Here is a 57,483-nt window from a genome sequence, read left to right on the forward strand (position 1 = left end):
CGGTGCCGGCGGTGCTGGCGGCCATCGCGATCATGACGACGCAGCGTGCGGCCGCACCCGAACCGCAGGAACTCGAAAACCCGGCGCACTGACGCACGTCGCACACCGCCGTCCGGCGCGGTCGTCGGCAGGGTGCCGGACACCTCATCAAATGCAGGAGCATCAATGATCATCGACATCCACGGCCACTACACCACCGCGCCGAAGGCGCTGGAAGCGTGGCGCAATCGCCAGATCGCGGCGCTCGGCAGTCCGTCGGAGCAACCGAAGGTGGCCGAGCTGAACATCAGCGACGACGAACTGCGCGAATCGATCGAGCACAACCAGCTGCGGCTGATGCGCGAGCGCGGCCTCGACCTGACGATCTTCAGCCCGCGCGCGAGCTTCATGGCGCATCACATCGGCGACTTCGCGGTGTCGAGCACGTGGGCGGCCGTGTGCAACGAGCTGTGCCATCGCGTCCATCGCCTGTTTCCCGATCACTTCGTGCCGGCCGCGATGCTGCCGCAAAGCCCGGGCGTCGATATCGCGACCTGCATTCCGGAGCTCGTGCGCTGCGTCGAGGAATACGGCAACGTCGCGATCAACCTGAATCCGGATCCGTCCGGCGGCCACTGGACGAGCCCGCCGCTGTCGGATCGCTACTGGTACCCGATCTACGAGAAGATGGTCGAGTACGACATTCCCGCGATGATCCACGTGAGCACGAGCTGCAACGCGTGCTTCCACACGACCGGCGCGCACTATCTGAACGCCGACACCACCGCGTTCATGCAGTGCCTGACCTCCGACCTGTTCCGCGATTTCCCGACGCTGCGCTTCGTGATCCCGCATGGCGGCGGCGCGGTGCCGTATCACTGGGGACGGTTTCGCGGGCTCGCGCAGGAACTGAAGAAGCCGCTGCTGAAAGACCATCTGCTGAACAACGTGTTCTTCGATACGTGCGTGTATCACCAGCCCGGCATCGATCTGCTGACCGGCGTGATTCCGGTCGACAACATCCTGTTCGCGAGCGAGATGATCGGCGCGGTGCGCGGCATCGATCCGGAAACCGGTCACTACTACGACGACACGAAGCGCTACATCGACGCGTCGTCGCTCGATGCGCAAGCGCGTCACAAGATCTACGAAGGCAATGCGCGGCGCGTGTATCCGCGTCTCGATGCGCAACTGAAGGCGAAGGGACTTTGATCATGACTGAACTCGGCGTGGTGTACCGCACGATCCAGCGTGCGGACCAGGATGTGGCGGCGCGGCTCGGCGCGCTCGGCTCGGCGACGGTGCACGAGGCGATGGGCCGCACGGGGCTGATGAAGCCCTACATGCGGCCGATCTATCCGCGTGCGCACGCGTCCGGTACGGCCGTCACGGTGCTGCTGCATCCGGGCGACAACTGGATGATGCACGTGGCAGCCGAACAGATCCGGCCCGGCGACGTGGTCGTCGCGGCAATCACCGCGGATTGCACGGACGGCTATTTCGGCGACCTGCTCGCGACGAGCTTCAAGGCGCGCGGCGCGCACGCGTTGATCATCGATGCCGGCGTGCGCGACGTCGCGGTGCTCGAGGCGATGCAGTTCCCGGTCTGGAGCAAGGCGATTTCGGCGAAAGGCACGATCAAGGCGACGCTCGGCTCGGTGAACGTGCCCGTCGTATGTGCGGGCGCGCTCGTCCACCCCGGTGACGTGATCGTCGCGGACGACGACGGCGTGGCCGTGGTGCCGGCCGCGCGTGCGGCGCAGGTGCTCGAGAAGGCGGCGGCCCGCGAAGCGAACGAAGCGGCGAAGCGCGCGAAGCTCGCGTCCGGCGTGCTCGGCCTCGACATGTACGACATGCGCGAGCCGTTGCGGCAGGCCGGCCTGCGCTACATCGACTGATGCGGGCGGACGCGATGATGCAGACACCGGAAGCGGCTGTGGCCGTCACGGGCATTTCGTCGATGGCGACGCGGCCGGTGCTCGCGCGGCTCGCCGCCGCTTACGAGCGCGACACGGGCACACGCGTCGCGATCACGTCGGTGGGCGGCGTCGACGCCGCCCGGCGCGTGCGCGACGGCGAGCCGTTCGATGTCGTCGTGCTCGCGACCGATGCGATCGAGCGGCTCGCGGCGGATGGCCACGTCGAGCCGGGCAGCTGCGTGGACGTCGCGCGATCGGGCATCGCGGTCGCGGTCGCGAGCGGCGCGCCGCGGCCGGACATCGGTACCGAAGCTGCGTTGCGCGATGCGATCCTGAGCGCCGGCCGGATCGGCTATTCGACCGGGCCGAGCGGCACGCACCTGATGCGCCTGTTCGCCCGCTGGGGCATCGCCGACGCGATCGCGCCGCGCATCGTACAGGTCTCGCCCGGCGTGCCGGTCGGCGCGTTGATCGCATCCGGCGACGTCGAGATCGGCTTTCAGCAGATGAGCGAGCTGATGCACGTGCCGGGTGTCGAAGTTGTCGGCGCGCTGCCCGCCGCGGCGCAGGCGGTGACGGTGTTCGCCGCCGCAGTCTTGGCCGTCGCGCACGACCGCGCGGCCGCGGCGCGGTTCGTCGCGTATCTGGCGTCGCCGCAAGCCGCACACATCAAGCGGGAATACGGGATGGAGCCTGCATGACGCCGATACGACCGGATCGATAAACGAATCGGATGGGATTCGCCGTTCTTCGCAACGGGTTCCCGCGATGAGTTAGTTATGCTGATGAAGTGGTGAGTGACGATCCGGATCGCGCGATCCATCGAAGAATCAATACAGCTCGCCGTGCCGCCCGGCCCGGGCGAGCGGCATATCCAGCAAAAGACAGGAGACAAGCATGCAGACGAAATGCAGGGCAGGGCGGATGGGGCGCGCATGGCGTCGCGCGGCGTGCGTAAGGTGCGATGCGCTGACCAGGACGCTGGCGATCGGCATCGTATGGCTGTGTGCTGCGTTGACGGGCTGGCCGAGTGCAGCGAATGCAGCAAGCGCCGCCGGACTTGCGAATCTTCCCGCGGTGATGCCCGCGATGTCGTGCCCGTCGGTCGCGGCGCTCGACCTGAGCGGCGCGACCGACGGCACCGTCACGATCACGTCGGCGGTGCTGCTGCCGGCTGGCACGGTCGTCGGTAACACTACATTGCCGGCGCCGGTGTGCGACGTGAAGGGTACGATCGGCCCGGGCGCGTCGCTGTTCGAACTGCAGCTGCCGACGCAGGGCTGGACGCAGCGTTACCTGCAGACCGGTTGCGGTGGTCTGTGCGGCAGCCTGTCCGTCAACGCGCCGATGGCATCGACGTGCGTGCCGGTGACGAACGGGACGATCGCAATGGCCGCGACCGACATGGGCCACGAAGGCGGCAACGACGGCTCCTGGGCGCTCGACCCGAAGGCGAAGCTCGACTTCGCATACCGCGCCGAACACGCAACGGCTCAGGTCGCGAAGGCGATCATCGGCAAGTTCTATGCACGGCCCGCGCGCTATGCGTACTTCGACGGCTGCTCGGACGGTGGCCGCGAGGCGCTGATGGAGGCGCAGCGCTTCCCCGACGACTTCGATGGCATCGCCGCCGGTGCGCCGGCGAACGACCTGATCGTGCAGAACACGTTCCACCATGCATGGCCGAACGCGGTCAACACCGACCCGAAGACGGGCAACGCGATCCTGCTCGCCGGCAAGCTGCCGATGCTGCACGCGGCCGTGCTGAAGGCGTGCGACGGGCTGGATGGCGTGGTCGACGGCGTGATCGACAACCCGCGCGCGTGTCGGTTCGATCCCGCGACGATCGTCTGCGCGCAAGGCCAGTCCACCGCGACCTGCCTGACGCCGCAGGAAGCCGACGTCGTCCGCCGGATTCACGACGGCGCGACGACCGCAGATGGCACGCGGCTCGAGCCGCTCGTCTCGCGCGAATGGGGCTCCGAGCTGAACTGGACGCTGTTCGTGCCGGCGACTGCCACCGCACAGAGTGGCACGATCGGCTTCGTGCTGCCGTTCCTGCGCTATCTCGACTACTACAACGCATCGTATCCGTCCGCCGCGATCGGCGATTTGAAGTTCACGCTCGACGGATTCGCGAAGACGGTACCGGTGTCGAACTACCTGGCCGCGACCGATCCTGACCTGAGCCGGTTCGCCGGGCGCGGCGGCAAGCTGCTGATGTGGCACGGTCTGGAAGACCAGCATATCTCGCCGCGATCGAGCATCGAGTACTACGAAGCAATGAAGCGCTACATGGGCGACGCAAGAGTCGACCGCTTCGCGCGCTTCTACCTGTTCCCGGGCGTTGCGCACTGCGGCGGCGGGCAGGGGCCGAACGTGTTCGACATCCTGTCGCCGCTGATGGCGTGGACCGAGACGGGCGCGACGCCGGGCCGGATCGTCGCATCGATCGTCGACGGAAACGGTAATACGACGCGCACGCGTCCGGTGTTCCCGTATCCGGCTACCGCGCGCTACACGGGCACGGGCAGCACCGACGACGCGGCGAACTTCGTCGCCGATACGCCGAAGGCCGACCCGTTCGTCGATCTGCACTGGGCCGGCGAATGGTTGTACTCGCCGGGTTACGAAGCGCAATGTCAGGCCCAGGGTTCGCAACTCGTTTGCAAGGGCGGAAACGGCTGGCACGCGTATCGTCCGTGACCCGACGGCGGTACACGCCGATCACGACAACTCATACATTCAACAAGGCAAGGAAGGAGACGGATCGATGAAGAAGCAGGCATCACGGGTCGCGCTGACCGCCATCGCGATGGCGGCGGCTGCACCAGCGTTCGCGCAGAGCAGCGTCACGCTGTACGGGATCGTCGACAACGGGATCGGCTACCAGAGCAACGCGACGGCGCTCGGCTCGACGAGCGGCGGGAAGTCGGTGGTCAGGACGAACCAGGGCGTGTGGGCCGGCAGCCGTTTCGGCTTGAAGGGTGCGGAGGATCTCGGCGGCGGCACGAAGGCGATCTTCACGCTCGAATCGGGTTTCAACTCGAGCACCGGCGCGACGCAGTACACCGATGCGATGTTCGGGCGGCAGGCGTGGGTCGGCCTGACCCATGCGACCTACGGTACGCTGAGCGCGGGACGGCAGTACGCGTCGTACTACCAGACGATGTCGGCGTTCAGCCCGACGACGTGGATCACCGGCTACTACGGCGCGCACCCGGGCGACGTCGACGGGCTCGACACGATTTACCGCGCGAACAACACGCTCGAATACACGTCGCCGAAATGGTACGGGCTGACGCTGAGCGGCTCGTATTCGTTCGGCGGCGTGGCCGGCAGCACCAATGCTGGTTCGACATGGGCAACCGGCATCCAGTACGCGGCCGGCCCGCTCGGTGTCGGCGTCGCGTTCGAGCGCGTGAACAATTCGAATACGGCCGGCGGCACGTGGGGGGCGAATTCGACGACGTCGAACGGCGGCGCGCAGGTGGGCGTGTCGGCGCTCACGAACGGCTACCAGACCGCGAAGGCGCAGCAGCGGTTCGCGGTGGGCCTGAGCTACCGGTTCAGCGACGCGTGGGATGCGACGGCCACGTACACCAACACCCAATACATCCCGGGCACGGCGTCGAAGTTCGTCAACACTGCGATTTTCAACACGGCCGGTGCGGTGCTGCACTGGAAGCCGTCGGCTGTATGGGATGTCGGCGCAGGTTATGCGTACACGCGTGCGACCGAAGCGAACGGCATCACGGACAGCGCGCAGTATCACCAGTTCAACCTGTCGCAGTACTACTCGCTGTCGAAGCGCACGGGGCTGTACCTGCTTGAAGCGTATCAGCACGCGAAGGGCAAGACGCTCGGCACGAGCGGCGCGGGCAGCATCGTCGACGCGACCGCGACGCTGGGTGACGGGTTCAACTCCGCGCCGTCGTCGACCGGGAGCCAGTTCGCGTTCGGCGCGGGCATCATTCACCGGTTTTAGCCCCGCCGCGCGCGTTCCGGCGCTGGACAACGGCGGCGATACGTACGCGCGGCGTGGACACACGCCTGGCCCCGCGAATTGTCGAATCGCGCCGAAACCGGATAAACAGCGCGCAACTGTAGTTCGTCGGACTATTTCCCTGACGACACGAACATCGGTCCCCCGCTTGCCCGCATGAAATTGTCATGCTAGTTTTTCATGAAATTTCAAGGCGAAATTTTCACGGGAGCCCGCATGTTCGTGCAGTCCGACCGTCACGTCGCAAGCTACTACGCCGGTACCTATCCGGCGCCGATCCCGCATCGGCCGGCGCTGGACGAACGCATCGACGCCGACGTGCTGGTCGTGGGCGCGGGCTTCAGCGGCCTGCATACGGCACTGCGGCTCGCGCTTGCCGGCAAGCGCGTCGTCATGCTCGAAGCCAGCCGCGTCGCGTGGGCCGCATCGGGCCGCAACGGCGGGCAGGCGCTGCTCGGCTGGTCGTGCGACATGCAGCCGCTCGAGGAGGCGCTCGGCCGCGACGGCGCGCGCCTGCTGTGGGACAGCATGCGCTGGGCGGCGGCCGAGGTGCGCGAACTGCCGGCGCGGCACGGTTTCGACATCGACTACCGGCCCGGTAGCCTGTGGGCCGCGGTGCGGCCGCGGCGCGTCGCGATGTTGGCGCAAGCGCGCGACGAGGCGGCCGAGCGGTGGGGCTACGACCGGCTGCGCCTGATCGGGCGTGACGAGATGCCCGAGTGGATCGGCGGCACGCGCTATCTCGCCGCGCTCCACGATCCGGAGGCCGGCCACCTGAACCCGCTGAAGCTCGCGCTCGGCCTCGCGCGGACGATCGAGCGCGCGGGCGGCCGCATCTTCGAACGGAGCCGCGTGCTCGACTGTCGCGAGACGGCGGGCGGCCATGTCGCCCGCACGGCGTGCGGCGAAGTACGTGCGGACGTGCTGGTGCTCGCCTGCAATGCGTACGTCGACCGGCTCGACCGCGACCTCGCGCGCCGGCTGCTGCCGGTCGGCACGTACCAGGTCGCGACGGCGCCGCTCGCGCCCGACGTCGCGCGTGCGCTGCTGCCGCGCAACAGCTGCGTGATCGACAACCAGTTCGTGCCCGACTATTTCCGCCTGAGCCCCGACAACCGGCTGCTGTTCGGCGGCGGCTGCACGTATCTCGGCGGCATCCCGGCCGATATCGCGGCGGCGACGCGCCCGCACCTCGAACGCGTATTCCCGCAACTGGCCGGCGTGCCGCTCGACTACGCGTGGGGCGGTCACATCGACATCAGCATGCGCCGCACGCCGGACATCGGCCGCCACGGGCAGCGCTTCTGGCTGCAGGGTTTTTCGGGGCACGGCGTGCTGCCGACGCTCGCCGGTGCGCGCGCGGTGGCCGACGCCGTGCTCGGTGACGCCCGCCTGCTCGCGCAGTACCAGCGCATCCGCAACCCGCGCTTTCCGGGAGGCGACCGGCTGGCCGCACCGCTCGAAGCGATCGGCAAGGCCTGGTACCGTCTGCGCGATACCGTTTGATTGCACCGGAATCCATCATGAACGAACAGGAAGAGATAGAAAGTCTGGCGATCCTGATCCGCGACCTGCGCAAGCATCGCAAGGTCACGCTGAGCGATCTCGCCGAACGGATCGGCCGCTCGGTCGGCTTTCTGTCGCAGGTCGAGCGTGGGCTGTCGCGTCCGACGGTCGCGGATCTCACCGCGATCGGCGAGGCGCTCGGTGCGCCGACCACGTATTTCTACAGCCTGAGCAAGCCGCGCAGCGTGCCGTGGGTCACGCGGCCCGGCGAACGCCGCACCGTGTATTACGCGGCCGGCATTACCGACATCCTCGTGTCGCCGAACATGCGTTCGCGCTTCTCGATCCTCGAAAGTCATCTCGGGCCGGGCGCGAGCAGCGGCGAGCGGCCGGTCGACGACAGCGACGAGCAGGGCGGCTTCGTACTCGAAGGAGAACTGACGATCTGGATAGACGGCGACGACACGCCGGTCACGCTCGGCCCGAACGATGCGTTTCAGCTTCCCGCGCACAAGCGCTTCCGGTATGCGAACCTGACCGACGCGCCGACCCGCGTGATCTGGGTGTTCACCTGAGTGGCCGGTGGTGTCGGAGGTCGCCGCGCCACGCATCCTGTTTGCAGTACTGATCGACATGCGGCGTGCGTTGCACCATGCGCCGCATCAATCCGGTTCGCCGCGCTGCGGCGCCGCCATACGAGACATGGAAAGGATGAGACATGGCTGACGTCGTTCCCGCGCTGGTCGGTGAAGTCCGCGCATTCCGGCAGGCGCACCCCGAGATCCGTTATGTCGACCTGATTTGCCTCGATCTCCCCGGGCATTTCTACGGCAAGCGCTATCCGATCGACGCGCTCGAGAAAATCGCGGCGGGCGCGCTGCTGAAGCTGCCGCAGAACTGCGTGCTGCTCGGCACGCAGGGCGGCCTCTACAAGATCGGCGACTACTGCTTCAACGACGGCGATCCCGATGCGCCGCGCCGCCTGATACCCGGCACGCTGAAGCCGGTGCGCTGGGAGCGGCAGCCGCTCGCGCAGATGCTGATCAGTTCCGACGGCACCGATTCCCCGATCGAATTCGAGCCGCGCGAGGTGCTCGCGCGCGTGCTGCGGCGGTTCGCGGCGCGCGGCATCCGGCCGGTCGTCGCATTCGAGCTCGAGTTCTACCTGTTTGCCGCGCAGCTCGAGCAAGGCATGCCGCAGTATCCGCGCGACCGCCTGAGCGACGACCGCGACGATCAGCCGAACATGCATATCGAACGCCTGTCGCGCTTTTCCGACGTGCTGCACGAGATGGTCGACGCCGCGCGCGAGCAGGGCGTCGATGCGACGGTGATCACCGCGGAGCTCGGCCCCGGTCAGTTCGAGATCAATTTCGGGCATACCGACGACGCGCTGCGCGCGGCCGACTGGTCGGCGCTGTTCTGCCGCAGCACGCGCGGCGTCGCGTTGCGTCATGGCTATCGCGCGAGCTTCATGGGCAAGCCGTACTTGCACGCGCCGGGCAGCGGGATGCACGTGCACGTGAGCCTGTACGACGAGGCGGGGCGCAACCTGCTTGCCGCGGACGGACAGCGGCCGCTGCGGCATGCGGTGGCCGGCTGCCTCGCGCTGCTGCCGCATTGCATGCCCGTGTTCGCGCCGAATCACAATGCGTTCCGGCGCTACGGGTCGATGGTGAACGCGGCGAGCCGCGCGAGCTGGGGGTTCGAGGATCGCGACGCGTGCATCCGGGTTCCAGAGTCGGATGCACGCAATCTGCGGATCGAGCACCGGCTCGCGAGCGCGGATGCGAACCCGTACCTGGTGCTTGCGGCGATCCTCAGCGGGATGGAGTACGGGCTCGATGCGCGGCTCGAGCCGATCGCACCGCTCAACGAGGATCGCGGCAGCGGCATCGATTTTCCGAAGGAGATGCTGTCGTCGGTCGCCGCGATGCAGGATCATCCGGCCGTGAAGGACGGGCTCGGCAGCGAGTTCGTGATGGTGTACTGCGAGAACAAGCGGCAGGAGGAGCTGGATTTCCGCAACGATATCGGGGCGCGGGAGTATCGGTGGTTTCTGTGAATGCCGCGCATGGCGACGAAGCCGGTCAAGGCAGTGCGCGCCAGTAGCGCACTTCCTCGATCGGCGTACCGTCGATCTCGAAGGTCTTGATGTCGTCTTCGGAGACGAAGCCTTCGCGTTCATAGAATGCTCTTGCACGACGGTTTTCGACGAGTACCCAGAGCGATACCCATGCGTGGCCCGCGGCGTGCAGCGATCGGCATGCGTGCTCGACGAGCGCCGCGCCGATGCCTCGCCCGCAATGCGACGGGTGCAGATAGATCGCTTCGATTTCGCCCCACGCACGATCCTTGTCGGCGTCGCGCGTCGGGCCATAGGCGATCCAGCCTGCCGCGTCGTCGCCTGTGAACGCGAGCGCGACACGCGGGCGACCGGCGTCGAGCGCGCCGCGCCACAAGGTCGTGCGTTTTTCGACCGAGAGACCGGCGAGGAACGGGGCCGGCATGATGCCCGTGTAGGTGGCCTGCCACGACGCGACGTGGATGTCGGCGATGGTCGGCGCGTCGGCGGATGTGGCCGCGCGGATGTCGATCGTCGTCGTGTTCGGTGTCATGCGTGCCCCGTGCGATCGGTTGCGGTATGCCGTGTGACTGCCTGGCCTTACTCGCCGAGCTTCGACGTCACGCATCCGGTGCTCGAGCATTCGCGCTCACGCTCGCGCAGGAACGACAGCCGCGACTGCGTCATGTCGTTCGCGCACTGGATATCGACGAGGTAGCTGCTGCCGCGCGTCTCGCTGCACTGCGCGTCGCGTTGTTTCAGCCACGCGAGCTGGCCGGCCTTCAGCGTCGCCTGTTGATCGCCGCTCAGTTGCTTGCGCAGCCGGCCGTATTCGTCGTTGAGATCGCGGTCGGACTGCGCGAACTGCGTGCTCGTGCAATACACCTGGTCGAACGCGCTGCGCGGCTTCCCGCAGCCGGCCGCGTGCGCGGCGAACGGAACGGCGAGTGCGAGCAATGCGGAGGAGGCGAGCAGATTCTTCTTCTTCATGGTGATGCTCCTGGCTGGGTGAAAACCGTCGAATCCGACGGGCGATGATGTCGTTTATTCGGGTGTCGTACATGCGTCGATGCCGCCGGCGATCGCGGCGGACAGGCGCTGGATCGTCTCGCGCCGCGCGAGCCGCGCTTCTTCGTCCGGATTGACGATCACGCCGGCTTCGACGAGCACGGCCGGAATCGGCGCGGTACGCAGCACGACGAGATCGTCGAAGCGATGGATGCCGAGCGACGGATCGATCAGCGGCCGGTTCTCGCCGCGGATCGGCTGTGCGTGATAGAGCGAAGGCCGTTCGCCGGCCGCGACCAGCCGCTCGGCGATCGCCTTCGCGCAGCGCAGGCTCTGCGCATAGTGCGGATTGCGCGCCGACACGAACACCGAGAAGCCGCGGAATTCGCGTTGCCGGCCCGCGTCGATGAACTGCTGCTGCATCGAGTCGTGATGGATCGACACGAACAGGTTCGCATCGGGCGCCTGCGTCGAGCGCTGATCGAGCGCGATCTCGCGGCCGTCCGCCGACGTGCGCAGCACGCGGTCGCCATGCGCGGCGAGTTTGTCGGCGACCGCGCCGGACAGCTCGAGGTTGTACAGGTATTCGACGCGGCCGCTCGCACCGGTGGAGCCCGGATGCGCCGGCGTATGACCGGTGTCGACGACGATATGGCGCCCGGTCGCGGGCTCGGTCACGGGCGTGCCGGCGGTATCGGCCGCGTGCAGCGCCGGCGGTGCGCCGAGCAGCGGGGCGCACGCGAGCACGCGCGCGGCGGCGCGTACGAGCGGGCGAAGGCGTCGGAGGGTTCGATGCGTCATTGTTGTTGTCGAGGCGGGCGTACGGCGCGTCGATCGGCGCGCCACCGTCGGCCTGCTCAATGCAGTCGGAATGTCGCGCGATTATAGCGGGTGGCGGTGGCGCTGCAGTGACGAAACGGCAGTTGTCGCACCGGCCGAAGGCCGAGGCTCGGGCCGGCCGCGCGGGGTGGCGAGCATGGCGTGCGCATGTCGGGATGGCACATGCGCAGCCTGCGGCCGGCGGCGCGCGCCGCTCAGTGCGGCAGCGCTTCAGCCTCGGCCCAGCGCTTGAACGAATCGAGACGCCGGCGCGTCTGCACGAGATAGAACGCGCCGATCAGCGGTTCGAGCAGCCAGCGCAGCCAGGACGGCTGCGCACGGAAGTGGTACGTGAACTTCACCTCGGTCGATCCGGGCGTGTGCTCGGTGAAGTTCCAACTGCCGCTGAAGCGTTCGAGCACCTTCGGCCCTTCGACCATTTCGACGGCGGCGACCTGCGGCGGACGGTACGAGATGTAGCGCGACACCATCGTCGCGCCCGACTGGCTGCGGCAGAACGCGTCGACGCCGACATCGGCGGTCGTTCCGTCGAGCAGATACGCATCGACGAGGAAGTTGTCCCACACGAGCCGCCGTCCGTAATCCTGCGACCACGTGAACAGGCGCCTGCGATCGACCCCGACGGTCCGGCTGACTGAGATCCTCATGAGGGCGGGCGCCAGCGGCGCGGATTGGGATGCGATCGAGTGTACCGCGCCAAAAACACGTGTTTCGTCAGACTTCGTCAAGTCGAGCGTGTGCTCGAATACGCTCGATTGACGCATCTCGGGAATTACCCTAGGATTCATTTCAACCCTTCGGGACAGACCCGGAGCGTTTCAATCTCTTGAGGGAGCCTCATGAGTACGCAACAGAACCGGCGCTTCGACGCGCTCGTTTTCATCGGTCGTTTCCAGCCTCCGCATCGTGGTCACCTGAACGTGCTGAAGTCGGCACTGAGCCGGGCCGAGCGCGTGTGCGTGCTGATCGGGTCGACCGACAAGCCCCGCACCATCAAGGATCCATTCTCGTTCGACGAGCGCCGCCAGATGCTGGCTTCGCTGCTCGATACGTCCGAGCGCGACCGCGTGACGATCGCGCCGCTGCAGGATTCGACCTACAACGACGGCGACTGGGTGCGCTGGGTGCAGGAGGCCGTCGCGTCCGCGCTCGGCGATATCGCGCAGCGCAAGGTCGGGCTGATCGGCCACGAGAAGGACGCCACGTCGTATTACCTGCGGATGTTCCCGCAATGGGAACTCGTCGACGTCGACGCGACGGAAGACATTTCCGCCACCGAAATCCGCGACCAGTATTTCGCCGAACGAACCAACAGCTTCGTGCAGTGGGCCGTACCGGAGCCGGTGTTCGGCTGGCTCGAGCGTTTCCGTACGCAGCCGGAATTCGCGCAACTGAAGTCGGAAGCGGAATTCATCGCCGCGTATCGCAAGGCCTGGGCCGCCGCGCCGTATCCCGTCACGTTCGTGACCGTCGACGCGGTGGTCGTGCACTCCGGGCATATCCTGCTCGTGCGCCGCCGCAGCGAACCGGGCCGCGGCCTGTGGGCGTTGCCGGGCGGATTCGTGAACCAGGACGAGCGGCTCGATGCCGCCTGCATCCGCGAGCTGCGCGAGGAAACCGGCCTCAAGCTGCCGGAGCCCGTGTTGCGCGGCTCGATCAAGGATCGCCAGGTATTCGATCACCCGACGCGTTCGCTGCGTGGCCGCACGATCACGCATGCGTGCCTGTTCAACTTTCCGACCGGCGAGCTGCCGCGCGTGAAGGGTAGCGACGATGCCGACAAGGCGCGCTGGGTTCCGCTCAACGAATTCGCGCAGATGCGCAACGTGATGTTCGAGGATCACTTCGACATCGCGTATCACTTCCTGGGGAAGCTGTGACACGCTGATTCCCCGCATTCGGTCCGCCGCGACAGACGCGGCGGCACTTCAACGGCCTAGAGGAGCTCTAGCCATGCAAAACGATCCCGGCGGCTTTGCCGCGGTTCTCTCCAATCCGATTCTCAATACGGATTCGTACAAGGCTTCCCACTTCCTGCAATATCCGCCGGACGCATCGGCGATGTTCTCGTACGTGGAATCGCGCGGCGGCCGCTACGACCGCACGCTGTTCTTCGGCCTCCAGATGCTGCTGAAGGAATATCTGTGCAAGCCGGTCACGCACGCGATGATCGACGATGCGCGCGATTTCTTCGCCGTGCACGGCGAGCCGTTCGACGAAGCAGGATGGCGCCATCTCGTCGAGCACTACGACGGCTACCTGCCGGTAAAGATCCGCGCGGTGCCGGAGGGTTCGATCGTGCCGGTGCACAACGTGCTGATGACGGTCGAGTGCGAGGATCCGCAGGTGTTCTGGCTCGCGTCGTATCTCGAGACGATGCTGTTGCGCATCTGGTATCCGGTGACGGTGGCGACCCGCAGCTGGCATTTGCGCCAAACGATTCGCCGCTTCCTCGAAAGGACCGACGACGATCTCGCGCAACTGCCGTTCAAGCTGCACGACTTCGGCGCGCGCGGCGTGTCGAGCGCGGAATCGGCCGCGATCGGCGGCGCCGCGCACCTCGTGAGCTTCATGGGTTCGGACACGGTGCTCGGCGTGCTGGCCGCGAACCGCTTCTATCGCGAGCCGATGGCCGCCTATTCGGTGCCGGCGGCCGAGCACAGCACGATCACGTCGTGGGGGCGCGCAGGCGAGGTCGATGCGTATCGCAACATGATCGGCCGCTTCGGATTGCCGGGCGCGATCGTATCGGTCGTGTCGGACTCCTACGATCTGTTCGCCGCACTCGATCTGTGGGGCGGCGAACTTCGGCAGGCGGTGATCGATTCGGGCGCGACGCTCGTCGTGCGCCCCGATTCCGGCGACCCGGTGACGATCGTGCTGCAGACGGTGCGGGCGCTCGATGCGTCGTTCGGGTCGACCGTGAACGGCAAGGGGCGGCGCGTGCTGAACCGCGTGCGCGTGATCCAGGGCGACGGCGTCGACGAGCGGTCGATCGAAGCGATTCTCGTCGCGCTCGACGAGGCGGGCTACGCGGCCGGCAACGTCGTATTCGGCATGGGCGGCGCGTTGTTGCAGCGCGTGAACCGCGATACGCAGCGCTTTGCGATGAAGTGTTCGGCCGTCCGGCGCGGCGGCGTGTGGCACGACGTCCGCAAGGATCCGGTCACCGATCGGGGCAAGCGCTCGAAGCCGGGGCGGCTCACGCTGCTGCGCAATCGCCGCACCGGCGAGTATCGGACGGTGACGCTGCCGGTCGCGTGGGACGATCGTGCGCTGGAAGGCGAATGGGACGAGGCGCTCGAGACGGTGTTCGACACCGGGCGTTTGCTCGTCGATACGTCGTTCGCCGAGGTGCGGGCGAGGGCGCACGCGGGGGAGGCGTGACGCAGGCGGCGGGGCATCCCGCCGCGGCACGGCCGCCTCGCGTCACTTGCCGGCCAGCACCCGGCCGCCGGCATCCGCCGGCGCGCCGTCGCGTTCTACCCCACGCGCCGCGTCCATTGCCCGCGCAAGCGCATCGAACACGACGGGCCCCTTGCAGCGCGACACGTTGAAGCGCATGTACGACGTCGCGCTGCGCGACGCGCTGAACACGTTGCCGGGTGCGAGCACCACGTCGTGGTCCAGCGCGTGGCGTGCGACGCGCGCGGCGTCGAGCCCGTCCGGCAATTGCGCCCACACGAACAACCCGCCGCGCGGCTCCGTCCAGATCGCGAGGCCGGCTCGCGCGAGGCGCCGGATCGTTTCGCCCATCGCATCCGCGAGACGCGCGCGCAGGCTGTCGAGATGGCGTCGGTACGTGCCGTCGATCAGCAGCCGGTGCACGACGTTCGCGCCGATCTGCGCGTTGCCGAACGATGTCGCGAGTTTCAGGTCGACGAGCGCGTCGATCCATTCCGGGCGTGCGGCGATATAGCCGCAGCGGATCGCGGCCGACAGCGTCTTCGAGAAGCTGCCGATCGACACGACGCGCGACAGTCCGTCGAACGCCGCGAGGCGCGGCGCGGGCGTGCTCTCGAAATCCGCGAAGATGTCGTCCTCGACGATCAGCAACCCGTGCTCGGCCGCGAGCGTCAGCAGCCGGTGCGCGACGGGCGGCGCGAGCGTCGCGCCGGTGGGGTTGTGCAGTGCCGCGTTGGTGATGTACAGGCGCGGCCGGTGCTCGGCGAGTACTTGCTCGAAGCGCACGAGATCGGGGCCGTTCGGCGTGAACGGCACGCTGACGATCCGTGCGCGGTGCGCGCGCAGCAGCGCCTGGAAGTTGAAGTAGCACGGATCGTCGAGCACGACGGTATCGCCGGGTTCCAGCAGCAGGCGGCACACGAGGTCGAGCGCGTGCGTGCCGCCGTCCGTCAGCATGATCTGCGCGGGTTCCGCGTGCACGCCGTGCTGCGCGAGCCGCCATGCAAGCTGCTGGCGCAGCGCGGGCAGGCCGAGCGGCGTCGCATAGTCGGTCAGCGCATCGGATTCGTCGCGCGACACGGCGCGCAGCGCGCGACGCAGGCTTTCGTCGGGCAGCCACGACGACGGCAACCATCCGCAGCCGGGCTTCACCGACGTCGGCGCCGCTTCGAGCGACTGGCGCGACAGCCACAGCGGATCGAGCTCGCGATCGAGGCGCGGGCCCAGCTCGGCGAGCGCGAGCGGCGGGGCGTGGCCCGACACGTAGAAGCCCGAACCGCGCCGTGCGACGAGCACGCCTTCGCTCGCGAGCCGCTCGTACGCATCGACGACCGTCGATTTCGACACGCCGAGCGCGTCGGCCATCATCCGGATCGACGGCACGCGCGCACCGGGCATCAGCGCGCGGCTCGCGATCCGCGCGCGCAGGGTATCCATGACGGTTTCCACACGCGTGCGCGACGGCGCGGGCGGAGCGGGAATCGGGGCGGAATGGCTCATGGCGAACGATGAACTGTACGGCCGGTTGTTCAGTACAGTTTGTCTGAATTGTATTGGGCTGTAGCTTACGCCGTTTTGGCCGGCGGCGGATCATCGGTCATCCATCTTCCATTCAGGGTTGACCGTGCAAAAGACGACCGACGGATGGCTCAGCGGCATGCTGGGCGTCATCATCTTCAGTGGCTCGCTGCCCGCGACGCGTGTCGCGGTGCAAGGGCTCGACCCGCTGTTCCTCACGTTCGCGCGCGCGACGATCGCCGGTGCGCTCGGCCTGCTGCTGCTCGTCGTGCTGAAGCAGAAGCGGCCGTCGCGTGCCGAGGCCGTGTCGCTGGCCGTCGTCGCGCTCGGTGTCGTGGTCGGGTTCCCGTTGCTGACGGCGCTTGCGCTGAAGCACGTGACGTCGGCGCATGCGATCGTGTTCGTCGGGCTGCTGCCGCTCGCGACCGCGCTGTTCGGTGTGTGGCGCGGCGGCGAACGGCCGCGGCTGCCGTTCTGGATCTTCTCGATCGTCGGCAGCGGCGCGGTGGCCGCGTTCGCGCTGCGCAACGGCGGGCAGGCGTCGGTGCTCGGCGATGCGCTGATGCTGGCGGCGATCATCGCGTGCGGGCTCGGTTATGCGGAAGGCGCGCGGCTGTCGCGCCAGCTCGGCGGCTGGCAGGTGATCTCGTGGGCGCTCGTGCTGTCGCTGCCGCTGATGCTGCCGCTCGCGTGGCTGACTTGGCCCGCGTCGTTCGACGGCGTCGACGCCGCCGCGCTGTGGGGGCTCGCGTACGTGTCGCTGTTCAGCATGTTGATCGGCTTCGTGTTCTGGTATCGCGGGCTTGCGCTCGGCGGGATCGCGGGCGTCGGCCAGTTGCAGCTGCTGCAACCGTTCTTCGGCCTGCTGCTCGCGGCCGGGCTGCTGCACGAGACGGTGCCGCCGTCGATGGTCATCGTGACGGTCGTGGTGGTCGGCTGCGTGGCGGGCGCGAAGTACTTCTCGAAGATGGCGCCCGTGCAGCGCGCGGGGTAAGGCAGGCGCCGCGACGTGCCGTGCATCGGGCCGACGTGACCCGATGCGAGGCCGGCGGCAACGCGATGGCTGCCGATGCGCACGATCGCGAGCGTGAACTCGGCCCGAAGCAAAACGGCCAGGCTGCCGCTAGCGGCAAGCCTGGCCGTTGGCGTTCGTCACGCCGTACGCGTGTTACTCGAACGTCTCCAGCGCGAGCAATTCGCCGATCGTCTGCCGGCGACGAATCAGTCGCGGCGTACCGCGATCGACCAGGACTTCCGGCGCGAGCGGCCGGCTGTTGTAGTTCGAGGACATCGACGCGCCATACGCGCCCGCGTCGTGCAGGAACAGCAGGTCGCCGATCTGCGGCTGCGCGAGCTTGCGGTGCGTGACCACCCCGCCGGCATCCTGCGTGAACACGTCGCCCGATTCGCACAGCGGGCCGGCGATCGCGAGGTCGACGAGCGGCCGGCCGGCGGGCAGCGCGCCGTCGTGCGCGTGCACCGATACCGCGTGATAGCTGCCGTACATCGACGGGCGCATCAGGTCGTTGAAGCCCGCGTCGATCAGCACGAAATCGTGTTTCGGCCGACGGTTGACGGCCTGTACTTCGGTGACGAGCGTGCCGGCTTCGGCGACGAGAAAGCGGCCCGGTTCGATCTCGATGCGCACCGGATGGCCGAGATGCCGTTCGATCCGCTTGCGCGCGGCGTCCCACTGGCTGAAGTAGTGATCGACGTCGACACGCGGCTCGCCGTCGCGATACGGGATCGACAGGCCGCCGCCGGCCGAGATCGCGTCGATGTCGTGGCCGAGCGACGTGACGAGATCGACCATCGCGTCGCACACCTGCGACAGGTGGCCGTAGTCGACGCCCGAACCGATGTGCATGTGGATGCCGACCAGCTTCAGCCCGTACTGGCGCACGATCTCGATCGCGCGCGGCACGTCGTCGATCCAGATGCCGTGCTTGCTCTGCGGGCCGCCGGTGTTGGTCTTGTTGCTGTGGCCGTGGCCGAAACCGGGATTGACGCGCAGCCACACGCGGTGGCCGGGCGCATGCTCGCCGATGCGCGCGAGCATGTCGAGCGAACCGGCGTTCACGGTCACGCCATGCTTGAGCACCGCCGCGAGCGTCGGGCGATCGATCAGATCGGCCGTGAACACGACGCCTTCCGGCTCGCCGCCCGGGCTGAAACCGGCCGCGAGGCTGCGTTCGATCTCGCCGAGCGACACGGCGTCGACACACGCGCCTTCCTCGCGCATCAGCTTCAGGATATGGACGTTCGAATTCGCCTTCTGCGCATAGCGGATCACGTCGAACTGGCGCAGTTGGGCGATGCGGTCGCGGATGACGTCGGCGTCGTACACCCACAGCGGGGTGCCGTATTGCTGCGCGAGCGTCGCGAGCTGGCGGGAATCGAGGGACATGGCGGATGAATCGGATCGAATGAACGGACAACCGGATGATGCGCCTGATTGGCTATACGGTAAAATGCCTATCTATCGATATTCGATTCATTTTTGATATATACGATCATGCTGACGCACCGTCATATCGAGGTTTTTCGTGCGCTGATGGTCACCGGCAGCACGACGCGCGCGGCCGAGATGCTGTACACGTCGCAGCCGACCGTCAGCCGCGAGCTGGCGCGGATGGAGCAGGTCGTCGGCTTTGCGCTGTTCGAGCGCGCGCACGGCCGGCTGCGCCCGACGATGGCCGCGCTCACGCTGTTCGACGACGTGCGGCTCGCGTATGTGGGGCTTGAACGCGTCGCGGCGACGGCCGCGCGCCTGCGCGAGTTTCGCGACGGGCAGCTGTCGGTGATCGCGTTGCCGGCGTTCGCGCACGCGATCCTGCCCGGTGCGTGCCGGCGCTTTCACGACGCGCATGCGGGCGTGAGCGTATCGGTCGCGACGCAGGAGTCGCCGGTGCTTGAGGAGTGGCTCACGGCCCAACGTTACGACCTCGGGTTGACCGAGCACGACGTCGCGCCGGCCGGCACCGTGCTCACGCCGCTGCTCGAAGTCGACGAGGTGTGCGTGTTGCCCGACGGCCATCCGCTGCTCGCGCAGGACGCGATCGACCTGCCGGATCTCGCCGACCGCCCGTTCGTGAGCCTGTCGCTGAACGATCCGTACCGCATCCTGATCGACGAGGCGTTCGCGCAGCTCGGCGTCGCGCCGCGTTCGGTGGTCGACACGCCGTCGGCGGTGTCGGTGTGTGCGTTCGTGCGGCAAGGGCTCGGGGCCGCGATCGTCAACCCGCTCACGGCGCTCGATTTCGTCGGCCGCGGCCTGCACGTGCGGCCGCTGACGCGCTCGTTTCCGTACCGGGTCAGCGTGATCGCGCCCGAGCACCGGCCGAAGAACCTGCTCGTCGACGCGTTCGTCGATGCGCTGCGGGGCGAAGCGAAGGCGATCCGCCGCCGGCTGGCCGCCCACCTCGGCTAGCGGCACCGCCGTATGATGGGCGTTTCGCCGCCATCGACCTCATTTTCCGGAATCCCGTCATGACCGACGCATCGTCCTTCCTCGAACAACCGACTCTCGTCGGCGAACGTGTCGTCCTGCGCCCGCTCGACGTATCCGACCGGCAGGCGCTGCTGGACGCCGCGGCCGACGGCGAGTTGTGGAACCTGACGGTCACGGTCGTGCCGGGCGCGCAGACGGTCGACGCCTACATCGACACGGCGTTGCAGGGGAGAGCGGCCGGCACCGTGATGCCGTTCGTGATCGTCGATCGCGCGTCGGGCCGTGCAATCGGCAGTACGCGCTTCTGGAAGATCGATCGCAAGAACCGCAAGCTCGAGATCGGTCATACGTGGCTGAGCGAATCGGCGCAGCGTACGCGCGCGAATACCGAAGCGAAGTGGTTGCTGCTGGCTTATGCGTTCGACACGCTGCACTGCGTGCGCGTGCAGTTCACGACGGACGAGCTGAACGAGAAATCGCGCGCGGCGATCCTGCGGCTCGGTGCGAAACAGGAGGGCATCGTGCGCCACGAACGGATCATGCCGGATGGCCGCAAGCGCAACTCGGTGCGCTTCAGCATCATCGACGACGAATGGCCGGAAGTGCGTGCGCGACTCGAGGCGAAGCTGGCGACGTAACCGGTGACGCGGGACGCGCGACGATCGACGTGCGTCGCGCCGCCGGCAGGGAAGGCGGCAGCGCGACGGCGGGGGAAACGGTGCGCCGCGCACGATGCGCGGCGCTGCATCGCGTTACTGCGCCGATGCGAGGTGATGACGCTGCGCGAGCTTCTGCGCGTCCGCGTAGTGCGCCTGCAGGATCGGCAGCGACTGGCGGGCGACTTCCTTCAGCTTGGTGTCGCGGCCCGACGCGATTTCGGCCTGGAACGCCGAGATCGCCTTCTGCTGGCCGGCGAGCGCGACCTGTTCGATATAGGCCTTGTCGAACTCGGCGCCGCGCAGGCTCTTGATGCTGTTCAGCACGGTCGTGTCCGGGTCGTTGGCCGGCACGTCGACGCCGCGCGGGCTCGCCGCGCGCATCGCCTGGATGATCTTTGCATCGTCGGTCGACACGCGTTGCGCGAACGCCTTGACCTGGCTGTCCGACGTGCGCGAATCGGCGATGCGTGCCGCGTCGTGCTGGGTCGACACGGTCTTCGTGCCGTCCGTGATGAAGGCCTGGTCGGCTTCGTGAATGCGCGTCGCGGTTGCAGCCGGTGCAGCGGACGCGGCGGGCGCCGGTTGCGCGGTTTGCGCGGTCGCGGTCACGGCGACGAGAAGCAGGCCAGCGGCAGACAAGGCGAGGCGCGAAATATGGGGAAAGCGGTTCATGGGACCTCCTTTCGATCGGGGCTCTGGTTGAAAAACGGATCGTGCGATCCGTCGCTGTGCGAGAGACCGGGCGCGCCCGGGCCGGATTCGACCGCCGCTCTGCCGCGGCGCCGGTCGAATCCGGCCCGACCGATTCTAGGAGAGCGGTCGGGTAGCAGGTGCAACCGTGCTGTGGCTTGTGTAACGGTTGGTAAGACGAATCGATGGGCACGCGTGCAGCCCGGTAGTGCGTACCTGATGCGCATGCGTCGGCGGCAATTTTTGCGTGCGCGTGGCGCATGCAATGGATGAGATGCACGTGCGTGTCATCTGTATTTCGTCGGTGAGATGGCGTCGCGGCCGCGGCCGTCGCGGTGGCCGCGCGGCGGGCGAGAGGGCGGCGTGAGTGCGGGGCGTGGGTGACAGCGTTACACGCGATCGAGCAGCGCATCGAGGCGCCGCAGCAACGGCGTCGCGCAATGTGCCTGCAACGCGTCGGGCGCCGTGTAGCCCCACGCGACACCCTGAAAGGCGATACGCGCATGCCGTGCCGCGTCTGCGTCGCGGATTTCGTCGCCGACGTACAGCACTTCGTCGGCGCGCACGCCGGCCTCGCGAACGAGCGCGCGCAGACGGCGCGCCTTGCCGAACAGCGGAATGCCGCAGGCGAAATGGTCGACGCGCGCGCCGGCGCGCGGGCCGAGCCGGTCGCGCACGATCTCCTCGGTATTCGACGTGGCGATCGCGATGCGGATGCCGCGCGCGGCGAGCGCGTCGAACGTTTCGTCGACGCCGGGGAACAGCCGCACGTGCGCGATGCGCGGCCGCATCAGGCGGCGCATGTCGATCGTCACGCGCGGCACTTTCCACATCGGCACGTCGAGCGCGCGGACGATGTCGCGCGCCGACATGCCGCGCAGCGCTGGGCGCAGTTCGGGCGTGGCGTCGCGAAAGCCGTGCAGGCGCGACGCTTCCGACAGCGCCGCGAGAAAACTGTCGAGCGAATCGGCGAGCGTGCCGTCGAAGTCGAAGGCGATGAGGCGGTAGGTCATGAGGCGGCGTCTCGGTTTATCGGCGGATGCCATTGTCGCCGAATCGAGGATGGGCAGTGCGGCTGTTCATCTACGGCAGACCCTGGTGCCCCTTGTTCCGCACCCCACGGCGCGGTATCGTCGACGCTCCGCCTTCTGCCCCTCGAACTGGAGAACAGACGTGCCCGCTGCCACTTCCGCCACGCTGAGATTTTCCACCGACAAACGCGAACTCGACGTCGACGCGATCTTCGACTTCCTGCATCGCGACGCCTATTGGTCGCAGGGCATTCCGCGCGACGTGGTCGAGCGGGCGATCGAGGGCTCGCTGTGCTTCGGCGCGTATGTCGGCGACCGGCTCGTCGGGTTTGCGCGGCTCGTCACCGATCACGCGACGTTCGCGTATCTGTGCGACGTGTTCGTGCTGCCGGCCGAACGCGGCAACGGCTACGGCCGCGCACTGATCGACCATATATTCGCGCAGGAGATGGTGCAGCGGCTGCGTCGCATCATGCTCGTCACGACCGATGCGCACGAACTCTATCGGCCGGTCGGTTTCGGTCCGTCCGCGAACCCCGAGCGGCTGATGGAGATCCGCCGGCCTGACCTCTACACGAAACGCTGACGCGCGGCGCAGCGCATACAATACGCGCTTTCCGTTTTTGCCGAAGAGAAGCCATCATGACCGAACAGGAAGCCGAACAGCTCGCGACGCACCGCCACTACAAGGGCGGCCTGTACCGCTACATCGGCGTTGCGCGCCACTCCGAAACCGAGGAATCGGTGGTCGTCTACGAGCATCTGTGGCCGCATGCGCGCGGGCTGTGGGTGCGGCCGGAAGCGATGTTCAACGGCAACCTCGAAGACGGCACACCGCGTTTTCGCAAGCTGCGCGACTGATCCGCGGCCGGCGGCGCGTGCGCCGCAAGGTGGGCCGCTTGCGTGAGCGAGCGTACGCGCGTTACGTATCGGCGAGCGCCTTCATCAGCTCCGGCGGTGCGTGCCTGACCGTCACCTCCGGCGTGCCGTGCCACGCCGCGAGTTTCTTCACGGCCTTCGCGACGTCGGCCGCGAGCCCGGTGCCGAACCGCACGCCCGGCTCGACGTGCACGGCCTTCAGTTCGAACGTGCCGAGCGCGCGATGCGCTTTCGCATCGACGCGGCCGACCAGCCGGCCGCGATGCAGCACGGGCAGGCAGAAATAGCCGTAGCGCCGCTTGTGCGCGGGCGTATAGCACTCGATCGTGTAGTCGAAACCGAACAGCGTCGACGCGCGCCGCCGGTCCCACACGACCGGGTCGAACGGCGACAGCAGCGTCGTGACCGTCGAGCGCAGCGTGTCGGCAGCGGCCGCCGGCAGCAGCGCGTCGAGCGAGCGATGCACGTAGGCCGGTTCCTTCCAGCCGTCGATCTGCACCGGAATCAGGTCGCCGGCGTCGGCGAGCCGCTCCAGCTCCGCGCGGTACGAACGGCGCGGCAGCCGATAGTAGTCGGCCACCCAGTCCGCGCGCACGACGCCGAGCGCGCGACACGTGTAGTCGAGCAGCGCGGGCAGCACGGCATCGCGCGGCGGCAGGTCGCGCGCATCGTCCCAGTCGGGCAGCACGCGTTCGCGCACGTCGTACACGCGCTGGAAATTGCGGCGCTCCGACACCATCAGCTCGCCCGTCGTGAACAGCACTTCCAGGTGACGCTTCTCGGGCTTGCGATCCCACCAGCCGTTGCCCTTCGCGCCGTCCTCGCGCGCGAAATCGGCCGACCGTACGGGGCCTGCTTCGCGAATCCGCGCAAGCAGCCGTTCGATCTCCGGACGATTCTGCTCATGCCATTCGGCCGCATATTTCCAGCCCATCCCCGACGGATCGAGCATCTTGTAACGCATCAGCCCGAACTGCTCGATCGGCAGGAAACACGCTTCGTGCGACCAGTATTCGAACAGGCGCGCCTCGGCAAGATGTTCGTCGAGCCACTGCGGCGAGAAATCGCCGAGACGGCTGAACAGCACGAGATACGGGCTGCGCGCGACGACGTGGATGGTGTCGATCTGCAACTGCGCCATCCGGCGGATCGTGTCGAGCACGTCGGACTTGGTCGCCTTGCGGCGCGGCGGCGTGAGCAGGCCCTGGGCGGCGAGATGCAGTGCGCGGGCGGCGGCGGGCGAGAGCGTGAGCATCGGGAGGACGGTCGAGGGTGGCGATCGGGAACCACTTTAGCGCGAAAGCGGCGCGCGCGTGCGATGCGCGGCCGCAACGCGTCTGACAATGGTTGACAGATACGTTTTGCAAGTTTCCCTATAGTGCAGTTCATGGCGCGGCGACAAGTGCGCGCGACGATTCCGCTTCCGACGCACATATGTCCATGGCACGCAGGAAGCGAATCCGGGATTCCCAACCCCCATCGGGAGACCCGGAGCCCTGAGCGGACATCCATGCGGCTGTGCACCGGCCCCGTGTGGATGTCCGCTGATTTTTTTGTTTTTCCGGTTCGTCGTCCGTTGCCGCGCGACAGGTCATTGGCCGCATCGGCCGCCGCTTAATGCCGCCTATTGCCACCTATTGCCGCTTGCCGCGCGCGACTTCGTCGCCGGCGCCGGGCGGCAGCCGCCGCGTGATCGGAATCGACGCGAACGAGCACAGCCCGACCACCAGGAACGCGGGCCAGAAATCCGACCACACCATCGCCTGATGGCCCTGGAGCCAGTGCGACACGTGCAGCACGAGGCCGGCCACCGTCACGCCGAGGCCGAGCGACATCTGCTGCACGACGCTGCCGAGGCTCGTCGCGCGGCCTGCGTCGCGCGGAGAGATGTCCGCGTAGATCATCGAATTCAGGCTCGTGAACTGCAGCGCGGGGAAGATGCCGCCGACGAGCACGATCAGCCAGATCGCCCAGGTCGCCATGCCGGGATGGAACACGCCGTACGCGGCGATCGCCAGGCCCGCGAATGCCGCGTTGTAGATCAGCACCGTGCGAAAACCGAAGCGGCGCAGCGTATGCGTGGCCGTCGAGCGGCTGACCGCGCCGCCGAGCGCGGACGCGCACGTGATCAGCCCCGAGTGGAACGCACTCATGCCGAGCCCTTCCTGCAGCGCGAGCGGCAGCAGGAACGGCACCGCGCCGAGCCCGATGCGGAACAGCGAGCCGCCCACGACGCTCGCGTGATACGTCGGGATCTTCAGGAAACTGAGGTCGAGCACCGGGCGCTCCTTGCGGCGCGCGTACGGCACGTACAACGCGAGCATCGCGGCGCCGGCCGCGCACATGACGAGGGCGTTCGAGCGCGACGTGAGCGAACCGTCGATCAGCGTGAGGCCCATCAGCAGCAGCGCGGCGCCGCTCGCGGACAGCAGGAAGCCGAACCAGTCGAGCGGGCCCGGGTCGGGCTCGTGCGTGTTCGCGATGTGCTTGCTCGCGAGGTAGATCCCGTAGAGACCGATCGGCACGTTGATGAAGAAGATCATCCGCCAGTGCAGGTAGGTCGTGATGAAGCCGCCGACGAGCGGCCCGACCGTGGGCCCGAACAGCGCGGGAATCGCGAGGTAGTTCATCGCGCGCACGAGATCGGAGCGCGGCACCGCGCGGAAGATGATGATGCGGCCGACCGGCACCATCATCGCGCCGCCGACGCCCTGTATGAAGCGTGCGAACGTGAGCACGCCGAGGGAGTTGGACGCCGCGCACATCAGCGAGCCGACGACGAAGATGCCGATCGCGGTGCGGAACACGGCGCGCGCGCTGAAGCGGTCGGCGAGCCAGCCGCAGATCGGAATGAACACGCCGAGACCGACCACGTAGGCCGTGATCGCAATGTTCAGCGTGACGGGGTTGTGCCCGAAGTCCCTCGCCATCGCAGGCAGTGCGGTGACGATGATGTTCGCGTCGACGCTTTCCATGAACAACGCACAGGCAACGATGAGCGGTGCTAGAAAGACGGGCGACATGGGCTGGGCGCGCGGTAAAGGTGTCATTATGCCCACAATGTGACCGCTGCGTCACGTGCGACAACAGTTGTTCCGCATGTTGCAACAGTCGTCTTTTCCGGAGGATGGCGGACAAAGGACGACTGCGCATGGGCGAGCGATGCGGTGCCGGTGCATGCCGCATGCGCGGCGCGGCGTGGACAACGCAGCGTCGCCGCAGCGGGGCGTGGATGTGTTTTCGATGCCGGGCTGGAGACCGATGCAGCGATCGCCGAACGGTGTTTCGCACGGCGCGTCGAACGCGCATTCGAGCTCGAATGCGACGAGCGGATCGACGTCGACCGTTCGGATCGATGCCTTTTGACGGAGCGGCCGTGCGTTCTTAAAATGTGAGCGATCGCTCATATTCAAGCTTGCCTTCCGCCATGTCCGAATCGTCGTCGCGCATTCCGCTTTCGCCGCGCAAGGCGCCGCGCCAGCGCCGCTCGGTGGCCACCGTCGATGCGATCGTCGAGGCCGCCGCTCGCATTCTCGAGCGCGACGGCTTCGACGGTTACACGACGAATGCGGTCGCCGCGCTGGCCGGCGTGAGCATCGGCTCGCTCTACCAGTATTTCTCGAACCGCGACGCGCTGACCGCTGCGCTCGTCGAGCGCGAGAGCGCGCATCTGCTCGACGACGTCGACCGGGCGGCCGCGCTGTCGTCCTGCGACGACGTGCTGCGCACGCTGGTGCGTGGGGCCGTCGCGCACCAGATGCGCCGGCCGGCGCTCGCGCGGCTGATCGATTTCGAGGAAGCGCGGTTGCCGCTCGGCGCGCGCACCGCGCGCATCGCGGACCGCATCCACGCGACGTTGCTGCATGCGCTCGGGTTGCGGGATGCGCCGCGCGTCGCCGCACCCGACGTCGTCGCGCACGACCTGCTCGCGATCGTGAAAGGCATCGTCGATGCGGCGGGCGCGCGCGGCGAGACCGATGCGGATGCGCTCGAAGCGCGTGCGTGGCGGGCGGTGCGCGGCTATCTCCGGGAATCGCGCGAATCGAAACTTGCTTGACATGCATGTTTCGTGCGACAGTCGCACGCATTCGCCTCACAACATGACGCGTATCGATCGAAGGCCATCGAGACGAACGCGCGCGCGAACGAGACCTCGTGCCGATCCACTCAACATCGAAAGGAGGGGACACGCCATGACGTCACGTCGTGCCGCACCGCTTGCATCTCGTTTTCCGTCGCGCCAGTCACCGCCCGCGCCGCGTCTGCGCTGGGCCGCCGCACTGGCCATCGCCTATCTCGCCGTCGCCGGTTGCGCCGCGCAGGCCGACAGTGCGAACCAGGCCGCCGCGCAAGCGGCCAGCCAGTCCGCGACGCCTGCCGCCACCGCAGCCGCAGCCGCTCCCGCGTCGGGCACGCTGCTGCCGCCGCCGAGCCAACTCTACGGCGAGCTGTTCGTCGCGGTGCAGACCGCGCAGCTCTATCCCGACCAGAAGACCTTCGTCGACGCCACGCCCGATACCGATCCCGCGACGATCGTGCAGTTGTATCAGCAACAGAAATCGCAGCCGGGCTTCTCGCTGAAGGCGTTCGTCGACCAGCATTTCACGCCGCCCCCGGAAGGTGGCGTGACGCCGCCGCCGAATCAGACGCTGCGCCAGCATATCGACTGGCTGTGGCCGCAGCTCACGCGCACGAGCGTCACGGCGCCCCCGTACAGTTCGCTGATTCCGATGCCGAAGCCGTACGTCGTGCCGGGTGGCCGCTTCCGCGAAGGCTACTACTGGGATACCTATTTCACGATGCTCGGGCTGCAGGTATCGGGGCGCGAGGATCTCGTCGACGACATGCTCGACAACTTCGCATACCTGATCGATACGATCGGGCACATCCCGAACGGCAACCGCACGTACTACGCGAGCCGCTCGCAGCCGCCGTTCTTCGCGTATATGGTCACGCTCGCCGCGCAGGCCGAAGGCGACAAGGTCTACCAGAAATACCTGCCGGCGCTGCGCAAGGAACATGCGTACTGGATGCAGGGCGAAACCACGACGCCGCGCGGGCAGGCGACGCGCAACGTGGTCGCGATGCCCGACGGCGCCGTGCTGAACCGCTACTGGGATGCGAGCGACACGCCGCGCGACGAGTCGTATCTCGAGGACGTGACCACCGCGAAATCGGTGCCGTCCCGTCCGGCGAACGAGGTGTACCGCGACCTGCGCGCGGGCGCCGAAAGCGGCTGGGACTACAGCTCGCGTTGGTTCGGCGACGGCAAGACGCTCGCGACGATCCGCACGACCTCGATCGTGCCGGTCGACCTGAACAGCCTGATGTTCCATCTCGAGACGACGATCGTGAAGGGCTGCGCGATCACGCGCGATATCGCCTGCGTGGCCGATTTTTCGGGGCGCGCGGCGCGGCGTGCGGCCGCGATCAATCACTACCTGTGGAACCGTCGCGGCTATTACGGCGACTATGACTGGCAATTGCGCAAGCCGCGCGACGGTGTGACGGCCGCCGCGCTGTATCCGCTGTTCGCGGGCGTCGCGTGGCCGGAGCGCGCGAAGGCGACCGCGCGCGAAGTGCGCAAGACGCTGCTGCAGCCGGGCGGCCTCGCGACGACGACCGAGAACACGGGCCAGCAGTGGGATGCGCCGAATGGCTGGGCGCCGCTGCAGTGGATCGCGATCGACGGGCTGCGCCGTTACGGCGATCCGGCGCTCGCGAAGGACATCGGCACGCGTTTCCTGTCCGACGTGAAGCACGTGTACGCGACCGAAGGCAAGCTCGTCGAGAAATACGTGGTCGAGGGCACCGGCACGGGGGGCGGCGGGGGCGGCGAATATCCGTTGCAGGACGGCTTCGGCTGGACCAACGGCGTCACGCTGAAGCTGCTGGGGCTGTACGGCGAGTAATGCACCGCGAGTAAGCCGCGGGGCGGGCCGTGTGCCCGTCCGCACGGCAAGCACCCGCACGGGCCGGACCGTCGCGCAAGCGGCCGTCCGGCCCGTGTGTTCATGCGGCGGGCGTCAGAACGTGATCGTCGTGCGCACGCCGACCACCGTTTCGTCGCCGATGCGCGCGCCGGCCGCGTTCGGGTTCGGGATGCCGCCGCCCGGGCGGAAGAAGTGCTGCAGGTCGGCCTGCACCTGCCACCATGGCGCGACCTGGTACTGATAGGTCGCTTCGACGACCGTCTCCGCGCGGCGCACCGGATAGCCGGGCGTCGTGTACGCGCCGGTGTCGCCGTCGAGGCCGCGCGCATGCGAGCCGATCTTCGCGTAGCCGATCGCGATGCCGGCGACGTCGTTGTCGCGTCCGGCGAACGGCGCCTTCAGCGTCACGCCGGCGTTGGCGGCGAAATCGACGACATTGCGATCGCCCGGCGAGCCCATCACGCGCGCGAACACGCCGACCGAGCGCGGGCTGTCGGCGGACGGCCGCCACACCATCTGATCCGCGACCGCATAAAAGCCGTAGTTGCCGCGATGCGTGGCGGGGGTGCCGTTGCTTGCCGGATCGGCGAGCGACAACCCGTCGGTGCCGTAGCGCGGATCGTTCGCGTGCTGCGAGTGATACCAGAAGCCGAGTTTGTACGTGCCGGGCAGGCCGGCAGGCTGCGGGGCCTTCGGATCGGCGGGCGGCGCGTTCAGCGCGTACTGCACTTCGCCGATCACGAACGCGCCGCTGCGCAGGTTGAAGTTGGTGCCATGCGCGTTCAGCACCTGCGCGTCGCCGTCGGCGCGGCCGGCCGGGTTGCCGTCGAACAGGCCGACCATCGCGGTCCACGCGTCGGCCGGCTTCACGCGCAGCCGCACGCCGAGCGACGACAGCGGATACGCGGGGCCGCCGGACGGCAGGTCGGTGGACGGCAGCACGGGCCAGCCGAACGTCGCGTTCATGAACGTCGCCGCGTTCTGGCTCACCATGAATTCCTGGTCGACGCTCTGCTGGCCGACTTTCACGTCGACCTTGCCGTCGAGCAGCGACTGCTGGTACCAGAGTTCCCACAGGCGGGTGGTCGAATTGGCCTCGATGCCGGTCGCGGTCTGCAACGTCTGCAGGTAGCGCTGCGTGAGGTTGGTGCCGTGGATCTGCAGCCCCGACACGTTGAACGTGCCGCCCGGCAGGCCGATCGCCTTACCGGTATCGACGTTGAAACCGAATTGCGTGAGCCCCTGGTACGCGCCGCCGCGACCCGTGCCGCCCGACGTGTTGTACAGGTACTCGCTGGTTTCCTGCAGGCTCAGCGTGACGCCGTGCTCGTCGAGCACGTCACGCAGGCCGCCCATGTTGCCGAGCAGGTTCGAGCGTTCCCAGAGGCCCGTGGGAGCAGGCGCGGCAGCATCCGCAGCCTGTTGCGCGGGGGCGGCATCGCTCGCGCCGGCCGCCGGTTCGGCGGCGGACGATGCTTGTGCGAACGCGGAGGTGGCGGCGAGCGACAGCAGCAGCGTGGCGAGCGCATCGGCGCGGCGCTTGCGCGGGACGGACGAGAGCAAGTTCTTCATTTGGGTTCCGTTGGTAGTTCGATTAGTTAAGCTGAGGAAACGGGAACGGGACGCGGGGCGCATGACGACACGGCCCGCGCGGAGCAGGGGCTTACGGCAGCCAGCCGCCGACGCGCCACACCTGCGCGAAGCCGACGCGGGGCGCGACCGAGCACAGCAGCGCGGCGAGCGCGACGGCGGCCGCCGTCGCGGCGATCAGCAGGCAGTCGAGCGGGCGCGGCGCCGCCGGCGCAGGGGCGAGCGCCAGGCCGCGCCAGCGGCCGAATGCCCGGGCGAGCGGCGAGCGGCCGGAAAACGAGCGGTTGCACGTGACGTGCACGATGCGCTTGAGTCTGAGCGCGAACGATTGAAAGAACATGACGCTGCCTCCGTTCCGTCCGGCCAACGCCGGACGACGTGATCGAGCGCGGGTGCGTGACGCGGCCTGCGATCGGAGGATGGAACATGGCGGAGCGTGCGACTGACGAACCGGCGATGGCCGGCACGGGTAGAGGCGCGCTAACCCGGCGAGTGCGAGCTAGCGGCAAAAGACATGCGTCTGGCTGCTATCTCGCGATGGCTTGGCCGGTCTGGACCGGCATCGAACTACAACTAGAGCATGTGTCCACGGTGGGACTCCCGTGATGAATTGGGGCGGATTGTAGTCGCGACTTTTGCTGCGGCGCAAGTAAAAAACGCATCAAAGATGCGCTGTGTGGTGTGCGCGTCGCAGCGCAGCAGGGGCGCCACGCGGCCGCCCGCCGATGGCGAAAAGGATGCGCGGCGGGGCGCCGGGCCGTTGCTCGCACGCATCGCCGCGTGGCCGCCTCATGACGGCGCTGAAAGGTTTCGGAACGTTATTTCGAGGCGAAATCTTTCAGTCGCGGCGGGCGGGAAATTTATTTCGAGAAATGGGGTTTCGAGGGGTTGACTTCACTTTCGGGCGGTCCATAGAATCCGCCATCTTCACTCTTGGGGCCGCCGCCTTGGACGCCTGCAGTAGTCGATCTTCGAACGAAATTTCCGCCTGAGCGACCGACGTCCGCGCCTCATCGAAGCCGCCGTTTGTCTCCCGGGCAAACGGTGCGCGCAGCAGTATTCCGCAGTTACTCCCTACGTGCACCCTGATTCGCGCCGGTTAGCGTGATGCGTTTTCGCATGCGTTGCCCGGTTTCACCGCCGCCCGGCAGGCGGCCGCGTTCGCGCATCCGTTCTCCGGGCGCGCGAATGCCGGCCCGCAAGCCGGTCGGCGGTCAACCGTGTTCTCCGGAACATCGCACAGGAGCCGCCATGAACGACAGTGACAGTTGTCCCTTATGCCCGTTGCATACGCAGACCCTTTTGAACCCGGGTCGCGGGGGCAATCCGGCCGACTAGCCTGACACGTCGTTCAGGCCCCGGACTGGCCCCGCGCCCACGACGCGGCCGGCACGCCTGCCGTCGCCGCACGGAGCCAGACCATGAACTTCGGCCTTCTGCTGTCGAACTTTCCGCATGTCACGGAATCGCGCCACCACTACGACGCGATGTTGACGCTCGATGCCCGTCCGCGGGTGTTCGCCCGCCTGCTGAACCGGCTGAAATCGTTGATCCACTGAGAAGAAACGCCGAGCGCGCCTCGGCATGCGCACGTGCGGCCGCCCGCGGGCCGGCGCCGCGTGTGCATGCCAAGGTCACACGCTCATCGAACAACCCTTAGCCGTACGGAATAGATCATGTCCACGCCCTCCAACGTCTCTCCACCGATCGCGGTCGATCGCAGCGCCGTGCTCGACGAAGCCCATCTGGGCGACATCCGCGGTGCGCTCGGCACGATCGCGCACCACGACACCGGCGCGCGCGGCACGTGGTGGGCGCGCCTGCGCACGCTGCTCGCGATCATCGGCCCGGGCCTGATCGTGATGGTCGGCGACAACGACGCCGGCGCATTCGGCACCTATACGCAGGCCGGCCAGAACTACGGCACGACGCTGCTGTGGACCCTGCTGCTGCTCGTGCCCGTGCTGTACGTGAACCAGGAAATGGTGCTGCGCCTCGGCGCGGTCACGGGCGTCGGCCATGCGCGCCTGATCTTCGAGCGCTTCGGCAAGTTCTGGGGCGCGTTCAGCGTGATCGACCTGTTCCTGCTCAATGCGCTGACCATCGTCACCGAGTTCATCGGCATCACGTTCGTGTTGGATTTCTTCGGATTGCCGAAGGTGGCCGGCGTGTGTGTCGCCGCCGCGCTGACGATGGCCGCGGTCAGTACCGGCGATTTCCGGCGCTTCGAGCGGTTCGCGATCGGGCTGTGCGTGCTGAGCCTGCTGCTCGTGCCGGTGCTCGTCTCGATCCATCCGCCCGTCGCGCAGATGACGCGCGATTTCTTCGTGCCGAACTGGCCCGCGCACGCGAAGCTGTCCGACGTGATGCTGCTCGTGATCGGCATCGTCGGCACGACGGTCGCGCCATGGCAATTGTTCTTCCAGCAGAGTTACGTGATCGACAAGCGCATCACGCCGCGCTTCATGAAATACGAAAAGGCCGACCTGTGGATCGGCATCGCGTTCGTGCTGGTGGGCGCGGTCGCGATGATCGGCTTCAGCTCGGCGTTGTTCGGCGGCCATCCGGAAGCCGGCAACTTCACCGACGCGGGCGGCGTCATCGCGGGCCTCGAGAAGTATGCGGGCCGCACGAGCGCGACGCTGTTCGCGGTCGCCTTGCTCGACGCGTGCATCATCGGCGCGGCGGCCGTGTCGCTGTCGACCGCGTACGCGATCGGCGACGTGTTCAAGATCCGGCACTCGCTGCACCGCGGCGTGACCGACGCGAAGGGCTTCTATCTCGTCTATTTCGGCATCGTCGCGGCCGCGGCCACGCTCGTGCTGATCCCGGGCAGCCCGCTCGGGCTGCTGACCGAAGCCGTGCAGACGCTGGCCGGCGTGTTGCTGCCGAGCGCGACGGTGTTCCTGCTGGTGTTGTGCAACGACCGCCAGGTGCTGGGGCCCTGGGTCAACTCGACGAAGCTCAACGTGTTCACGGGCGCGGTGATCTGGGTGCTGGTGCTGCTGTCGATCATCCTGACCGCGTCGGTGATGTATCCGGACATCAGCGGGGAAGCGATCGTCGACGTGCTGGTGGGCGGCACCGTGCTCGCGATCGCCGGTTATCTCGCGACGGTGCTGATTCGCCGCCACAAGCGCGTCGTCGAGCCGGCCGTCGATCGTTCGCTGCGCGACACGTGGCGCATGCCGCCGCTCGACACGCTCGAGCCGCAGAACATGACGCTCGCGACGCGGATCTGGATGGCCGTGCTGCGCGGCTATCTGGTGATCGCGGTCGGTCTCGTGATCGTGAAGGTCGTTCAGATGACGTTGCTGAAGTAATGCAGCCCGTCCGACAGGACGCGGCGCCGAGCCCGGCGCCGCGTCGCAACCCATGCATGCCGGCCCGCGAGGCCGGCATGCGCGTTTGCGCGCCCGGTTTCGGCAAGCGGCGCGCGCACCGCGCCCGTGCTCAGATCAGCTCGAGCTTCGACGTCAGGTACGTGAGCTGGATCCGGTTCGCGACGCCGAAGCGCTTGCGCAGCTTGCGCAGGTGATAGTCGACGTTGTGCGCGCTGGTGTCGAGGCGCCGGCCGATTTCCTTGTCGGACGCGCCTTCGGCGATGCCGAGCAGCAACTCCTGCTCGAACGGCGTGAGCCCGTTGACCGCGCGCTCGCGCGACGTCGAGATCAGTTGCGGCGACGCGAACTTGTGTACCGACAGCCCGATCGACAGCGCCTGCTCGATCGTCGCCGGCGTGATCCATTCGCGCGTGCGGCGCGGCGCGGTGAAGCTCATGAACGCGTGCAGCCGCGTGCCCGGCACGGCCATCGAATACATGATGCCGCTGCACATCCCGTCGTCCTGCATCGTCTGCAGGAAGCCGTCGAGCGCGGCCGGGCTCACGCACGGCGCGTCGTCGCGCTCGCGGTATTCGCGGCGCAATTGCTGCAGGTCCCACACGATCGGCATGTTGCACACGCGCGCGCCGAGTGTGCGCGGATCGACGTCGTGATGGTTGTGCCGGACGTAGTCGCCGCGATAGGTGGCCGGCGTGAACGCTTCGTGCAGGTAAAGACTTTCGACGCGCTCGCGCGCGAATTCGAGCGCGAAGTACGCGAACGTCGAGAAGCCCGTCAGATGCAGCAGGCTCGCGACGATGCGGTTGCGCTCGGCCGTGCTCTGCGCGTGCGCGAGCGTATCGGCGACGCCGAGCTTCGGCGCGTGCGGCTGCGCGACGTCGCCGCGTTTCACGTCGTCGCACCAGACGACCTGCACGGTGCGCTCGCGCAGCGCGTCCGCGCCTGCGTTCGATCCGCGCGGCGAGCGGGACGAGGTGGTTGGGGCGACCGCTTCTTCATGCAATGCAATATCGGACATGAGCCATCCCTCGGAATCGACGCGCATCGCCTGGCGGCGGCCGTATCGTGTACGGCATTCGCGGCGGTGCGACCGAGCATCGTTGTGATATGCGCCGATCGTCATCCCTGACGAAACGCGGGGGCATTGTACAAAAATGCCGGTGTGTGCGTAATATGCCGTAATACGAATGGCGGCGAAAGGTTCATATTCGCACGCATATGGCGACGACCAGAAAATCATAAAGAAAAGACCAGATCGTGACGGGGCGCAGTTTCACATATTGGGAAAGGGCGGGCTCCTCATGACATATGCTGACGGCGCACCACGCGTCGAGTGGTTCTCACAAGCCGATATAGCGGCCGCTGCCGCTTATTCGAACGAATATCATGCAATCGAACGTGACGTTTTTACCGGTATTCAAATAACGTCCGGTAAAAGCGACCTTCCGTCATTCGATTTCGCGCAATGCCATGCGCGATTGCGGCAAATCGGATTCAGTACGCTCGGTTACGGCGCGTACGAAATGATCGGGCGGCGCATTCTGCGCGCGCATCTGCTGCGCGACCTCGCGCCGGCGACGTTCATGCAGCCGTTCATCGAAGGAATGCTGTACGAAAGCGATCCGCGCTTCGCACAGGTGCGGCAGAGCGGCTTCCCGGTCGCGTGGCGGCTCGACGAGATCGAGGCGGCCGCGCAGGGCAGCGGCGACCGCAAGGTGCTCGCGCTCGCCGGCCATCTGCGCGCGCATGCGATGAACAGCGGCGTGATCTTCGGCCTGTCGGCGCCGCGCCTCGACCTGCGCGTCGCGGTGAACGTGACGTCGGAAACGCACGGCACCGACTGGATCGACGATCGCGTGATCGGCGGCGCGCTGTCGGTCAGTCTTGCCGTGCATCGCGTCGCGCTGCCGTTCCTCGAGGCGCGGGTCGCGCGCATGCGCGGCTTCGCGCTCGGCGACGAGCAGCAGCAGGTGCTCGACCGGCTCGTGCACGGGCTGTCCGACCAGGAGATCGCGAGCGCGCTGCGTACGTCGCTGCACAAGGTCGGGCACCACATTCGCTCGCTGGAAAAGCTCTTCAACGTGCAGAACCGCGCGCAGCTCGCGTACCTCGCCGCACGGCGGCTGCCGTCCTGATCCGACGTCCGTCGCAGGCCCGCGCCGGCCTCCGGCGCGCGATGGAAGCGGTTCCGGCGGCACGTGCCCGAACGGGCCGCCGGGTTTCGTAGTCCGATTCGATCGTCTGAGGAAAACGCGCTTTCGCGCTACGAGGCGCGCTTCTTTTTCCGCCGTTTCCCGTCGCTACACTCGTCCCATTCAACGGTCCGCGCAGCACGGGGAAGGGTTGCCCGTGCCAGCCGGCGACAACGACAGGACAACGGCACGATGGCTGAACCGAAGGCGCTCTCCCGCGACTGGCAGCGGTGGTTTTCCGCCGGCCGCGGCGTGTCCGGACGGCGCCTCGGGGGCGCGTCGCCGCGCGCCGACCTGTTTCTCGCGACCTTCATCGTCGCGGTCGTCGCGCTGTTCATCCTGCCGCTGCCGCAGGCCGCGCTCGACGGGATGATCTCGCTGAATCTCGCCGCGAGCGTCGTGTTGCTGACGGTGTCGACCTACGTGCCGTCCGCGGTCAGCTTCTCGTCGTTTCCCGCGCTGCTGCTGTTTACGACGTTGTTCCGGCTCGCGCTGAACATCGCGTCGTGCAAGCTGATCCTGCTGCATGCGAACGCCGGCCACGTGATCGACGCATTCGGGCGGCTGGTGGTCGGCAACAACGTGGTGGTGGGCGGCGTGGTGTTCCTCGTGATCGCGGTCGTGCAGTTCATCGTGATCGCGAAAGGGTCGGAGCGAGTGGCCGAAGTCGGCGCACGCTTCTCGCTCGACGCGATGCCGGGCAAGCAGATGAGCATCGACGCCGACCTGCGCGCGGGCATCATCAGCGCCGACGAAGCGCGCGAGCGCCGCGAGAAGCTGGAGCAGGAATCGCAGATGCACGGCGCGATGGACGGCGCGATGAAGTTCGTGAAGGGCGACGCGATCGCGGGCCTCGTGATCGCGTTCATCAACATCGTCGCGGGGATCGCGGTCGGCACGCTGATGCACGGGATGGACATCGGCGAGGCGCTGCAGCGTTACGCGATCCTGACGGTCGGCGACGGGATGGCGTCGCAGATTCCGTCGCTGCTCGTGTCGATCGCGGCCGGCATCGTGACGACGCGCGTCGCGACGCGCGATGCGCGGCAGCGCCAGCTCGGCGAACAGCTCGGCGAGCAATTGGGCGCGCACCCGCGTGCGCTGCTGATCGCCGCGTTCGTGCTGACCGGTTTTCTCGTCGTGCCCGGCTTTCCGAAATGGTCGTTCGCGCTGATCGCGCTCGGCCTCGGCGCCTTCGCGTTCTCGCAGCTCAAGCGCAAGACGTCCGCGCCGAGCTTCAACCTGATTCATGTGGCGGGGCGCGTCGGCGCGGCCGACGACGGCCAGCCCGCGAAGGTGTCGCATGCGGCGGGCGTCACGTCGCTGATCGCGGTGTCGCTGTCCGACGACCTGCGCACGGGCCTGAATCTCGCGCAACTGCAGGCGGCGCTGTCGAGCGCGAAGGCACGCGTCGACGCGGATATCGGCACGGTGTTTCCGCGCATCACGCTGAACGACGACGACGGCGCGCCGGCCGGCACGTACCGGATCTACCTGCAGGACGTGCTCGTCGCGCACGGCGCGCTGAAGCCGGGCTGGCTGCTGTGGGACGGCGTCGCGCCGCTGCCCGAGCGCGCGGAGCGCCAGCCGGCCGAGGCGTTCGGCCCGTTCGCGACCGCGCTGTGGATCAAGCCGGACGGCGCGGCGCCGGACGGCAAATGGCTGTCGAGCGAGGGCGCGCTGGCCGCGCACGTCGAGCAGATCGTGCGCCAGCATGCGGACGAATTGCTCGGCATCCAGGAGACGCAGGCGCTCGTGCATCTGGTGCGCCGCGATCATCCGGAACTCGTGGGCGAACTGACGCGGCTCGTGCCGCTGCAGCGCGTGACCGAAGTGCTGCGCCGGCTGCTCGCCGAGCAGGTGCCGATCCGCAATTTGCGCGTGATTTTCGAGAGCCTGATCACGTGGGCGCCGAACGAGCCCGACGACGTGATCGCGCTGGTCGAACTCGTGCGCGTCGACCTGCGCCGGATGATCACCGATCGTCACGCGGGCACGGCGCGCCAGTTGCGGGTCGTGCTGTTCGAGCAGAACCTGCAGGAGCGGATCGAAAGCGCGGTGATGCGCACCAAGCAGGGCAATTTCCTCGCGCTGTCGAGCGCGGTCAAGCAGGACATCGGCGAGCAGGTGCGCGCGATCGTGCAGGCCGCGCAGGCGGCCGGCTCCGGCGGCCACGGCAACGCGCCGGGCGCCGCGCGGCTCGCGGTGATGGTCGCGCTCGGCGCGCGCCGCTACGTGAAGACGATCCTGCAGCCGGTGCTGCCCGAACTCGCGGTGCTGTCGTACCAGGAAGTCGAGGAGGACGTTCAGTTGCACACGGTCGGCTGGGTGAAGAACCCGCCGGACGACGGCACGGTCGGCGCGGGCGCCGACGTGCGCGCGCCGGGAGCCGTGCAATGACGAGCTCGACGATCCTCGACCTGACGCGCCAGGCGCTGATGCTGGTGCTGCTGCTGTCGCTGCCGATCGTGCTGATCGCGACCGTCACGGGCCTCGTCGTCGCGATCCTGCAGGCCGTCACGCAGGTGCAGGACGCCAATATCGGCATCGCGGTGCGGCTGATCGCCGTGATGGTCGCGCTCGTGCTGTTGTCGGGCTGGCTCGGCGGCGAAGTGCTGCGCTTCGCGCAGCAGGCGCTGGAACGCATGTTCGTTTCTTCCACAGGAGTCCTTTGATGCGTCGACGCGTCGCCTCGATCCGGTTTCAACCGCGCAGCCTGCAACGGGCCGCGCTCGCCGTGTGCGCGACCGCGCTGCTCACGGCGTCGCTGTGCATGGCGCCCGCGCAGCATGCGCGCGCCGCGGACCTGCGCTGGCGCAACAAGCCGTTCACGATCGTCGCGAACGGCAAGAAGATCGGCGACTTCATCCGCGAGCTCGCGTCGTCGCAGGGGGTGACGGCGGTGGTCGACCCGAAGGTCGACGGTGTGATCAGCGGCCGCTTCTCCGGCACGCCGCAGCAGACGCTCGACACGATCTGCTCGACCTACGGGCTCACGTGGTACTACGACGGCTCGTTCCTGTACGTCGATCCGGCCGACCAGTCGCAGACGCAGATGATCCCGATCCCGCCGAACGCATCCGGCGAAATCGGCCGCGCGCTGCAGGCGATGCAGATTCCGGACAAGCGCTACACGCTGGTGATCAACGACCGTGCGAACAGCGTGTACGTGGCCGGCCCGCGCCGCTATGTCGAGCTGGTGCGACAGGCGGTCGGCTCGGTCGGCGATCCGTCGGCGAACGGCGCGCATGCGGACATCCGCGCGTTCCGGCTGAAATACGGCTGGGCGTCGGACTTCACGATCAACCGCTCGGGCAAGGAAGTGACGGTGCCGGGCGTCGCGACGATCCTGCGCAAGCTGTTCGGCAAGGGCGGCGGCACGACCGCGGCGCCGTCGAGCACGCCGCTCGGGCAGGCCGCGCGGCAGGTGAAGCTCGGCTCGGGGCTGACGATCGCGGTGCCGCGGCTCGATTTCCCCGATATTTCCGGCGGCCCACGGCAGGGCGGTTATGGCGGGGCGGACAGCAGCCTGGGCGGCGGATTCTCGCCGTTCTCGAACAACGGCGGCGACACGCTGCCGCAGATCGTCGCCGATCCGGCGATCAACGCGGTGATCGTGCGCGACCTGCCGGAGAACATGTACCGCTACCAGTCGCTGATCGGCCAGCTCGACGAGCGGCCGCGCATCGTCGAGATCAACGTGACGATCATCGACATCAACGAGGATTCGCTCGACAGCCTCGGGATCGACTGGCGCCTGCACACGACGCACGGCGACGTGCAGATCGGCAACGGCGCGAACCCGCTGAACGGCAACACGCAGTACAACGGCGCCGGCAATCCGCCGCTCACGTTCGGCGTCGGCGCGTCCGAAACCGGGTCGACCGGCACCTTCATGCCGACCGGCATCGCGCTGACCGCATCGATCGGCGGCTCGCTGCGCAATTACCTGCTCACGCGCGTGAACGCGCTCGCGCAGAAGGGCCAGGCGCAGCTGCGTTCGAAGCCGAAGGTGCTCGCGCTCGACAACACCGAGGCGATCCTCGAGAACCTCACGCAGTTCTACGTGCAGGTGCCGGGCTACCAGGATTCGTCGCTGTACAGCGTGACGACCGGCACGAGCATCAAGGTGACGCCGATGATCGTCGACGAGGCGATCCGCAATGCGGCGGCCGTCTCGGGCAATCCGCAGAGCGTGATGATGTCGATCGACATCCAGGACGGCAATATCGTGCCGGGACAGGCGGTGTCGAACGTGCCGGTGATCCAGCAGCGCAACATCGTCACCAAGACGATGATCGACGAAGGCAAGAGCCTCCTGATCGCCGGTTTCAACGACGACGAGGTGCGGCTGAACAAGAGCGGCGTGCCCTGGCTGTCCGACATCCCGCTGATCGGCAACCTGTTCAAGTACACCGACAAGTCGGGCAACCACATGGAGCGGTTCTATCTGCTGACGCCGCGCGTGGTGACGACCGCGTCGATGTATGCACCCGACGGCGCGCCCGTGAACCCCGGCGTCGACGGTCCGGCGAACCAGGAAGGGATGTCGATGTATCGCCCGCCGGACAACGACATCGCCGTCCCGCTGACGCCGAAGCCGCTGCCCGGCACGAAGTTCGGTCCGCCCGCGTTGCCGCCGCCGCCGGATGCGGCGGCGCAGCCGGCGACGACCGCAGGAGTGGTCACGCATGTCGACGAGCATCATTGATCCGCACGGCGAAGGTGCATTGCCCGGCGGCGCGGGAGGCGCAGGGGCCGGTTCGGCCGCGCTCGCGTCGCCGTGGAACCTGTGCTTCCTGAGCGGGCCGATGTACGGCCGCACGATGTCGCTCGCGCGCGGCGCGAACTGGGTCGGCACGGCGGCCGATTGCGAAGTGATCCTGCCCGATCGCGAGATCGGCGCGAAACAGGTGTGCCTGCAGGTCGGCGCGCTCGCGGTGACGGTGCAGAACCATGGCGGCGACACCGGCGCGCCGGTGCTGTTCAACGACGAGCCGCTGGGCAGCGGGCGCCGCTCGTTGACGCCGAACGACGTCGTGACGGTCGGCTCGATCCGGCTCGGCATCGCGCGGCATGCGCAGGCGAGCGTCGCGGTGCCCGACGAAACCGATGCGCCGGACGCCGCGCGCGAGGCCGCGTGGCTCGGCTGGCTCACGGGCGGGCTGCGCCGCCTCGGCAGCCGGCGGCTCGTGATCGCGCTGGTCGCGCTGTGGCTGGGCGTGCTGCTCGGCGCGCTCGGCTACGGCTTCGTCGCGTGGTCGGGGCGGCTGCCGTGGCAGCACGAATCGGTGCTCGCGCGCACGCACCGGCTGCAGCAGTTGCTGCACGCGTATCCGGAGCTGGCCGTCGCGCCGCGCGACGACGGCGTGATCGTGTCGGGCTACGTGAGCGACCCGGCCGCGCGCGAGCGCGTCGCGCAGATCGTCGCGGGCGTCGACAACGCGGCGCTGGGCAACATCTACGTGGTCAGCGATCTCGTCGCGACCGCGCAGACCTATTTCAGCGACACGGCGCTGACGGTCACGTATCTCGGGCGCGGGCGGATCGAGCTGACGGGCACGGCCGCGCGTGCGCAGATCGAGCCGCGCATCCGCAACTACATGAAGGACGCCCGCCCGGCGCTCGAGGTGGTCGATCACGTGCGCGATACCGATGCGGCCGCGCCGCGTACGGCGACGACGCTCGGCGGCACGGCCGGCATTCCGGAGATCACGACCGTGTTCGCCGGCGACGGCGACCAGCGCTACATCGAGACGATTGACGGCAGCCGCTATTTCGAAGGCGCGCGGTTGAAGGAGGGCGCGACCGTCGTGTCGATCGGGCCGGACGCCGTGGTGTTCGAACGCAACGGCCAGCGCATCACGATGCCGCTCGGCGGTGCGTCGGCGAGCGCGCCCGAGCAGGCGCCGGCGCCGCCCGTCCCGCCGCTCGCGAGCGGCGCGGCGGCGGGCGTCGCGCAACCGGTGCCGGGGCCGACGCTGTTGCCGGGTGCGCCCGCGGCCGGTGCATCGACTGCATCGACGAAGGAGGCGGCGCATTAGCGCCGCGACGGATCAGGCGCAACGCGTTTCGCGGTGCGCGCATTACGCGACACGTCGCCGGCAGGCGGCGCGTCACGTCATCGGCGGGGCATGGGGCTGCCGCCGGCAACGCAAGTGAACTTGACGTAAAGGAGCGAAACATGACTGCCGCCGCAGGTAGCGCCACCGACACGAAGCAGGTCCAGCAACAGGCCGACGACCTGACCAAGACGCAGCTCGAACTGACCAAGATCAACTTCCAGGTTCAGCAATCGACTGCGACGTTCGAAACCAGCAACGCAGTGACCGCGCAGGAGGGGACGGCGAATGCCCAGGTTGCGCAACACCTGAGTTCCGCCGGCCGCGCGTGACGCCGGTCGCCGGCCGTGCCGCGCGACGCCGGATGCCGGGGCCGCCCGTGACGGGTGCCCGGTGCGGCGTGGGTGCGTGCCGGCCGGCCCGTTTCCGGCTCTGCCGGTCAAGGAGGACACGATCATGTCGGTAACAGGCGTAGGCGCGGCGCCGCCGGGCGCAGCCGCGCTCGCGAGCGCCGCGCAGCAAACGGGCGCGACGTCCGATCCGGCGCAGGTGCGCCAGTTCGATGCGCTGATGCAGCCGGGCGCGTCGCCGGCCGCTCCGCCGTCTTCGTCGGGCGTCGCGATGTCGCGCGCGCCGGCGGATGCGGCGCCGGCCGTGCAGATGACGCCCGCGCAGGCGAACCAGTCGTCGCTCGTCGAGCGGTTGCGCACGTACGGCAACGATCTCGATGCGCGGTACGCGAACATCGACAAGCACCGCAGCGAGATGCTGACGTCGATGGCGGACAGCCGCAGCGACCCGCTGATGACGATGGTGAAGGCGATGGATTTCCAGTGGACGGCAACCACCACGATTTCGGAATACCAGTTGAGCCTGTCGGTTGCGCAGGCGGCGAACGGCTTCACGCACACGGTGCTGAAGACGCAGGAGTGATGGCGCTCGTGCGGGCCGCAAGCGGCCTCACGCGCCCTGAAGCGGACAAACGATGACGACGATCGATTCGACGCCGCGCACGCATGCGTGGCGCAGCCGGGCGGCGCGCGCGCTGCTCGCGGGGCTGCTCGTGCTGTTGGCCGGGTGCCAGAAGGAGCTGTACTCGGGCCTGTCGGAGCGCGACGCGAACCAGATGGTCGCGGTGCTCGGCGACGCGGGCATCAGCGCGTCGAAGGACAACGATGCGCGCGACACGTCGGACCGCAACGCGTGGCTCGTGAGCGTCGCGGACGGCGACATGCAGGCGGCGCTCACGGTGCTGCAGGCGAACGGGTTGCCGAAGCCGAGCTATGCGAGCCTCGGCGAGCTGTTCCAGAAGCAGGGCCTCGTATCGACGCCGGCCGAGGAGCGCGTGCGCTACCTGTACGGCGTGTCGCAGGATCTGTCGCGCACGCTGCAGGACATCGAGGGCGTGGTGGTCGCGCGCGTGCAGGTCGTGATTCCGGAGAACGATCCGCTCGCGGACAAGATCAAGCCGTCGTCGGCCGCGGTGTACATCCGATACCGGCAGGGCGTCGACCTGCGCGCGATGGCGCCGATGGTCAAGGATCTCGTCGCGCACAGCATCGAGGGGCTGCAGTACGACAACGTGTCGCTGTTCCTGCAGCCGGCCGCCGCGCGCGCGACGCGCGTGGACGGCATCGGCAGCGCGGTGTCGGACATCCTGCGATTGCGCTCGCCGCTCGGCTGGCTCGTGTTCGCGCTGATCCTGCTGACCTGCGCGGTGATCGCGCTGTCGGCGGCCCGGCGCGGGATGTTCGGCGCGCGGCTCGCGGGCCTGCTCGGCGCGCCGCGCGGCGCGAACGGGGGCGGCGCGGCCGCGCAGCAGGCAGGCGGCGGGCTGCGTACGCCGGACGGCGCGCGCGACGGCGCATGAGCGATCCGCACGCGCTGGCGGCGGGCGATGCGGCCGAGGCGGCGCTGCTGCCGTGGCTGCAGCCGCTTGCGCCGCCGCCCGCCGCGCGTGCTGCCGCGTTTCATGCGCTGGTCTGCGACTTCAACCTGCGGCCCGACCGCTATCTGCACGTGACGCGCGTGCCGGCCGAGTGGCCCGCGCGCTACCGTTCGCCGGACGCGTTCGGCGCGGCGGGCCGCAAGCTGCTCGCGCGGCATCTGCTCGACGTCCACGGCGTGGCCGACCGGCACGACTTCGCCGTGGCGAATCCGTGCGCGCGGCTCGCGCTGCTGCCGGGCGCGGCGCTCGAGCAACTGGCCGCGTATGCGGGGTTGCTGCTGCACCGCGCATGGCTGCGCGACGCGCTGGCCGGGCGGCGCATCCGCGCGGAAGTCGCGGCGCGGCTCGGCGGCGATGCGCTCGAACTCGCGCTCGAACGCGCGCCGGAATTCGGCGCGCTCGCCGAAACGCTCGAACCGTGGCGCGCCGATCCCGCCGCGCTGCCGGCCGTGATCCGCGCGCGCGGCGGCCGGCTGCTCGCGGATTTCATCGGCGTGGCCGGCGACGCGGTGGCGCGGCGCGTGCGCCTGAAATTCAACCGCGCGATCGACGACGAAGCGCCGTACTGGCTGAACCGCGCGCAGCGCGACCAGTTCGGCGAACTGATGTTCCTGTTTCTGATTCCCGAGAGGCTCGCGTCATGGGACTGGCTTTTCTGATCACGAGCGACAACCTGCAGCTGCTGTCGGAGCGCAAGGTGCTCAAGGAGCGCGAATACGCGGCGTTGCTCGACGCGTCGGCGGTGATCGCGACCGCGCATGAAGAGGCGGCGCGCATCGTCGCCGACGCGCAGCGCGAATTCGACAAGCGCCAGGCGGCCGGCTACGACGAAGGCATGCGCCGCGCGCAGCGCGAGCAGGCCGCGCAGGCGTACACGCAGGCGCTCGCCGCCACGCGCACGATGGAGACGATGAAGGACGCGATGGCCGATATCGTCGTGAAAGCCGTGCGCGCGATCGTCGGCGAGATGAGCACGCAGAAGCTGTACGAGGCCGCGCTCGCGCGGATCGCGCCGCTCGTGCGCGACGAGGCGTTCCTGATCGTGCGCGTCGCGCCCGGCCGCACGGAGGAGATGCGCGACGCGCTCGACGGCGCGTTCGCGGGGCAGTCGAACCGGCAGAAGATCCGCATCGTCGAGGACGCGCAGCTCGAACGCCACGCATGCACGGTCGAGACGCCGTCCGGGCGCATCGACGCGAGCCTCGACCTGCAGATCGACGCGTTGCGTCAGGCGATCCGCCGCGACGCGCTGAAGGGCGCCGCGCGATGAACGCGCCGCTCGACGATACGCAGCCGTTCGGCAGCGGCGACGACGACGGCGTGCCGTTCGATCGCGGCCGCCTCGTCGGCGAGCTCGACGCGGGGCTCGCGTTTTTCTCGCCGGTGTCGGTGCAGGGCCGCGTCAACCACGCGGTCGGGCAGATATTGAATGCGACGGGCATTCGCGCGCGGCTCGGCGAAATCTGCGAGCTGCGCACGCCGAACCAGCCGACGCTGCTCGCGGAGGTGGTCGGCTTCTCGCGGCAGACGACGTTGCTCACGCCGCTCGGCGATGTCGCCGGGCTGTCGCCGGAGACGACCGTCGTGCCGTCCGGGCGCGAGCATGTGTTTCCGGTGGGCGAAGGGCTGTTCGGCCGCGTGCTCGACGGGCTCGGCCGGCCGCTCGACGATCGCGGGCCGGTGACGGGCGCCGCGTGGGTGTCGACGCAGCAGGACCCGCCGAACCCGCTCGCGCGCAAGATGATCGACACGCCGTTTCCGACGGGCGTGCGCGTGATCGACGGCTTGATGACGCTCGGCATCGGGCAGCGCGTCGGCATCTTCGCGCCGTCGGGCGTGGGCAAGAGCACGCTGCTCGGGATGATCGCGCGCGGCGCGCAGGCCGACGTGAACGTGATTGCACTGGTCGGCGAACGCGGCCGCGAGGTGCGCGAATTCATCGAGCACAGCCTGTCGCCCGAGGTGCGCGCGCGGTCGATCGTCGTCGTGTCGACGTCGGATCGCCCGGCGATGGAGCGCGTGAAATCCGCGCTGGTCGCGACCGCGATCGCCGAGCACTTCCGCGATGCGGGCAAGCGCGTGCTGCTGCTGGTCGATTCGCTGACGCGTTTCGCACGCGCGCAGCGCGAGGTCGGTCTCGCGAGCGGCGAGCCGCCGACGCGGCGCAGCTTTCCGCCGTCGACGTTCGCGGTGCTGCCGCGCCTGCTCGAACGCGCGGGGCAGGGCGCGCACGGGTCGATCACCGCGCTCTATACGGTGCTCGTCGAAGGCGACGAGGAATCGGACCCGATCGCCGAGGAAGTGCGCTCGATCCTCGACGGCCATATCGTGCTGTCGCGCAAGATCGCGCTCGCGAACCGCTATCCGGCGATCGACGTGCTCGCGAGCCTGTCGCGCGTGATGCCGCTCGTCGCGAGCCGCGCGCACCAGCATGCGGCCGCGCGCGTGCGCGAGCTGATCGCGAAGTACCAGGAAATCGAGCTGCTCGTGCAGATCGGCGAGTATCGCGAAGGCAGCGACCGGCTCGGCGATCTCGCGCTGCGCGCACGCGACGCGATCGGCGCGTTCTGCGCGCAGGCGTCGGACGAGGACGTGCGCTTCGACGCGCTGCTCGCGAAGCTGACGAAGCTGGCGAACGATCATGTCTGAAGCCGACGACCGCCTCGTGCTCACGACGCTCGCCCGCCTCAAGCGCGTGCGCGAGATGCGCAGCCAGATCGCGCGCGTCGCCGCCGCGCGCCAGCAGGGCATCGCCGCGCAGAGCCGGCGTGCGTTGGCGGCCGCGCAGGCGCAGCTCGCGCAGCAGGTCGCGGCGAAGGCGGCGATCCAGGCGCGGCTCGCCGACGACGTGCGCGAGGCGCGTGCATTGCAGAACGCGGCGGCCGATACGCGCACGTTCGACCGCCATATCGGCACCGCGAACGCGTCGGTGAGCGAGGCCGCGCACGTGCATCGCGGTCACGAGGCGACGCTCGCCGACCTGCAGCGCGCCGCGCGCAAGGCGAAGGCCGCCGAGGACAAGCTGGAGAAAGCCGGCGAGAAGGCGCTGCACGCGCGCGCCGCGCGGGTCGAGCGCGACGCTGACGAAGTCGCGGACGGCTACGCGGTGCGGCGCTTCGCGACGGGCGGCACCTGGGTGGCCGGCGCGGGCGACGCGTCCGGTCATGCGTCCACGCCGTCGGAGGCCGCCGCCGCGTTCGATGCGGCAATGACCGAAACGGAAACGGGCGCCGATCTCGCCGCCGAAGCCGACGCCGACGCCGACGCCGGCGCCGGCGCCGGCGCCGCGCCGGATGAATCCGCCCCGCCCGCCGTCGCGGAGCGCCGATGCTAGACCAGGCCGCGGGCTTCAACGACGTCGCCGGCATGCTGCGGCCGCTGCTCTACGTGATGCCGCGCCTGTTGCCGATCATGTTCGTCGTGCCGGTGTTCAACGAGCAGATCGTCACGGGCCTCGTGCGCAACGGGATCGCGGTCGTGATCGCCGCGTTCGTCGCGCCGACGATCGATGCCGCGCAGGTGGCCGCGCTGCCGTTCCTGATGTGGTGCCTGCTCGTCGCGAAGGAGGCGATGGTCGGCATGCTGCTCGCGGGGGCGTTCAGCGCGGTGCTGTTCGCGATCCAGGGCGTCGGCTACCTGATCGACTTCCAGACCGGCAGCGGCAGCGCCGCGTTCTTCGATCCGATGGGCGGGCACGAGGGCGGCCCGACCTCTGGATTCCTGAATTTCGTCGCGATCGCGCTGTTCGTCACGGCGGGCGGCTTGCAGGTGCTCGTGCAACTGTTCGCGCAGTCGTACGCATGGTGGCCGATCGGCTCGCTCGGCCCCGATTTCTCGTCGATGCTGCAGACCTTCATCGTGCGGCAGACCGACACGATCTTCGAATGGATGGTGAAGCTCGCCGCGCCGGTCACGATCGTGCTGGTGCTCGTCGAGCTCGGCATCGGCCTGGTCGGCCGCGCGGTGCCGCAGCTCAACATCTTCGTGTTCTCGCAGCCGCTGAAGAGCGCGCTCGCGGTGCTGATGATGATCCTGTTCCTGCCGGTGGTGTACGCGTCGCTGCATTCGCTGCTGAGCCCCGACAGCGGATTGATGGCGTTGCTGCGCGCGCTGTTCGCCGCGCACGGCGGCGGCTGAGCGCGCCGGAGCCGACATGGCCGAAAAGGATCAGAAGCCGACCGCGAAACGCTTGCGCGAAGCGCGCGAGAAAGGCGACGTGCCGAAGAGCGCGGAAACGGTGTCGTCCGCGTTCTTCGTCGGCGTGTGCGTGGCGCTCGCGGTGGGCATCGGGTCGCTGTTCGCGCGGTTGCAGGCGCTGTTCCGGCTCGTGTTCGACGCGGTCGGCGCGGCCGATCCGTCCGCGCGGCTCGCGGTGCTGATCGACGGCGCCGCGCGCGACTGGGCGACGCTGTCCGCGCAGATCGTCGCCGCCGGCCTGCTGGCCGGATTGCTTGCGGGCTTCGTGCAGGTGGGCGGCGTGATGGCGTGGAGCCGCCTCGTGCCGCAGTTGTCGCGGCTCAATCCGGCCGAGGGGATGAAGAACCTGTGGTCGCTGCGCAACCTCGTCAACCTCGCGAAGATGCTGCTGAAGACGGTGCTGCTCGTCGCGACGCTCGGCTGGCTGATCGTCGAATCGCTCGACCCGTCCGTGCAGTCGGGCTTCACGCGGCCGGTCTCGATCCTCGCGCTGATCGTGAAGCTGCTGATGCTGCTGTTCGGCTGGGCGGCGCTGATCTACATCGTGATGGCGCTGATCGACATCGTGCACCAGCGGCACGAGTTCAACCAGAAGATGAAGATGTCGATCGACGAAGTGCGGCGCGAGCACAAGGAGGACGAAGGCGATCCGCACATCCAGGCGAAGCGCCGCCAGCTCGCGCGCGAAGTGCAGTTCGCGTCGCTGCCCGACCGGATCGGCTATGCGTCGGTGGTCGTCTATTCGCCGCGTGTCGCCGTCGCGCTCTACTACGGCGGGATCGGCTCGCTGCCGTGGGTGCTCGCGCGCGGCGAGGGCGACGCGGCCGAGCGGATCGTGCGGCTGGCCCGCGACGCGCTGCGCCCGACACTCGCGAACGTCGGGCTCGCGCAGGCGCTGTACGAGACGACGCCCGAGAACGGCACGATCCAGCCGCAGCATTTCCGCGAGGTCGCGCAGTTGCTGAAATGGGCGACCGGCGCGGGTTGACGCGGGGGCGGTATCGCTGTCGGAATGCGGCCCTTTTTTCGATTTGCCGGTGTCACCGGGCGACCGGCTGCGGGCGACCGGCTGCGGGCGACCGGCTGCGAGCGACTGGCCGATTCGATATGGCCCCGTCGCGCCGCCATGCGCACACGGCGCTTGACGTCTATTTTTTTCCGCACCCTGCCAACATTCACTGGTGAATTATTGCTGATTTATTTCTTCGTAATATGGCTCGACCGTCATGCTCGACGGCGGGCCGCGAGGTTGGGCCGCGCGTGACGGAACAGGTCAACAGGGGCAGACAAATCAATGTGCGGAATCGACGGCTTTCTGAATAGCGTCGCCTTCGATGAGGAGACAGCGCGCGGCACGCTCGCGCGAATGACGGCGAGCCTCGCGCATCGCGGGCCGGACGGGCAGGGGATCTGGGTCGACCCGGAAGCCGGCATCGCGCTCGGCCACCGGCGGCTCGCGATCGTCGACCTGTCGGTGCACGGCCGGCAGCCGATGGCTTCCGCGTGCGGCCGCTACGTCCTCGTCTTCAACGGCGAAATCTACAACCATCGCGAACTGCGCGCGGAGCTCGAGCGCGCGGGGCGCGCACCGGCGTGGCGCGGCCACTCCGACAGCGAGGTGCTGATCGCGGCGATCGTCGCGTGGGGCGTCGAGGCCACGTTGCGCCGCGCGACCGGCATGTTCGCGTTCGCGCTGTGGAATCGCGCGTCGCGGGTGCTGACGCTCGCGCGCGACCGGATCGGCGAGAAGCCGCTCTACTACGGCCGGGTCGGCGACGCGCTCGTGTTCGCGTCCGAGCTGAAGGCGTTGCGCGGCTATCCGGGCTTCGACGGCGCGGTCGACCGCGACGCGCTGTGCCTGTACCTGCGTCAGTCGAGCGTGCCCGCGCCTTACACGATCTATCGCGGCATCCGCAAGCTGCCGCCCGGCACGTACATCCAGTTCGAGCATGCGCGCGACACGCCGCGCGTGCGGGCGTACTGGACGCTCGAACAGACGATCGAGGCGGGCCGCGCGCAGCCGTTCGAGGGCAGCCCCGACGAAGCCGTCGGCGAGCTCGACACGGTCCTGCGCCAGGCCGTCGCGCGGCAGATGGAAGCGGACGTGCCGCTCGGCGCGTTCCTGTCGGGCGGCATCGATTCGTCGACGATCGTCGCGCTGATGCAGGCGCAATCGGCGACGCCGGTCGATACGTTTACGATCGGCTTTCACGAGGCCGGCTACGACGAAGCCGGATACGCGAAGGCCGTCGCGCGCCATCTCGGCACGCGCCATACCGAGCTTTACGTGACGGCCGACCATGCGCTCGCCGTCGTGCCGAAGCTGCCGTCGATCTACGACGAGCCGTTCTCCGATGCGTCGCAGATCCCGACTTTTCTGGTCTCCGAGCTGACGCGCCGGCACGTGACGGTGAGCCTGTCCGGCGACGGCGGCGACGAGCTGTTCGGCGGCTATACGCGCTACTTCCTGACGCCGCGCCTGTGGCGCAAGCTGCATCGCGTGCCGGCCGTCGTGCGCGCGCGGATCGCCGCCGCGTTGCATGCGCTGCGGCCCGATCACGCGGACCAGCTCGCGGCCGTCGCGCAGGGCGCGTGGGGCGGCGGCGTGGAGGCGCGCGAATCGTCGTCGCGCATCGGCGATCGCCTGCACAAGCTCGGCCATGTGATGACGGCGGAGAGCCGCATCGGGCTGTACCGGCTGCTGATGTCGTCGGTGCATCATCCCGAGCGTATCGCGTTGGCGGGGCAGGAGCCGCCGACGCCGCTCGACACGGTGTCCGCGTGGCCGGCGCATCTGAGCTTTGCCGAGCAGGCGATGGCGATCGACACGCTCACGTACTTGCCGACCGACATTCTCGCGAAGGTCGATCGCGCGGCGATGGCCGTGAGCCTCGAGACGCGCATGCCGTTCCTCGATCATCACGTCGTCGAATTCGCATGGCGCGTGCCGGCATCGGTGCGCTTGCCGGAGGGGCAGCCGAAGGCGCTGCTGCGCCGGCTGCTCGACCGGTACGTGCCGTCCGCGCTGATCGACCGGCCGAAGCAGGGCTTCTGCGCGCCCGTCGACCACTGGCTGCGCGGCGCGCTGCGCGACTGGGCCGAGGCGCTGCTGCATCCGTCGCGCTTGCGCGACGAAGGCTTCTTCGATGCGGCGGCGGTCGAGCGGCTGTGGCGCCAGCACCAGACGGGCCGGATGAACTGGCAGCACCCGTTGTGGACGGTGCTGATGTTCCAGGCGTGGCTGGAGGCGCAGCGCGCGGGGTGACGGCAGGCTCGCGCCCGCCGCACGCGGTGCGCGGCGGGCCGACCCTCATCCGACCACCAGCGGCGTGCCGATCGGCAGGTGCGCGGGATCGCGCGCGGCCGACGGATTGAGCTGCAGGATCTCGTTGAGCGCACGCGCATCCTGTTCGCCGCGCGTCATCGCCTGCTGGTCGGCACGCGACACGTGCGCGGCGTCGAGCAGCGACTGGCGATGCCGGTCCGCGATCACCCACAGCGAATCGCCGTCGACGACGATATAGGGCTGCGCGGCGCTCGACGGCGACGGCGGGGTCGACGGCGTGCCCGACGACGGTTGCGGCTGGGACGACGTGGCGCTCGGCGTGGCGCTCGGCGACGGCGATGGCGACGCGCTCGGGGACGCACTCGGCGAAGCACTCGACGATGCGCCCGGCGCGACGTTCGACTGCGATGATCCGCCGCCGAAAAGCCAGTCGAAGAACCCGCCGATCACGGGCGCGATGCCGACCGCGAACTTGTAGCCGAATGCGGCGACCGGGATCATGACCACCGCAGTCGGGATCCGCTTGACGAAAGGCGTCGCGTTCGGGAAGTGCGTATTGAGCCGGCCGGCGAGCAGCAACGAGGTCATGGTGCCGGTCGCGATGGCGACACTGTGCTCGCCCTGCTGCCATTGGGACACGGTGGAGAGTCCGCCGAGCGCGACCGACGCGAAGTCGCCCGCCGAATCGAGCAGGCGCACGACGCGGCTGCGTTTGTCCGCGTTCACGCGTCGCGACACCATCAGGAGCGACGTACCGGCGTAGGCGGTGCCGATCACGCCGCTGGCAATGGCAGTCCAGCCCAGCGTGACGTCGAAACCCGTGAGCGGGTGCGTGGGATAGAAGGTCTTGAGGATGCCGGTCGCGACCGTCGCAACCGACGCGACCGTCATGCCCGCGCGCGCCGTGATGCCCAGCCCGCTGCGCGGATTGCCCGCGTGCAGTTGCTGCAGCGACGTGCCGCCGACGAACCCCTGCATTTGCGTGAGCACGTCCTCGGCGAGCGCGGTGATGTTCGTCTTCGCGTCGTCGAAGCTCATCGTCCCCTGCTGGTATTGCTCGACGTATTGCGCCGCCTTCGCCTGCGCATGGCGTACCGCGGACTTCAGTTGAGCGAGTCGATGCGGACCGTAGTCGTGCGTCGTGGAGTTGAACTGGCGCTCGAGCGTCGCGCCGAGGCTCGTGATGGCTGCCACCGCCGCCCTCGGGTCGCCCGACTGCAGGCTGCGGATGGCGCCTTGGTGCATGACCTGGAACACGCGTCCGACGCGCGACACCAGCAGAAGCGACGACGACGCATTGCCCAGCCCGGTCGTATCGAGCTGATGGAACCCGAGGCCGATTCCGGTCGACAGGCCGACGACGGCCCCGCCCGCGAGCCATGCGTTCCGCAGGTCCGAGCGGGCTTTCGACAATCGGTGCACGCGCAGCGCGTTGATCCGTGCGCTGGCCTCGTCCATCGTGGCGCTCGGCATATCGGGCTGCGCGATGGCCTTGCGCGCGTCGCCGATCGGCAGCGACGCGTCGTACTGCAGCGCTTTCTGGCCGGTGACGTCGTTCCAGTACACGCGGCTGTCGGCCGCCGATACCGATGCGAGCGACGGTCGCCCGGCCACGCCGCCGCCATGGCTGTCGAGCCATTTCCTGCCGGCCTCGTGGGCGAGCCTGGCGAGCCGGTTGTGGGGCGCCTTGCTGTTCCATTGCGCTTGTGACGTCTCGTTCGTCGCCCGGCGAGCCTGATTCAGCAGTGTCGACGTGTTGCCTTCGTACAGCGCGTCGCGTAATGCCACGATCTCGGCGTCGGACATCTTGTGCGTCTTTTTCGCGATGCGCTCGATTTCCGAGAACAGGAATCGCTGCTGGTTCGCGAAATCCTGCATGCCGACCGGTTCGAACACACGCGTCAGCGCATCGCCGCCATGCAGTCTCGCGAATTTTTCAGGGGCGTTTTTTCCGTAGTCGGCGATCTTCGCCGCCAGCGCGCGTGTCAGGTCCGCATTCGCGATGAAGTCGTCGCCGTGCGTGCCCCATGACAGGCCGACATGCACCCAGTCGAGCTGCTTGCGGCTCAGGATCGCGTCGAGCAACGCGACGTGGCCTTCGCCCGGCACCGGTTCGAGCACGGCGTCCGAACCGTGGAAGGTCAGCAGCACGAGCGGCGACGGCTTGCCGCCGTTCTGCGCCGCCCATGTTTCGAGCGCCTCGCCGATGCGCCGCATTTCCGCGTAGCCGTCGTTCGTGCCGGCCATCGCATGGCCGTCTTCCAGCGACACGCGGGGCCGCGACGGTGCGGCTTCGATGCGCAGCAGGAAGCCGTATTCCGAGGCCGCCGTGAGCCACTTGTGCAAGTGGGCGAGATCGTCGAGTTCGAGCGTGTGCTGCGTGCCGTTGGCGTCCGTGCGCGTGAGCGTCGCCGTATCGTCGTCGTAGCGCGCGCCGGACGGATCGCCGAAGCGTTTGGCGCGCTGGATGAACCCCGGATCCTGCAGCGCGCCCATCGCGGCGGCGAGCGAATACGGGTCGACCTGCAGCGCGACGGCCGGCAGCGCGCCGCCATACCGCTTGATGTAGCGCTTCATCTGCTCGGGATCGTCGCGCAGCGAGAACGAGCGCGACATCGGGACGAAGCGGTCGGCGAGATCGGTCAGCCTGGCCTGCGTGGCCAGCCTCACGTATTGCCTGATCAGCTTTCTGTCCGTGCTGCGCGCCGCGCCGATCCAGTGCGCGCCCCGCATGAACAGGTTGTGCCGGGCGGGGACGCGGGTGAAAGCGCCGTGCGGGTGCAGGCTCGACGCCTCGCGCCACATGTGCAGCGTCCCGAAGATCTTCTTCGCCAGTACGGCATCGGCGAGAATGGCCTTCGGCGCGTCGGTGAACGTGAGGCCGTTGCCTTCCTTGCGCCCCACGTCGCGCTTGCCCCATTCGGTGAGGCGCTCGAGCGTCGACGCGAAATCGGCGATCTTCGCGTTGCCGTAGCGCGTGACCGATTCGACGATCGCGCCCGATACGTACGCAGGCTGGAACGGCTTGAGCGCGATCGGTTTCGGGGGCGGCGCGGCGGGCGGCGTGGCCGGCGCGACGGCGGCCGGCTGCGTTCGCTGGGTGCCGCGCGCGGCCTGCTTGCCTTTGCGACCTTTTCGGCCGGCCTTGCCGCGTTTGCCCGCTTGCGTGCCGGTGCCGCGTTGGCTCGCGGCGGGCGGGGGCGCCGCCGCTGCGGCCGGCTGCGCGGCTTGCAGCGCGGCCGCCTTGAGCGCGGCCGCGCGCGGCTCGAATACGTCGGGGGCGAGCCTGGAAAGCAGGAAATGCTGATTGCCGCCATACGGCCCGCGGCCGATCGTCGCCCGCTCCAGCGGCAGGCCGGGATTGTCCGGGTCGCGGAACTGGCCGACGTCGTCGTACCAGCGCACCGTGCCGTTCTCGACCGCGATGAGGCCGGTCAGCGACCCGGTCAGCACATCGGTGACCGTGCCTTCGTGGTCGTACACGTACACGTAGTGCCCGTCGGGAATCTTGCCCATCTCGAGCGCGCGTTTCAGCTCGTCGGCGTGGTGCGCGTTGAAGTCGAGCGCGCCGTCCGCCGTCGTCGGGAGGATGTCGGGCAGGTCCGCCTCGGCTGCCGCGCGGTTCTGGCGCCGCAGCGACGGATGCATGTTCCCGAGCGCGCGCTGCACGGACACGTCCGGCTTCGACAGCGGCGCCTTCGGCTTGCCGATCGGGCGGCGCATCTTGGCCGGCGCGAAGCCGCCATAGCTTTCGACGACGTCGTGCGCGACCTTCGCGACGACGAACTGCACGCCGCGGCGACCGTCGGGCAACGCCCAGCAGCGGCGCCGGAACGCGGCGGCGAGCTCGCGCGATTCGATCGTGGCATCGCCGAGCGACGTCTTTTCGACGTACGTCCATTTCCCGGCGCCATCGCGCGTCGCGTAGCCGAGCACCTTGCCGGTCTTGCGTTCGACCGCATAGACCGTCGCCCCCGCACCGGGATCGTGTCGCGCCGCCGGTTTCGGCCGCATGAAGCGCGGCGCGCTGTCGAGCTCGTGCACGTTTGCGACGACCTCCGCGTCGACGCCCGTGTCGGACGGCTCGACATCCCACGCGCGGCGTTCGCCGAAATACGCGTCGACGCGCGCGGCGCCGCCAAACTTGTGCAACTCGGCGAGCGTGACGGGCGACACGTAGTAATCGTAATTCCCGCGGCTCGCGGCGCCTTTGTCCTTCAGTGAGAGAAACGCGTCCTGCAACAGGTGCGGATCGATATCGGCCGATGCCGCGTTCTTGTCGACGAACTTGCCCTGTGCGTTGGTCCGGAAGCTCGCGATGAATTCGGGCTGCGGATGGATCGCGTCGCGCCGGTCGGCGGGGCGGTCGGTGCGCAGCGCGATCAGCACGTGCGCGTCGGTGCCGAATGCCGTCTTCATCGCGTCGATGCTGTCGAGCTGGTCGCCGTCGACGCGCAACAGGTCGCGCTTGCCGTGCGACGCGAGCAGATCGAGCGCGCGCTGTTCGCGCTTGGCGGCCTTGCGGGCGGCGAGCCCGCGTGCCGGCCGAGGCGCCGGCGAGGCTGGCGCGGCCATTTCGCGCGGCACGCCGCCGGCCTGCATGTGCGCGATCTGGCTCGCGTAGTAGTCGCGGTAGGTCGCGTAGCCGGGCACCGACGGCTCGGCGTCGCCGAACGCGTCCGCGAGCCGGCGCAGGCCGGCTTCGTCGCCGGGCATCACGCGGTCGGCTTCGCGCGCGATCGCGTCGGGCAGGAGGACATCCTTCGAGATGTCGATGCCCATGTCGTCGATGAGTGCACGGCGTACCGCGAACGCGTTCGCTTGCGCACGCGCTTCGGCCATCAGCGCACGATCGACCAGCGTGTCGCCGGATGCGCCGTCGAGCAGCAGGCGTCCGGCGATCGCATCGACCGCATGCTGCGCCTCGTGCGCGAGCGCGTACACGAGCGTACCGGTGTGGCGCATCCGGCCGTCGAGCACGATGCGCTGCCGGTCCGTATCGATCCGGCTGCCGCGCCCGGGCCGGCCGACCACGACCTTCCAGCCGGCGGCCTGCGCCTGAGCGAGCTGTCCGCTCAGCAGCGTCGAGCGGTCGACGAGCGCGAGCGCTTCCTTCGACAGCGGCGCGCCGCCGAACCGCATCCGGATCCGCGTGATGATGGACGGCTTCTGAACGAACGCGTCGGGCGGCAGCGTGTCGGCGATGACCGGGCGCGCGATCGCGATGTCGCCTTGTTCGAGGCCGTGCGTGAGCAGCCGTTCGAGTTCGGTGAGTTTCTCGAGCGTGCGCAGGTGTTCGATCGGGTCGCGCGAGACCGGGCCGGGATCGCTCAGCAGGAAGTCGCCCTGACGCGTGAAGATGCCCTGAAGGTCGAACGCGAGGCCCTCGCGCTCGACGACCGCACGAATCTTCCGGATGTGTTCCAGGGCGGCCCGCGTGACGACGCGCGGCAGCGCGCCGGTCGCGGCCATCGTATGCGTATGCAGGACGCCGAGCGGGCGATACAGCACGCCGACGCGGCCGAGCACCGAGAACGGGCCGCTCATCGTGACCGTCTGCAATCCGTACGAACGCAGATCGTCGAGTGCGAGCCGTTCGTCGACCGCCGCACGCACGTGACCGGATTCCGGGTGGGTGTGGCGATCGTAGATGCCGAGCGCGGCGTCGTCGCCGAGCGCGAATACGGTTTTTTCGCCGCCGGCGCCGAGCAGTTCGCCGGCTTCGTGCGCGACGTCGACACGCGCGTTGCGGTCGCCGTGCGCATAGACGCCGAGCGGGTCGGCGTTCAGCGGGCCGAGATCGTGCGGCGCGGCTGGCGCCGGATCGACGCGATGGAACGTGCCGGTATCGAGCAGCGCGCCGTGCGCGCCAACCGCTTCCGCGGGCGCGGCATACACGGGCCGTTGCCACAGGTTCGCGAGCCGCGCCGCATGCGCGGCGCCGTCGTGCTTCGCGGCGAGCACGATCGCATAAC

Annotated in this window: 49 protein-coding genes (2 of these 49 running past the window's edge); 35 read left to right on the top strand and 14 right to left on the bottom strand. The window is 68.5% G+C overall.

The annotated features are described in order from the left end of the window. From WT53_RS14255 to WT53_RS14295, 9 genes are all read left to right on the top strand, one after another. Nucleotides 1-92, top strand: the 3' portion of a protein-coding gene (locus WT53_RS14255; RefSeq protein ID WP_034206132.1) for an aromatic acid/H+ symport family MFS transporter. Its footprint begins 1,258 nt before the window's first position; the window shows 92 of its 1,350 coding nt (coding positions 1,259-1,350); the start codon falls outside the window, past its left edge; it ends in the stop codon at nucleotides 90-92. A 73-nt stretch (nucleotides 93-165) separates the two neighbouring features. After that, nucleotides 166-1,191, top strand: a complete 1,026-nt coding sequence (locus tag WT53_RS14260; RefSeq protein WP_034204394.1) for an amidohydrolase family protein — start codon at nucleotides 166-168, stop codon at nucleotides 1,189-1,191. Nucleotides 1,192-1,193: 2 nt separating this feature from the next. Further along, a complete protein-coding gene (gene ligK / locus WT53_RS14265) occupies nucleotides 1,194-1,877 on the top strand; it encodes a 4-carboxy-4-hydroxy-2-oxoadipate aldolase/oxaloacetate decarboxylase (RefSeq protein ID WP_034204395.1) in 684 nt (227 codons plus the stop codon). A 14-nt stretch (nucleotides 1,878-1,891) separates the two neighbouring features. Further along, nucleotides 1,892-2,599 (top strand): substrate-binding domain-containing protein, encoded by a 708-nt coding sequence (locus tag WT53_RS14270; protein WP_034206133.1) that lies wholly within the window; start codon nucleotides 1,892-1,894, stop codon nucleotides 2,597-2,599. 223 nt (nucleotides 2,600-2,822) lie between these two features. After that, the gene (locus tag WT53_RS14275) at nucleotides 2,823-4,604 is read left to right on the top strand and encodes a tannase/feruloyl esterase family alpha/beta hydrolase (protein ID WP_052100083.1); all 1,782 of its coding nucleotides are present in this window, start codon (nucleotides 2,823-2,825) and stop codon (nucleotides 4,602-4,604) included. 67 nt (nucleotides 4,605-4,671) lie between these two features. After that, a complete protein-coding gene (locus WT53_RS14280) occupies nucleotides 4,672-5,886 on the top strand; it encodes a porin (protein ID WP_060260307.1) in 1,215 nt (404 codons plus the stop codon). A gap of 234 nt (nucleotides 5,887-6,120) precedes the next feature. Then, nucleotides 6,121-7,410 (top strand): FAD-binding oxidoreductase, encoded by a 1,290-nt coding sequence (locus WT53_RS14285; RefSeq protein ID WP_034204398.1) that lies wholly within the window; start codon nucleotides 6,121-6,123, stop codon nucleotides 7,408-7,410. 17 nt (nucleotides 7,411-7,427) lie between these two features. Continuing rightward, nucleotides 7,428-7,985 carry a helix-turn-helix domain-containing protein gene (locus WT53_RS14290; protein ID WP_034204399.1) on the top strand — a complete coding sequence of 186 codons (558 nt, stop codon included), beginning with the start codon at nucleotides 7,428-7,430 and terminating at the stop codon, nucleotides 7,983-7,985. 143 nt (nucleotides 7,986-8,128) lie between these two features. Further along, entirely contained in the window at nucleotides 8,129-9,475 is a 1,347-nt protein-coding gene (locus tag WT53_RS14295; RefSeq protein ID WP_034204400.1) for a glutamine synthetase family protein, read from the top strand. A gap of 25 nt (nucleotides 9,476-9,500) precedes the next feature. Here WT53_RS14295 and WT53_RS14300 read toward each other — a convergent pair whose 3' ends face one another. From WT53_RS14300 to WT53_RS14315, 4 genes are all read right to left on the bottom strand, one after another. After that, entirely contained in the window at nucleotides 9,501-10,028 is a 528-nt protein-coding gene (locus tag WT53_RS14300) for a GNAT family N-acetyltransferase (protein ID WP_034204401.1), read from the bottom strand. A gap of 47 nt (nucleotides 10,029-10,075) precedes the next feature. Continuing rightward, entirely contained in the window at nucleotides 10,076-10,465 is a 390-nt protein-coding gene (locus WT53_RS14305; protein ID WP_034204402.1) for a lysozyme inhibitor LprI family protein, read from the bottom strand. A 54-nt stretch (nucleotides 10,466-10,519) separates the two neighbouring features. Beyond that, nucleotides 10,520-11,284: an N-acetylmuramoyl-L-alanine amidase gene (locus tag WT53_RS14310; protein ID WP_034204403.1), complete on the bottom strand. Its 765-nt coding sequence runs from the start codon at nucleotides 11,282-11,284 to the stop codon at nucleotides 10,520-10,522. Nucleotides 11,285-11,517: 233 nt separating this feature from the next. Next, nucleotides 11,518-11,970, bottom strand: coding sequence for a type II toxin-antitoxin system RatA family toxin (locus WT53_RS14315; RefSeq protein WP_034204404.1), 453 nt, complete (start codon nucleotides 11,968-11,970; stop codon nucleotides 11,518-11,520). Nucleotides 11,971-12,162: 192 nt separating this feature from the next. Between WT53_RS14315 and WT53_RS14320 the strand changes: the two genes are divergently transcribed. Then, a complete protein-coding gene (locus WT53_RS14320; protein WP_034204405.1) occupies nucleotides 12,163-13,203 on the top strand; it encodes a bifunctional nicotinamide-nucleotide adenylyltransferase/Nudix hydroxylase in 1,041 nt (346 codons plus the stop codon). Between the two features lie 73 nt (nucleotides 13,204-13,276). Then, a complete protein-coding gene (locus WT53_RS14325) occupies nucleotides 13,277-14,710 on the top strand; it encodes a nicotinate phosphoribosyltransferase (protein WP_034204406.1) in 1,434 nt (477 codons plus the stop codon). Nucleotides 14,711-14,752: 42 nt separating this feature from the next. Here the strand turns inward: WT53_RS14325 and WT53_RS14330 are convergent, their stop codons facing one another. Further along, on the bottom strand, nucleotides 14,753-16,228 hold the full coding sequence (locus WT53_RS14330) for a PLP-dependent aminotransferase family protein (protein ID WP_034204407.1): 1,476 nt from the start codon (nucleotides 16,226-16,228) through the stop codon (nucleotides 14,753-14,755). 124 nt (nucleotides 16,229-16,352) lie between these two features. Here WT53_RS14330 and WT53_RS14335 point away from each other — a divergent pair, with 124 nt between their 5' ends. Next, nucleotides 16,353-17,240: a DMT family transporter gene (locus WT53_RS14335; RefSeq protein WP_034206134.1), complete on the top strand. Its 888-nt coding sequence runs from the start codon at nucleotides 16,353-16,355 to the stop codon at nucleotides 17,238-17,240. Nucleotides 17,241-17,414: 174 nt separating this feature from the next. Here the strand turns inward: WT53_RS14335 and lysA are convergent, their stop codons facing one another. Further along, a complete protein-coding gene (gene lysA, locus WT53_RS14340; RefSeq protein ID WP_034204408.1) occupies nucleotides 17,415-18,653 on the bottom strand; it encodes a diaminopimelate decarboxylase in 1,239 nt (412 codons plus the stop codon). Between the two features lie 108 nt (nucleotides 18,654-18,761). Between lysA and WT53_RS14345 the strand changes: the two genes are divergently transcribed. Both WT53_RS14345 and WT53_RS14350 read left to right on the top strand, forming a co-directional pair. Next, nucleotides 18,762-19,676 carry a LysR family transcriptional regulator gene (locus WT53_RS14345; protein ID WP_034204409.1) on the top strand — a complete coding sequence of 305 codons (915 nt, stop codon included), beginning with the start codon at nucleotides 18,762-18,764 and terminating at the stop codon, nucleotides 19,674-19,676. 59 nt (nucleotides 19,677-19,735) lie between these two features. Further along, on the top strand, nucleotides 19,736-20,335 hold the full coding sequence (locus WT53_RS14350) for a GNAT family N-acetyltransferase (protein ID WP_034204410.1): 600 nt from the start codon (nucleotides 19,736-19,738) through the stop codon (nucleotides 20,333-20,335). Between the two features lie 114 nt (nucleotides 20,336-20,449). On the opposite strand, the gene WT53_RS14355 is transcribed toward WT53_RS14350, so the two are convergent. After that, complete coding sequence (locus tag WT53_RS14355; protein ID WP_034204411.1) at nucleotides 20,450-21,028, bottom strand: DUF4142 domain-containing protein; 579 nt, start codon at nucleotides 21,026-21,028, stop codon at nucleotides 20,450-20,452. A gap of 407 nt (nucleotides 21,029-21,435) precedes the next feature. Continuing rightward, the gene (locus tag WT53_RS14360) at nucleotides 21,436-22,059 is read right to left on the bottom strand and encodes an HAD hydrolase-like protein (protein WP_034204412.1); all 624 of its coding nucleotides are present in this window, start codon (nucleotides 22,057-22,059) and stop codon (nucleotides 21,436-21,438) included. A 160-nt stretch (nucleotides 22,060-22,219) separates the two neighbouring features. Between WT53_RS14360 and WT53_RS14365 the strand changes: the two genes are divergently transcribed. After that, the gene (locus tag WT53_RS14365; protein WP_034204413.1) at nucleotides 22,220-22,663 is read left to right on the top strand and encodes a GNAT family N-acetyltransferase; all 444 of its coding nucleotides are present in this window, start codon (nucleotides 22,220-22,222) and stop codon (nucleotides 22,661-22,663) included. Between the two features lie 56 nt (nucleotides 22,664-22,719). Further along, nucleotides 22,720-22,938: a DUF1653 domain-containing protein gene (locus tag WT53_RS14370; protein ID WP_006480837.1), complete on the top strand. Its 219-nt coding sequence runs from the start codon at nucleotides 22,720-22,722 to the stop codon at nucleotides 22,936-22,938. Between the two features lie 61 nt (nucleotides 22,939-22,999). On the opposite strand, the gene WT53_RS14375 is transcribed toward WT53_RS14370, so the two are convergent. After that, nucleotides 23,000-24,211 (bottom strand): winged helix-turn-helix domain-containing protein, encoded by a 1,212-nt coding sequence (locus tag WT53_RS14375; RefSeq protein ID WP_034204414.1) that lies wholly within the window; start codon nucleotides 24,209-24,211, stop codon nucleotides 23,000-23,002. A gap of 379 nt (nucleotides 24,212-24,590) precedes the next feature. Next, complete coding sequence (locus tag WT53_RS14380) at nucleotides 24,591-25,979, bottom strand: MFS transporter (RefSeq protein ID WP_052100084.1); 1,389 nt, start codon at nucleotides 25,977-25,979, stop codon at nucleotides 24,591-24,593. 404 nt (nucleotides 25,980-26,383) lie between these two features. Between WT53_RS14380 and WT53_RS14390 the strand changes: the two genes are divergently transcribed. Continuing rightward, nucleotides 26,384-27,013 (top strand): TetR/AcrR family transcriptional regulator, encoded by a 630-nt coding sequence (locus WT53_RS14390; protein ID WP_060260310.1) that lies wholly within the window; start codon nucleotides 26,384-26,386, stop codon nucleotides 27,011-27,013. A gap of 136 nt (nucleotides 27,014-27,149) precedes the next feature. Beyond that, on the top strand, nucleotides 27,150-28,868 hold the full coding sequence (gene treA / locus WT53_RS14395) for an alpha,alpha-trehalase TreA (RefSeq protein WP_060260312.1): 1,719 nt from the start codon (nucleotides 27,150-27,152) through the stop codon (nucleotides 28,866-28,868). A 114-nt stretch (nucleotides 28,869-28,982) separates the two neighbouring features. On the opposite strand, the gene WT53_RS14400 is transcribed toward treA, so the two are convergent. Both WT53_RS14400 and WT53_RS14405 read right to left on the bottom strand, forming a co-directional pair. Further along, nucleotides 28,983-30,461 (bottom strand): carbohydrate porin, encoded by a 1,479-nt coding sequence (locus tag WT53_RS14400; protein ID WP_060260316.1) that lies wholly within the window; start codon nucleotides 30,459-30,461, stop codon nucleotides 28,983-28,985. 91 nt (nucleotides 30,462-30,552) lie between these two features. Then, on the bottom strand, nucleotides 30,553-30,819 hold the full coding sequence (locus WT53_RS14405) for a hypothetical protein (RefSeq protein WP_034204420.1): 267 nt from the start codon (nucleotides 30,817-30,819) through the stop codon (nucleotides 30,553-30,555). A gap of 1,081 nt (nucleotides 30,820-31,900) precedes the next feature. Between WT53_RS14405 and WT53_RS33855 the strand changes: the two genes are divergently transcribed. After that, nucleotides 31,901-32,038, top strand: a complete 138-nt coding sequence (locus WT53_RS33855; RefSeq protein WP_179949024.1) for a hypothetical protein — start codon at nucleotides 31,901-31,903, stop codon at nucleotides 32,036-32,038. A 117-nt stretch (nucleotides 32,039-32,155) separates the two neighbouring features. Further along, complete coding sequence (locus tag WT53_RS14410) at nucleotides 32,156-33,802, top strand: Nramp family divalent metal transporter (RefSeq protein ID WP_059823192.1); 1,647 nt, start codon at nucleotides 32,156-32,158, stop codon at nucleotides 33,800-33,802. A 130-nt stretch (nucleotides 33,803-33,932) separates the two neighbouring features. On the opposite strand, the gene WT53_RS14415 is transcribed toward WT53_RS14410, so the two are convergent. Continuing rightward, nucleotides 33,933-34,841, bottom strand: a complete 909-nt coding sequence (locus WT53_RS14415) for a LuxR family transcriptional regulator (protein WP_034206135.1) — start codon at nucleotides 34,839-34,841, stop codon at nucleotides 33,933-33,935. Between the two features lie 283 nt (nucleotides 34,842-35,124). Between WT53_RS14415 and WT53_RS14420 the strand changes: the two genes are divergently transcribed. From WT53_RS14420 to asnB, 15 genes are all read left to right on the top strand, one after another. Then, nucleotides 35,125-35,958, top strand: coding sequence for an autoinducer binding domain-containing protein (locus WT53_RS14420; protein WP_034204422.1), 834 nt, complete (start codon nucleotides 35,125-35,127; stop codon nucleotides 35,956-35,958). A 249-nt stretch (nucleotides 35,959-36,207) separates the two neighbouring features. Then, on the top strand, nucleotides 36,208-38,415 hold the full coding sequence (sctV, locus tag WT53_RS14425; RefSeq protein WP_059831996.1) for a type III secretion system export apparatus subunit SctV: 2,208 nt from the start codon (nucleotides 36,208-36,210) through the stop codon (nucleotides 38,413-38,415). After that, complete coding sequence (gene sctS, locus WT53_RS14430) at nucleotides 38,412-38,690, top strand: type III secretion system export apparatus subunit SctS (RefSeq protein ID WP_006480854.1); 279 nt, start codon at nucleotides 38,412-38,414, stop codon at nucleotides 38,688-38,690. Before sctV ends, sctS begins: the two co-directional genes overlap by 4 nt. After that, complete coding sequence (gene sctC, locus WT53_RS14435; protein WP_034204424.1) at nucleotides 38,690-40,726, top strand: type III secretion system outer membrane ring subunit SctC; 2,037 nt, start codon at nucleotides 38,690-38,692, stop codon at nucleotides 40,724-40,726. The genes sctS and sctC overlap by 1 nt, the downstream gene beginning before the upstream one ends. Next, nucleotides 40,707-42,059, top strand: coding sequence for a type III secretion system inner membrane ring subunit SctD (gene sctD / locus WT53_RS14440; protein ID WP_060260319.1), 1,353 nt, complete (start codon nucleotides 40,707-40,709; stop codon nucleotides 42,057-42,059). The genes sctC and sctD overlap by 20 nt, the downstream gene beginning before the upstream one ends. 140 nt (nucleotides 42,060-42,199) lie before the next feature. Then, a complete protein-coding gene (locus tag WT53_RS14445; RefSeq protein WP_034204426.1) occupies nucleotides 42,200-42,409 on the top strand; it encodes a hypothetical protein in 210 nt (69 codons plus the stop codon). Between the two features lie 124 nt (nucleotides 42,410-42,533). Continuing rightward, nucleotides 42,534-43,010, top strand: coding sequence for a hypothetical protein (locus WT53_RS14450; RefSeq protein WP_034204427.1), 477 nt, complete (start codon nucleotides 42,534-42,536; stop codon nucleotides 43,008-43,010). Nucleotides 43,011-43,062: 52 nt separating this feature from the next. Continuing rightward, the gene (sctJ, locus tag WT53_RS14455) at nucleotides 43,063-43,947 is read left to right on the top strand and encodes a type III secretion system inner membrane ring lipoprotein SctJ (protein ID WP_060260322.1); all 885 of its coding nucleotides are present in this window, start codon (nucleotides 43,063-43,065) and stop codon (nucleotides 43,945-43,947) included. Then, nucleotides 43,944-44,684 carry a SctK family type III secretion system sorting platform protein gene (locus tag WT53_RS14460; RefSeq protein WP_059823182.1) on the top strand — a complete coding sequence of 247 codons (741 nt, stop codon included), beginning with the start codon at nucleotides 43,944-43,946 and terminating at the stop codon, nucleotides 44,682-44,684. The genes sctJ and WT53_RS14460 overlap by 4 nt, the downstream gene beginning before the upstream one ends. Then, on the top strand, nucleotides 44,666-45,295 hold the full coding sequence (gene sctL, locus WT53_RS14465; protein ID WP_059823179.1) for a type III secretion system stator protein SctL: 630 nt from the start codon (nucleotides 44,666-44,668) through the stop codon (nucleotides 45,293-45,295). Before WT53_RS14460 ends, sctL begins: the two co-directional genes overlap by 19 nt. After that, entirely contained in the window at nucleotides 45,292-46,674 is a 1,383-nt protein-coding gene (gene sctN, locus WT53_RS14470; RefSeq protein WP_059780632.1) for a type III secretion system ATPase SctN, read from the top strand. Before sctL ends, sctN begins: the two co-directional genes overlap by 4 nt. Beyond that, on the top strand, nucleotides 46,667-47,359 hold the full coding sequence (locus tag WT53_RS14475) for a hypothetical protein (protein WP_060260325.1): 693 nt from the start codon (nucleotides 46,667-46,669) through the stop codon (nucleotides 47,357-47,359). The genes sctN and WT53_RS14475 overlap by 8 nt, the downstream gene beginning before the upstream one ends. Further along, complete coding sequence (gene sctT, locus WT53_RS14480) at nucleotides 47,353-48,162, top strand: type III secretion system export apparatus subunit SctT (RefSeq protein ID WP_060260329.1); 810 nt, start codon at nucleotides 47,353-47,355, stop codon at nucleotides 48,160-48,162. Before WT53_RS14475 ends, sctT begins: the two co-directional genes overlap by 7 nt. Before the next feature lie 16 nt (nucleotides 48,163-48,178). Beyond that, nucleotides 48,179-49,210, top strand: coding sequence for an EscU/YscU/HrcU family type III secretion system export apparatus switch protein (locus tag WT53_RS14485; RefSeq protein WP_034204434.1), 1,032 nt, complete (start codon nucleotides 48,179-48,181; stop codon nucleotides 49,208-49,210). 306 nt (nucleotides 49,211-49,516) lie between these two features. Then, a complete protein-coding gene (gene asnB, locus WT53_RS14490) occupies nucleotides 49,517-51,487 on the top strand; it encodes an asparagine synthase (glutamine-hydrolyzing) (RefSeq protein WP_034204435.1) in 1,971 nt (656 codons plus the stop codon). A 45-nt stretch (nucleotides 51,488-51,532) separates the two neighbouring features. Here the strand turns inward: asnB and WT53_RS14495 are convergent, their stop codons facing one another. Then, a protein-coding gene (locus WT53_RS14495; RefSeq protein ID WP_060260332.1) for an LWXIA domain-containing protein crosses the window boundary here: on the bottom strand, nucleotides 51,533-57,483 show its 3' portion. 5,647 nt of this gene lie beyond the right edge of the window; the window shows 5,951 of its 11,598 coding nt (coding positions 5,648-11,598); its start codon lies beyond the right edge, outside the window — the gene reads right to left on this strand; the stop codon is at nucleotides 51,533-51,535.

Origin of the sequence: Burkholderia sp. MSMB2157WGS (genome assembly GCF_001532755.1) — a bacterium.
GTDB lineage: Bacteria > Pseudomonadota > Gammaproteobacteria > Burkholderiales > Burkholderiaceae > Burkholderia.

Coding starts and splice junctions, on each gene's coding strand:
- WT53_RS14260 (WP_034204394.1), top strand. CDS start 166: ATGATCATCGACATCCACGGCCACTACACCACCGCGCCGAAGGCGCTG.
- ligK (WP_034204395.1), top strand. CDS start 1,194: ATGACTGAACTCGGCGTGGTGTACCGCACGATCCAGCGTGCGGACCAG.
- WT53_RS14270 (WP_034206133.1), top strand. CDS start 1,892: ATGATGCAGACACCGGAAGCGGCTGTGGCCGTCACGGGCATTTCGTCG.
- WT53_RS14275 (WP_052100083.1), top strand. CDS start 2,823: ATGGGGCGCGCATGGCGTCGCGCGGCGTGCGTAAGGTGCGATGCGCTG.
- WT53_RS14280 (WP_060260307.1), top strand. CDS start 4,672: ATGAAGAAGCAGGCATCACGGGTCGCGCTGACCGCCATCGCGATGGCG.
- WT53_RS14285 (WP_034204398.1), top strand. CDS start 6,121: ATGTTCGTGCAGTCCGACCGTCACGTCGCAAGCTACTACGCCGGTACC.
- WT53_RS14290 (WP_034204399.1), top strand. CDS start 7,428: ATGAACGAACAGGAAGAGATAGAAAGTCTGGCGATCCTGATCCGCGAC.
- WT53_RS14295 (WP_034204400.1), top strand. CDS start 8,129: ATGGCTGACGTCGTTCCCGCGCTGGTCGGTGAAGTCCGCGCATTCCGG.
- WT53_RS14300 (WP_034204401.1), bottom strand. CDS start 10,028: ATGACACCGAACACGACGACGATCGACATCCGCGCGGCCACATCCGCC.
- WT53_RS14305 (WP_034204402.1), bottom strand. CDS start 10,465: ATGAAGAAGAAGAATCTGCTCGCCTCCTCCGCATTGCTCGCACTCGCC.
- WT53_RS14310 (WP_034204403.1), bottom strand. CDS start 11,284: ATGACGCATCGAACCCTCCGACGCCTTCGCCCGCTCGTACGCGCCGCC.
- WT53_RS14315 (WP_034204404.1), bottom strand. CDS start 11,970: ATGAGGATCTCAGTCAGCCGGACCGTCGGGGTCGATCGCAGGCGCCTG.
- WT53_RS14320 (WP_034204405.1), top strand. CDS start 12,163: ATGAGTACGCAACAGAACCGGCGCTTCGACGCGCTCGTTTTCATCGGT.
- WT53_RS14325 (WP_034204406.1), top strand. CDS start 13,277: ATGCAAAACGATCCCGGCGGCTTTGCCGCGGTTCTCTCCAATCCGATT.
- WT53_RS14330 (WP_034204407.1), bottom strand. CDS start 16,228: ATGAGCCATTCCGCCCCGATTCCCGCTCCGCCCGCGCCGTCGCGCACG.
- lysA (WP_034204408.1), bottom strand. CDS start 18,653: ATGTCCCTCGATTCCCGCCAGCTCGCGACGCTCGCGCAGCAATACGGC.
- WT53_RS14345 (WP_034204409.1), top strand. CDS start 18,762: ATGCTGACGCACCGTCATATCGAGGTTTTTCGTGCGCTGATGGTCACC.
- WT53_RS14350 (WP_034204410.1), top strand. CDS start 19,736: ATGACCGACGCATCGTCCTTCCTCGAACAACCGACTCTCGTCGGCGAA.
- WT53_RS14355 (WP_034204411.1), bottom strand. CDS start 21,028: ATGAACCGCTTTCCCCATATTTCGCGCCTCGCCTTGTCTGCCGCTGGC.
- WT53_RS14360 (WP_034204412.1), bottom strand. CDS start 22,059: ATGACCTACCGCCTCATCGCCTTCGACTTCGACGGCACGCTCGCCGAT.
- WT53_RS14370 (WP_006480837.1), top strand. CDS start 22,720: ATGACCGAACAGGAAGCCGAACAGCTCGCGACGCACCGCCACTACAAG.
- WT53_RS14375 (WP_034204414.1), bottom strand. CDS start 24,211: ATGCTCACGCTCTCGCCCGCCGCCGCCCGCGCACTGCATCTCGCCGCC.
- WT53_RS14380 (WP_052100084.1), bottom strand. CDS start 25,979: ATGTCGCCCGTCTTTCTAGCACCGCTCATCGTTGCCTGTGCGTTGTTC.
- WT53_RS14390 (WP_060260310.1), top strand. CDS start 26,384: ATGTCCGAATCGTCGTCGCGCATTCCGCTTTCGCCGCGCAAGGCGCCG.
- treA (WP_060260312.1), top strand. CDS start 27,150: ATGACGTCACGTCGTGCCGCACCGCTTGCATCTCGTTTTCCGTCGCGC.
- WT53_RS14400 (WP_060260316.1), bottom strand. CDS start 30,461: ATGAAGAACTTGCTCTCGTCCGTCCCGCGCAAGCGCCGCGCCGATGCG.
- WT53_RS14405 (WP_034204420.1), bottom strand. CDS start 30,819: ATGTTCTTTCAATCGTTCGCGCTCAGACTCAAGCGCATCGTGCACGTC.
- WT53_RS33855 (WP_179949024.1), top strand. CDS start 31,901: ATGAACTTCGGCCTTCTGCTGTCGAACTTTCCGCATGTCACGGAATCG.
- WT53_RS14410 (WP_059823192.1), top strand. CDS start 32,156: ATGTCCACGCCCTCCAACGTCTCTCCACCGATCGCGGTCGATCGCAGC.
- WT53_RS14415 (WP_034206135.1), bottom strand. CDS start 34,841: ATGTCCGATATTGCATTGCATGAAGAAGCGGTCGCCCCAACCACCTCG.
- WT53_RS14420 (WP_034204422.1), top strand. CDS start 35,125: ATGACATATGCTGACGGCGCACCACGCGTCGAGTGGTTCTCACAAGCC.
- sctV (WP_059831996.1), top strand. CDS start 36,208: ATGGCTGAACCGAAGGCGCTCTCCCGCGACTGGCAGCGGTGGTTTTCC.
- sctS (WP_006480854.1), top strand. CDS start 38,412: ATGACGAGCTCGACGATCCTCGACCTGACGCGCCAGGCGCTGATGCTG.
- sctC (WP_034204424.1), top strand. CDS start 38,690: ATGCGTCGACGCGTCGCCTCGATCCGGTTTCAACCGCGCAGCCTGCAA.
- sctD (WP_060260319.1), top strand. CDS start 40,707: ATGTCGACGAGCATCATTGATCCGCACGGCGAAGGTGCATTGCCCGGC.
- WT53_RS14445 (WP_034204426.1), top strand. CDS start 42,200: ATGACTGCCGCCGCAGGTAGCGCCACCGACACGAAGCAGGTCCAGCAA.
- WT53_RS14450 (WP_034204427.1), top strand. CDS start 42,534: ATGTCGGTAACAGGCGTAGGCGCGGCGCCGCCGGGCGCAGCCGCGCTC.
- sctJ (WP_060260322.1), top strand. CDS start 43,063: ATGACGACGATCGATTCGACGCCGCGCACGCATGCGTGGCGCAGCCGG.
- WT53_RS14460 (WP_059823182.1), top strand. CDS start 43,944: ATGAGCGATCCGCACGCGCTGGCGGCGGGCGATGCGGCCGAGGCGGCG.
- sctL (WP_059823179.1), top strand. CDS start 44,666: ATGGGACTGGCTTTTCTGATCACGAGCGACAACCTGCAGCTGCTGTCG.
- sctN (WP_059780632.1), top strand. CDS start 45,292: ATGAACGCGCCGCTCGACGATACGCAGCCGTTCGGCAGCGGCGACGAC.
- WT53_RS14475 (WP_060260325.1), top strand. CDS start 46,667: ATGTCTGAAGCCGACGACCGCCTCGTGCTCACGACGCTCGCCCGCCTC.
- sctT (WP_060260329.1), top strand. CDS start 47,353: ATGCTAGACCAGGCCGCGGGCTTCAACGACGTCGCCGGCATGCTGCGG.
- WT53_RS14485 (WP_034204434.1), top strand. CDS start 48,179: ATGGCCGAAAAGGATCAGAAGCCGACCGCGAAACGCTTGCGCGAAGCG.
- asnB (WP_034204435.1), top strand. CDS start 49,517: ATGTGCGGAATCGACGGCTTTCTGAATAGCGTCGCCTTCGATGAGGAG.